The following is a 56,696-nucleotide window of genomic DNA, read 5'->3' as shown; positions in this document are numbered from 1 at the left end:
TCATAACTGATGCATTCGTTACCGCAGGTAACGTTCACGATTCGGTTCCTTACCTTAATCGCTTAGACCGTCAAATAGGACGTTTTGGTTTTCAAGTAGAAGCTGTCGCACTGGACTCTGGATATCTTACAAACCCTATATGTAAGGGGCTAGCCGATAGGAAAATATTTGGTGTAATTGCACATAGAAGGTACCGCCCTACAACTGGTTTATTCCCAAAATGGAAATTTACATATGAAAAAGACCAAGACATTTATGTTTGCCCCAACAAGAAAGCATTAACTTACCGAACAACGAATCGAGAAGGATATAGAGAATATAAATCTGATCCAAAATTATGTGGCAGTTGTCCACTTCTATCACAATGTACAAGATCTAAAAATAATGTGAAAGTGGTAACCCGTCATGTATGGGAAGAACATAAAGAGAAGGTAAGGATAAATAGGTTATCAAATCCTGGAAAGAAGCTATATAAATTTAGAAAAGAAAAAGTGGAGCGAAGCTTCGCAGACTCAAAAGAGCTGCATGGGCTTCGCTATTGCAGGTTTAGGGGAATTAAAAACGCAAGTGAGCAGGTTCTTCTAACTGCAGCTTGCCAGAATATAAAAAAGATTGCGACCCACCTAGCGAAGCTAGGATAAATGGGAAGCAATCTTTTTTTATACTTATCCAAAGATATCGAAGCAAAAAAACCTTTGAATAACTATGAAAAAATTAACTTTCTCGACAAGCTGACCGAGTACGATATGTACTCGGTTTTTTACTTTGTGGTATATTCATTTATCTACTGCAATTTCCTTGATACTTCAACCTTTATTTATTTTATCTTCAAAATCGTACTGTAGGGAAGGAATGGCTCTGTACCATTTGAACGATAGTGTGTTGAAACCTCGGTGGGTTCTTTTTCTCTTCACTTGCTACAGCCATATAGTGTGAATCAAATAAAATAATGAATGTAAACGCAATAAACATATTACGCCAATGGTTGTTCAACTAAAATCGTTTCTCCTTATTAAAATATAATAGGTTAGAAATCGATTTTCTTTTACACTCGCCTTCGCCCTTTCCTGTAAATAGTTACGTAGAATAAATGGTTCGTTAGATCGCTTTAGACTTAGCACTTGAAGCGTGCTTTTCTTCGATGCGCTGTTCAATTCTTTCAAGCTCTTCCTTATTGCGAAGAAGCTCCTCTTTATTTTGCTTCATGAGTTCTAATAGGGATACCTTTACTCGTCTCATCGTTTTCTCTCCTTATTATTTTATTCAGCTGAGAAGCGTTTCTCACAAGCTGGTAAATGATATAAAAATAACCCTTACCAGCATAGGTGGTAAAGGTCTTAAAAACAGGAAAGACCTCTACCAATTGGTAAAGGTCTTGCTAACAACGGTAAAGTTGCCAACAAAGCCGAGAGTGGTTCACTCCGTAATGACGACTTTGCTGTTAAAGCTACTCCCCTTTAGGAGAAACGATATCAAGCTTATTGAGAATAAAATATAGTATTTTAGTAGAATTGTCAAGAAAGAATGAAATAGAGTGATTCTATTTTTATATGAAACCTTAACATTACCACTTCGTAACTAATAAAGAATATACTGGAAAATGGTTGGTGCTCTTTAATTCCTTTACATAAAAGGAGGAAACTCTATGAAATTATCTCATAAGCTCCTTATTGTTTTACTCTTCTTATTCATAACTGCAAACTTTTTTAGTGAGGTCGTTTACTCTAAATCGTATACAATTGACAGTGTTCATATTAGGGGTTGGATTCAATCTAACGGGGATTTACTTGTTAATGAGAAATTCACTTACACATTTGACGGAGAATTTGATACGATATCTCGCTCCATTCACCAAGAACACCATGAAGGAATTGAGTATTTTGAAGTCTATGAACTAAAACAAAATGATGTTGAGATTGGATTTATTTCTTTTTGCTGACCTTGTTCCTCTGACTGTTGAACAAGATTACACGACCTATAACGCTAGCTATCCCATTAAAGATACAACGAAATCCTTTTTATTTGTATATAAATTAAAAAACGCTGTAAAAACTTATGAAACATATAGCGATCTTACTGTTCCTTTTTTTGGGACGGGTTACAATCACGACAAAGATATCCATAATGTGACCATTGATTTTGTTTTCCCTGAAGCAATAGAACCAAAAGACTATCGTGCTTATTTTCATAGCCGAGAAGGGAACGTAGTGGAAAAAGGTGAGGAACTGGTCCGCTATTATACTCCTGTTTCAAAGATGTACAATTTAACTGAAATTCGACTGCTATTTCCTTCTTCTATCATGACTAACCAAGAGAAACGGAAAGCTCCCTATCCAGTTGAAGACGTCATTTTAACGGAAACGAACCAACTGGAGCAAAGATCTTCCAAACTAGTACACTTACAAATATATGAAAAAGGGCTGAGATTGGTACTAATTTTACTAGGTTTTACTCTTTTCATGCTTACATTCTGGAGAGTGTTAGGAAAGATTAAACGTTCGAAATCTTCCACAGACTTACTTAGTATGGATCCTCTCCTTCTGTATGTTATTCAAAAACGAGGACGTCTAACCAACAGGGCTCTCCTAGCTGGATTGTTTTCATTAGTTGAGAATGGAAAAGCAAGTGTGATCCTTCAAGCTGTTACAAATCGATTTTTTAGAGACCCTAAATCACCTAACGAAACTCTTCATTTCACTTTATTAGCAAAAAAGAAAGACCTCACACCGACAGAACAACGGCTTGTATCTTGGACATTTAAACACAGAAAAACCCCATCCTCCTCATTTAACTTGACAGAACTAGCAGGTGCCACTCATAAGGAGAAAGAGGGCAGGAAAAACATGAAAAGGTACTTTTCTTTTATACATTTCTATTATTTTTGCTTTTTCGTATGATTTACAACCAACAACCTCGATTGGATTGTATGGAGTTGTTGCGGGTACTCTTTTAATCCTAGGATGGGTTCAAGCAGAAAAACGCTGGCCTTCAATTCTATTTTTACTGACTACTTTCTATTCCATCGGTGAAATCTATAGTGAAGGAGTTGCGGTTAAGCTATTCCTCTTAACCTTGATTTCTACTATTTTATTTTATTTCACTCCTAGGCATTCTTTATCATTAAAAGCTAGGGAAATAAAAGGACAGATCCATTGCTTTAAAAAGGAGCTTTTGCTTTTTGACACGCACCATCTTACTGAAGAAAATCTCGATCGTTTCCTTGTTAGAATTCTATTATTCTATCCAAAAAGGAAAAGAAACAAATGGGTAACTGAAAGTTTTAGTCAAAAAGAGATTTCTTCTTCCACTCCACTTTTGCATCTTTTTCTAACGGACCAAGATCCATTTGAATTTCTCGCACTTTCTTGGAAATGGAGCGTTCCACCCGGTAGCTCGTCTGATGGTTCAGGTGGCTTTTACTCAAGTGGAGGCGACGGTGGTGGCGGTGGAGACGGAGGCGGCGGAGCTGGTGCTGACTAGGGGGACAGGGACTTTGTCCTCATCAAAGTGGCTAAGGTCCTTTTTACATATCCATCTAGCATTTTTTATTCCAATATCATTTAGGACTAAACTAGAAAAGAATGGGTAGATAGTAAATGTTTATTTTTTGGGATTTATACTTTCAAAGAAAATTTACCCAGATAACTTGGCATGGTGACCGAGCTCGACGATTTACTCTATTCTTATAAAGATATCTCTTCTAGAAGGTAAATCAACTATAGAGAATTATTCGGCAGCTGCCTTAGGAAGTGCAACTGCAAGTAAAATAGAAATAAAGATAGAACCTCTTACCTTTTGGTTATCTACTATTAGAAGAATGATTTGGAATCGAATACGACCCTTTTTATATAGGAGCAGACCTTTCCTAAGGTAGTATCAAAGTTAGGGGGTCAGTTGGACTTGAAACACGTGTCTATTTGCGCTTGGCATTGGAGTTGGAGTAAAAGGTGGGTTAGAAAAAGATAAAAAATAAATAACGTTTAGGGGGATCACGTCATGCCAACCTATAATGAAAAATTTAAAAAATAAATCAGCTTCTCTCTCTTGTTTTTCCCAATTTTAACAGGTCTTATGGGAACAATCACTCTCGTTGTCTTAGTGTCTTGGGTCATACCTAAAGAGCAATTGCAGGCTGAACTCCCCTATTTACTTGTGGCGGTAGCTTTTATATATGGACTATGCGCTATCTCACTATTTCTACGATCGATTTTCTTAAAAAGGGGTAGCTTTAAATGAGTGAAGAATCTTTAACATTACTTCCTATTGGGACTGTAGTGAAATTAATAAAAAGCGAAAAGCCCATCATGATATATGGTAGAAACCAAAGGACAAAAAAGAACCAATGTTACTTATGATTATATTGGCGTCCCTTATCCAGAAGGGAATTTAACAGAAGATTTCAATGTGTGTTTTTTATTGCAATCTTGTTGTGCTTACCTAAACGATAAATACGAAAAGATCTGTGACGAAGCGCAATAAATACATCATTTCCAGCAGGAGGGTTCTATATGTTAAAAAATCCTAGTATAAGAAGGCTCATTCGCATTCTTCTCCTTGTGTTTGCTATTATGTCTATGATTAGTGGGACGTTTCTTCTAGCAATCACGGGGGTTGTAATGGTTTCAGAAACACCAGTACCTAATCAATCCCCAGCATTTCTCTTGATTGCCCTCGTCTATTACGCAATTGCCATCATATTCTTAGTTGTTCGGATAAAAGTTTTCAAGCCTTTGACATGAAATGGGGGACAGGGACTTTGTCCTGCGTAAGCGGACAAAGTCCCTGTCCCCCCATTGATAAAAAAATTGATCCTCTCCCCTTGACCTCAACTTAGGTTTAGGTTGTATCGTATTTGGTGTAAGAAAAAAAGGAGGAAAGATGTATGAAAAAATATGCATTTGTGACAGGTGGAAATAAGGGAATCGGGTTTGAGGTTGTAAGAGAATTAGCGGAGCGTGATGTTCACGTGTTCTTAGGAGCCCGCAATGAAGAGTTAGGAATCCAGGCTGTTGAAGTCATTGGCTGTGATAATGTACGCTTTATTCAAGTAGATGTGACGAGCTCAGAGTCTATTCAGCATTCACTGGAGCAGATACGTGAGGTCACTGATCACTTGGATATTTTACTTAACAATGCGGGGATTGCCCCTGATTTTGGTGTAGCTCCTTTAAAGATGGAGCTAGGAATGTTAAAGAAGGCTTTTGATGTTAATTTTTTTGGAACCTTCCAAATGATTCAAGCCTTTTACCCACTACTCCAAAAGTCTGAAAGAGGCAAAATCATTAATGTAACCACAGATATGGCCTCTCAAACGAGGTTTGCTAACGGAGAGGCTGGTCATTTGAACTTGCTTGCCTATAATTCTTCTAAGACAGCCGCCAATTCATTAACCTTAACGTTCGGAAGAGAATTCGGTGAGGACGGCCCGGAAATTTTCAGCGTAACTCCTGGTTTCACATCAACAGATTTAAACGGCAACGCACCTGGTGGAAAAACTCCAGCTGAAGGCGCTAAAATCATTGTAAACTATATAGAAAGTGAGGAAAGCTATAACGGAAAGCTGTTAGACACAAACGGCATAATGCCATGGTAATGGAGAAGGGTGTACGAAGGATGAATTATACAATAGGCGAGGCGGCCAAGTTGAACGGATTAACCATCTCTCAACTACGCTATTATGACAACCAAGGGTTGCTTCCTTTTTTAAAAAGAACACCGAAGGGCGACCGAGTGTTTGACCACGATGCACTGAAGTTTTTAAATTTGATTCTTTGTTTAAAAGATACGGGTATGCCCATTAAAGAAATCAAACAGTTTGTCGACTGGTCCATGGTAGGAACCCAGCACACACCCAAACGACTGGTGATGATCAAACAGCATGTACAGAATGTTTTGGAGAAGGTGAGAGAAATGGAAGAAAACGTAAAGAAGATCCGACAAAAAATAGCGCGACTCGAGAGTGAAATACAGAGGTAAACAAGGGGACAGGGACTTTGTCTTGTTCTAACAGACAAAGTCCCTGTCCCCTCTTTAGCGTCCCTTTTGGATCTCGCTTGCGACGGTCCATCCACTCAAGCTGCTTCCCAGTGAGCCTGCTCCGGGGAACACGGTATCCCCGCAGAACCAAAGGCCGTCTAGCCTTGAATTTGGTGAATAGGCTTTTAACAAGCTATACTTGCTCGTTGGTGCGTAGCCGCCCACTAACCCTTTTCTCCGCTGGGTAAAGCGCTGGAAGGTAACAGGGGTACCAGGTAAGAGTGTTTCAATATGATCAGAGAACAGAGGGAACTTTTTTTCAATCTGGCCTACTATACGCTCCACGTATTGTTCTTTTAAACTCTCATACTGATCACGATTCCACCACTGATGAGGCTCTGTGTGTGTAGAGAGGGTAATGGCTCGTTTTCCTGGAGGCGCGAACAACGGATCCCCCGGATGTGATACGGAAAATAAAAACTGATTGCCTTCGGATAGGGGTTTTTCGTAATCTCCTATAAATTGATGAAACGGGACGTGTGCCTCTGAATCATCCAGAAAGCGTTCATCAGCCCCTATATAAAGGGTGAAGGCTCCCCAAGACCTCTGTTGCTCTTCCTTTTCTCTTTTAACAGGTAAAGAGCTCGCGTCTTCTTCTGACAGGAGAGAAAAGATGTTATGAAGGGGGGCGTTTACGATGAGGTGCTTCGCATCAAACGTGTCTCCTCGTTTCGTCTTGACCTCCCAGCTGTTTGCTTTCCGTTGAATGGAATCAACCCGCGTACGCTTTTTTAGTTCACCCCCATGGTGTAAAAGGGTGTCCGATAACGTTTCAATAATCGAAGCTAATCCTCCCTGTACATAAAAGGCTCCTCGGTGAAAAACGCTTAGTGCCATGTACCCTAGTAAGGACGGACTATACTCCGATGTGGTTTGAACACTATCCATGAGCTGCCCATTTAAAAACGTTAGAAACGGCTGATTTCGGTGGAGATCATATTTTTTTAACCGGTCATGTACGGACTGCGTCACGAAGGGCGCTAATGAGAGCGTATGGAGATTGATAGAGGATACAATATTCTTCCATTCACCCATTGTAGCAGGAGGAAATACAACCTTTCGATCAATAAAAGGGTACAAACGATCGGCAACGCTAAACACTTCATTGAAAAACGCCTGAATATTCTCCCCTTGGCCAAACACTCGGCCTGCTTCTTTATACCATTTGTCCTGATCCGCGTAATACGTGACGTCTCTGTCAGGCAGGTAGACGTTCATGATAGGATCCAGTTTGGACATGGTTGGCGGAGAGACCTCCAGCTCTTCAAACAGCTTGGAAAATACTCCACCCTGCTCAAACCCCATTCCCACCGTTGCTCCAGCAGCGAATCTAAAGCCGTTTCGGTCAAACTTCCCAGCACTACCACCAAGCTCATTGGCTGCTTCAAGTGTCAGCACCCTGTACCCCTTTTTCGCTAACACAGCCCCCGCTGTAAGTCCCCCAAATCCCGTACCTACTACGATAACATCATACATAGAATCACCTTCTCTTTTAGATGTGGTTGATGGGATTTATTATAAGGCAGGGATGGTCATTAGGATAACTTGGGTGTGCATTTAAGGGGAAAGGACCCGGTCTTATGTTTCCAGGACAAGGTCCCTGTCCCCCTGGTTCACTTTTACTTTGACGATTTTTCGTTCGGTTACTTCTTGGACTGTAAAGAGAGTGTTATGATATTCTACTGCTGGTCGTTCTTCTTCGCTTGGAATGTAGCCAAGCATACCAATGACAAAGCCGCTAAGTGTATCATACTCATCCACTGGTAGTTGGATTTTTAAGACATCCTCTAATAGATCAAGACTTGTTGAACCGACAATGATAAAGGTGTTGTCATCTAACTCTTCAATATATTCTTCTAGCTCGGGCTCATCGTATTCATCTGTAATGCTTCCGACGATTTCTTCGATGATATCTTCTGTGGTGACAATCCCATCTGTCCCCCCGTATTCATCAATCACAATGGACATATGAGTGTTGTGCTTTTGCATTTCTCTAAATAGATCATCGACCCTTTTAGAATCTGGAACGTATAGAGGTTCTCTTGCTATTTCTTTTAAATCAAAGGGAACGTTTTTACCGTGTTCTAGACATTGAAGAAGATCTTTGACATGGAGAATCCCGACAATATTATCTTTATTTTCTTCAAAAATCGGAACGCGCGTGAACTTCTCACTATTCATAAGACGAAGCGCCTCGGTAAAAGTGGCCTGTGCAGAAATGGACACAATGTTCGTTCGATGGGTCATAATGTCTGAAACTACTTTGTTATCCAATTCAAATATATTGTTAATCATCATTTTCTCGTCTTCTTGAATCGTGCCCTTTTCTTCCCCAACATCCACCATCATGCGGATCTCTTCCTCTGTGACATTTTCACCTTCATCATCTGGATCTACTCCAAATAGCCTCACAACGGTATTCGTTGAAAACGTTAAGAGCTTGACGAAGGGGGCAGACACCTTAGATAAAATAGTAAGGGGACCAACAGCAACTCTTGATATCCCTTCTGCTTTTTGTAACGCAAGTCTTTTAGGGACCAATTCACCTAACACTAGCGTAAAGTAGGACAACAAGAGAGTGATGGCAATGACGGATATGACTTCAAGTAGCTGAGGGGTGCCGGGTACGCCAATCGCAACAAGCCACTCTGTCAATCTGCCTGCAAAGCTTTCAGCAGCAAAGGCACTTGCCAAGAACCCTGCGAGCGTGATCCCTATTTGTATAGTAGCTAAAAATCGGCTCGGCTCAGCTAAAAGAGACTGAAGTAATATAGCCTTGCTATCGCCATTTTCGGCTTGTTTCTTAACCTTGTTATCATTGAGGGAAATTAACGCAATTTCCGATGCAGCGAAAAATGCATTTAAAAAGATGAGAAGTATAAGAACTGCTATCTCAATACCCACAAAAACTCCTCCTCTCACGAGTCCATGTTATTTTAAAAAGGCTTATTCTATGCCTTACCCACAAACCCTGCCGAACTAACGATACTTTCAGCATTCTCATTATCAGCAGGAATTATGTAGGGAATTATGTAGGGGACAGGGACTTTGTCCTTTTAATAAGAGGGTCTGAAAAAACAAAAGAAATATGAGGGGTGTGGGGTTGGAGCACTGATATGTGTTTCTGTAGCTGTTCGTATAAGGAGGTAGTTGTTAAAATTTGAAGAATTTTGGGTGGATAATGTTACACGTACATGGGCTGGTAGGAGGGACAAGGTCCCTGTCCCCCTTAAAGTGAGTGCCAGAGGTAGAAGGTGGCGTAGGCTTCCCAGCCCTTCCAGTTCTCACCCATTGCTTTTGTCTCTTCTATGGTCGGCTTTCGATCAAGGCCAAGCTGGTTCTTTAATGCGTTGTGTAGTCCCACATCAGCGACGGGAAATGCAGTGGTTCGATGCAGGCATTTCATCATGGCGTAATCTGCCGTCCACGGTCCGATGCCTCTTTTACTTGTTAGTGCTTTTCTAATGAGATCATCATCTTGTATTTCAAGCAACTCTTCTTTCACTAATCCTCCACTCGCTAACGTTTTCGCAAGCTCTATAATGTATGCAGCTTTTCTGTTCGTAAATTGCAGCGTTCGTAAATCCTCTACGCTAAGTTCAGCAATTGTTTCAGCTGAGGGGTACAACCAATATGGTTCTTCTTCAAAGGATAAGTACTCGCCATATTGCTCTACAAAGCGTTTTTTTAACGTGTATGCAAACGTTAAGTTTATCTGCTGACCCATTATAGCCCACGAAAGCACCTCAAATAGATCAGGAATACACATGATGCGTAAGCCTGCGTACTTTTGTACAAGGTCTCTAAGTATATCGTCCTGAGTGGCTAGTTGATAAAATTCCTCCAAATCTTGATCCATATCAAACCACTCCCAAATATACTTGGCAACTTGTTTACGAGCTACTGTATAAGGGGGAGCCGTTGGAAATTCCACCACAAACCTCCCGTCTAAGAAACTTATTTTACAAAGTAAAAGGACGTCTTGTACCTGTAGCAATTTATACACCGTCTCTCCTTTTACCCTATGAAGAATTTCTAGTGGAGACCTGTTTAAAAATTGTAGACACTCACTAAAGTTAAATTCTTTCGGGGGAAATAGTTCTATATACGTTTCACAATCACTCCAGTTCATCGCTTTGTTCCTTTCGAAATTCATTTGGGGAATAGCCCTTCACTTTCCGAAACGTTTTATAAAAGTTAGACAGACTCTGGAATCCTGACTCATAACAAATGTCGCTGTTTTTAAGCGCAGTGGTTTTAAGCAGATGGGCGGCCCGGTCTATGCGAATTTTCTCAAGATAGGAACGGGGTGTTTCGTTTGTTTCCTTTTGAAACAAACGCTCCAAATAATAAGGGCTTACCCCCACATGATTAGCTACGTCCCCTAACCGAATCGACTGCTTCAAATGATTCACCAGGTAGGCAATAACCTTTCGTATCAATTCAGTTTGAAGAGATTGACTCGCACGGGGCTGACATCTCTTACACGCTCGGCATCCAGCTTGCTCCACCTCACTTATTTCATCTTAAAATAGGACATTCACCTTTTTAGGCTTTCGAGACCTGCAGGATGGGCGACAGTAAATTTTTGTGGTTTTTACCGCGGTATAAAATAACCCATCATATTTTCGATCACACAGAATAATCTTCTCCCATTTTTCTTCAAAGGAAAGGGTTACTATACTGTTGGTCATATTGGTCTACCAGCCTTTCTATAAGGGGATTCACTCCGTTCAATTACGTTTATTGTAGCAAACATGCTATCTAAAAATCGTCCTCGATTTTGCTGTTATGGTCTGGACGGGAGGACCTTGTTTCGTAATGGAAATGTCCAAATGAGGAGCGGGACAAAAACCCTGTCCCTCATTTCTGCCTCATTTCTGAGACTCCAGAGGGATTGAAGGGACAGGTGAAACCCAGCAGAAAAGCGAGTGGAGATCAACAGGACATATTGTTAATTAGAAACAAACTTTACGAAAAGAGCCAAGCAAAAAGAACATAACATACGTATGTGATTACGCAAGCTATGTTCTATGTTCCTAATGTTTATCGTAACTTATGATGAAAAATTGGCTGTTCTATAAAGTTAAGTCTTCACGGGTTTAAAATGTTTTCTTCAAGGCGTTTGCTTTTTCCGAAGTCTCATTTAAATTTTGTGAGACTCTTATAAAATCTTCCCCTAAAGATTCGATTGTAGCGCTGACTTCTTCAATACCAGCAGTCGTCTGTTCAATAATAGCCGCTAATTCATTTGTCGAGCTTTCTATATTCTCTGATTTGTTTGTTACACCTTTTGATAAATCCTGAAACGTAAAAAACTCTTCGTTTAGATTTTTTAAGATGGTGCTTAAGTTTAGAAAATACGTTAACACTTCTGTTGCCGATTCGACACTTTTTTCTTATTTTCATGCTACTCGTATTCATATTATCAAGTGCATTTGAGTTGCTGTTGTTCACTTCAGCTAAATTTTTGGTAATTTTAATGGTCGTTTGATTGGTGGTTTCAGCGAGTTTTCTAATTTCCTCTGCAACAACTGAAAAGCCTTTACCAGCTTCCCCCGCCCTAGCAGCTTCAATAGAAGCATTTAGCGCTAACAAATTCGTTTGTTCTGCAATTTGCATGATGCTATTTGTAAATGAATTGGTTTCTTCTATTTTAGATGTTAGAACTTGGAACATAGTATTTAAATCTTGAATAACCGTGTGGAGTTCTGAAATTTCATCTGTAAGCTGTTTTACCATTTGTTCTCCATTAGCAGAAATTTCAGTAGCTTGTTGAGACTCGTGTGCTAGCTTTATGGAGGACTCATTCAACCTTTGCATATCTTTCAATGTATCGTTTGCGTTATGGGCAATCTCATTCACCTCTTCGCTTTGAGCCTGGCTACCAGAAGATATTTCTTGCACAGCAACTCTCATCTCATGATTAACCTGCAGATGGCTCTGCATTTGAGTATTAACCTGGTGAAGGTTCCCCACAATGCTTGTCACATTAGATTCTAACTCTACTTTCTTTTTCTTCTTTTACTTGAGCTTCTTTATTAATATCCTTTACAAATTCTTGAAGCTTTTTAAACTGAGCTTCGTTTAATGAGATTAAGACACCGATCGTCACTCCTAGTAAAAGGTACGTCATTAAAATACTTGGAAATGACTGTTCCATTAATTCTTTATCTAAACCGGAAGCAAAAAAGGAGTTAGTCCATAGAGCGATGAATCCCAAAGGATACCCCAATAAAAAAAATTACCTTTTTTAAATGGGATGGCAACATAAACAGTTATAAAATAAACTATGGCTAAATAATGGACAGAGCCACCAAACATAAGAATTCCGTAAAATACAGATCCAAGAAAAATAAGAATACTTACATATGTGAAGGCGCTATATTTTTTCCACACTTTCGTTAACAAAACGTATGCAACTGTGGCTATCATTAGCTGAAACCCGTAAATCATTGTTCTCGCAACTTCTCCACCTATTAGTGTATATACTGCACCCATAGTCGCTATTGCCATAAGTAAGCTATACATCAGTAGGTTTTTCTTTTTTATATCTTTTGTAACTAATTCAATGATTGAATTCATTTTTTTCCTCCAAGGAACTACAAATTTCGACACTAATCCAATTGTATAACTATAGTATTAAGTGATCACAGCAGGGATGTAAAGAAATAATAATTCAGAGGACAAAGTTCCTGTCCCCTATTGACAATGTTCTCTGGAGCGTTTACATTATTAMCTAGTGATAATCATTATCAACTAAAATCTTACAAGGCAGGTATTACATATGAAAAAGATCTCATTATTCCTTACTGTTATAATGTCAATGCTTCTTGCTCTTGTTGGGTGTGCTCAAGAAGAGCCGTCAACAACAGACACTTCAAATAATGAAGGCACAAATACGGAAGAAGCAGCAGACGCTTCCGGTTATCCAATTGTGATTGAACATGCTTTTGGTGAAACAACCATTGAAGAAAAGCCAGAACGTATTGCAACGATTGCTTGGGCAAATCATGATGTCGTGTTAGCTCTAGATGTTGTACCCGTTGGTTTCTCTGCGGCGAACTACGGTGTAGAAGAGGGAAGCAGCATTCACCCTTGGACACAAGAAAAATTAACAGAGCTTGGTGAAGAAAATCCGAACATCTATCAAGACACAGACGGTTTAGATTTTGAAGCCATTGCAGATTCTAATCCAGATGTTATTCTTGCAGCATATTCTGGTATCACACAAGAAGAGTACGACACGTTAAGTGAAATTGCTCCTGTTGTTGCGTACCAAGAAACTCCTTGGGTTACTTCTTGGCGTGAGCAAATTACGTTTAACTCCATGGGTATGGGAATGGCAGAAGAAGGCGAACAGTTAATTGCAGACACAGAGAAATTGATTGCAGATAAAGTGAGTGAATACCCTGAAATCGCTGGAAAAAAAGCGGCATTCGTGAGTATGGATGCAGCGGATCTTTCGAAGTTTTATATCTACTCAGCAGAGGATCCACGCGGGGAATTCTTAACTGAACTAGGGATGCTATATCCTGAAAGTATCTCAAGTCAAATGAGTGAAGATAGCTTCTACATTGAAGTAAGTGCTGAAAATGCAGATATGCTAAACGATGCTGACATTTTCGTATCCTACGGTGATGAGAATACATTAGCAGCTCTTCAAGCAGACCCGATCCTTGGTAAAATTCCAGCAGTAGAAAGAGGTTCAGTTGTCATCATTGGAAACGGAACACCACTTGCAGCTGCATTAAACCCTAATCCACTTGCGATTGAATACTCCATTGACGAGTACGTAACGTTAATCTCAGAAGCAGTGAACAAAGTAAACTAAATGGATACATCTTCCGTTACAAAACATATGCAGTGGCATGTACCGAAGAATTTCATGAAAGTACTCGTACTTTCTCTCGTTTTACTCGGTATCTGTATAGTAGCTTCACTTGCTTTTGGTTCTCGTACGGTTGGATGGAACGAGCTTGTCGATGGTTTGTTCTATCCTGAAGTACAGTCCCACGGAGCATTAGTCGTGCGCCAAAGAATCGCTAGAACTGTCTTTAGTCTTATGTGCGGAGCTGCACTCGGGGTTTCTGGAGCCTTGATGCAGTCGGTCACGCGCAATCCTATTGCAGATCCTAGTATTTTAGGAGTGAACACAGGGGCGGCGTTGTTCGTCGTGTGTGGCATTTCCTTTTTCCAAATTGGCTCAGCCAGTGAATATATTTGGCTTGCTTTGGTAGGAGCCATACTAACTGCCATATTTGTATTCGGAATTGGTTCTATGGGGAGTGGCGGTGCCACGCCCCTTAAACTCGTTTTAGCGGGGGCTGCCACGAGTGCGGCGTTATCGTCACTTACGATGGCTGTCATGATTCCGCGCACGAATGTTATGGACCAATTTCGATTTTGGCAGGTTGGAAGTGTAGGGGCTGGCAACTGGGATTCGATCACTCTCTTTGTTCCGTTTCTACTCGTTGGGCTTTTGATCGCACTTTTCACAGGACCTGCTTTAAATGCCTTAGCCTTAGGGGACGAGGCGGCCTCTGGGTTAGGCGTACGAACGGGCACCCTACGACTGGTTGCTTCGTTTAGTGGCGTTATTTTATGCGGGGCGGCAACAGCTTTAGCCGGTCCGATAGGCTTTATTGGGCTACTCGCCACCCACTTAGTTCGCCTAGTGATTGGTCCTGATCTACGTTTTGTGATTCCCATGTCTGCACTATCTGGTGCCATTATTTTAACCATATCAGATGTATGCGGCAGACTTCTTGGCAGTCCTGGAGAGCTTGAAGTCGGCGTCGTTACCGCATTTATTGGCGCTCCAATCCTTATCCTACTAACTATGAAAGCGAAAATGCGTGCGTTATGATGAACGAATCCCTAGACCTAATTATGGTAGGTCGAAAAAAGAGAATACGTCGTTATGTCGTCGTGACATCTTTACTTGCCCTCATTGCCTTTGGGCTTTGCTGTGCAATGCTCATGCTTGGGAATACGATTTATCCTATTCAGGATGTGATTCGTGTTTTACTTGGGGAGGATGTAAAAGGGGCCACGTTTGCCGTTGGGACGATCCGTTATCCACGTATGGTGGCAGGATTGTTCGCTGGTTTTGCCTTCGGAGTAGGTGGGACGGTGTTCCAGACAATGCTACGGAATCCGTTAGCCAACCCAAATGTGATTGGCATTACCGCAGGTTCTAGTGCCGCTGCTGTGTTCTGTATCATCGTTTTACACGCAAGCAACACGGTCGTATCCTTTGCCTCAGTGCTTGGTGGACTTGGAACGGTTTTTATTATTTTTCTATTATCGAATCGCACCGCGTTTTCCATTGGACGATTAATTTTAATTGGAATTGGGATTCAAGCGATGTTGAATGCCTTTATATCGTATTTGCTTCTGATTGGCCGGGAACATGATATACCTACAGCGATGAGATGGTTAAGTGGAAGCTTGAATGGGGCGAAAATAGAGCAACTGACGCCTTTCATCATTACGGTCCTTATCTTTACGCCTATTATTCTAGCGCTTGGGAAGCGATTAGAGATGCTCGAGCTTGGGGAGCAGGCGGCGACGTCTCTTGGAATTCATACCAATCAAACGAGATTGCTGCTTATTGTTAGTTCCGTCCTCATGATTGCCTTTGCAACGGCGGCGACAGGTCCTATTGCCTTTATTGCTTTCCTTGCAGGTCCAATCGCTAAAAGGCTTGTGGGCGCTGGGTTTTCTTCTATTTTACCAGCGGGTCTTGTAGGGATCATTTTAGTGTTAGCGTCTGACCTAATTGGACAATTTGCGTTCACTGCGAGATATCCTGTTGGGGTGATTACTGGAATTGTGGGGGCTCCGTACTTACTCTATCTGCTAATTCGAATGAATCGAAAGGGTGACTTATAATGAATCCGACACATATATTTCGATCTGAAGGCATTACGGCTGGATATGATCATAAAACCATTCTCCATAATGTGAGCTTAACGATTCCAAGTAATCAAATCAGCATCATTATTGGATCCAATGGGTGCGGAAAATCAACCTTGCTGAAGACCATGGCTAGGCTGATAAAACCGACGTCTGGTCAGGTAACCCTTGACGGGAAACCCATTCATCATATCCCTCCTAAGCAATTAGCTCGTGTGTTGGGGCTTCTGCCTCAATCACCGATCGTACCGGAAGGAATTACAGTAGCTGACCTCGTCGGACGCGGACGCTATCCTCACCAATCCTTTTTAAAAGGCTGGAGCAAAGAGGATTATGCAGCCGTGACGGAAGCGATGGACATGATGAACATCACAGAATTTGCGGACCGGCATATTGATGAGCTGTCCGGTGGTCAACGTCAGCGCGTCTGGATTGCGATGGCTCTTGCTCAGCAAACCGACATTCTATTTCTAGATGAACCCACCACGTATTTAGATATTACGTATCAAGTGGAAATTCTTGATTTGCTGACAGACATCAATTGTAAGCGCGGAACCACCATTGTCATGGTTCTTCATGATATCAACCTCTCTGCCAGATACGCAGATCATATCTTTGCCCTACACGAAGGAAAGCTAGTCTCAGAAGGACACCCTTCAGACATCATCACAAGCTCCCTCATCCAAGACATATTTGGACTACAGTGTATGGTCACAGAAGACCCCGTATCCGGCTCACCGTCTGTCGTCCCAATCGGCAGACACCACACGCAGGACGTGGGGACAGGGACTTTGTCTCGTTTATAAACTGGGAAGACGAAAGAGACCGAGGGTGGTCTCTTTTTTTATTGGAAGTCTCCTTGCATTTGCTGTATCCTGACTAAAAATACGTGGATTACTGTGTAGAAAAGTGAGATCAATTGCTCAAAGTCTCATAGAAACGTTTTGGCAAACTAAACTAAAAAAGAAGAGGTTGCCCCCTTCTTTTCCTTTAAAATATAAACCTTTCAAAACGAAAAAATGAATACTAACAAGACAAAGTCCCTGTCCCCTTCAATCTACTGCTCCCAGAAAGGTGATTTGTAGTTTGTTTACGGGATGTTCTACGATTTGAGCATTGACACGAAAAACGCTTTTAAGTATATCTTCCGTTAACACCTTACGAGGAGATCCTTGTGTAACAACGCTTCCGTTATGCATGACAATTATTCGATCACACACGCGAGCAGCCAAGTTTAAATCATGCAAGGCTGCAACGGTTGTCAGTTGAAATCCTTTGATCATATCTAATAATTGAAGCTGATGATGAATATCTAAATGGTTGGTAGGTTCGTCTAACAACAAAATACTAGGCTGTTGAGTAAGGGCTCTTGCAATCAGGACCCGTTGTTTTTCTCCACCTGATAGCTGACTATATGGCTGCCGACGTCTCTCCCATAGTCCTACAGACTGAATAGAATTATTCATACACTCCACATCTTCTCTAGAATCTCCCTCGAACAAGCGCTTATGTGGAGACCTTCCCATCATCACCATTTCTTCTAGTGAAAAATCATAATTCTCATCATGCTCTTGCATCAATACAGCCATTTCTTTAGCAAGATCTTTTATACGTATAATAGAAGTGGGTTTATCATGAATGTAAACAGAACCAGAGCTTAACAATTTTTCCTGATACAAGGACTTTAATAAGGTTGTTTTACCGCTTCCATTTGGCCCAACAATCCCGACAAATTCACCCTTCGCTACACCCAAAGAAATATCGCGGATAATGGAACGGCTTTGAAGGTTCACATCGACATGTTCACACCTTACCGTCATTCCCCTCCACCTCCAAATGAATACGAGCCTCTTCTCAGTAGCCATATGAAGAACGGTCCACCGCATATCGCCGTGACTATGCCTATCGGTAATTCTTGAGGATCCAACACAATTCTTGCGACTACATCACACCATATGAGAAAGATTGCTCCTATTAACATACTAAATGGCAATACACGTATATGATTCGACCCAACTAGCAATCTCGCTATATGAGGGATCATTAAGCCGACAAACCCAATGGACCCACTGACAGCTACCAACACACCCGTCATAAGAGATACGATTAAAACGAGCACTATACGGAATCTCTCTACATCAACGCCCATACTCCCAGCCGTCTCTTCTCCCATTAAAAGAAGATTTAAATTTCTATACTGTAAAAGTAAATAAATAAACCCTACGCCTATGACAACACTTGGGATTGGGAGGTATATCCACTTTGCCCCTGACAAATTCCCTAGCATCCAGTAAAGAGCATTCTTAATCGCTTCTTCTCGAGGGGCGGAAATGACAATGTAATTGGTAACAGCTGATAATATCATCGACACCGCAATTCCGGCTAATAATATACGAGTAGTCGACATTCTTCCCTTTACTCTCGACAGAAGTAAGACGAGGAAAAGGGATAGTAGTGAACCTAAGAATGCAGCCATCGAAAGCGCATATTGACCGAATACCGAAAACGCCCCGAGTAAAATAACAAGGGTCGCACCAACCGAGGCTCCAGATGATACACCTAAAATATATGGGTCAGCTAATGAATTTCGAACAAGCGCTTGAATAGCCACTCCACAGATTGAAAGACCAGCACCTACAACAGCAGCTAACAGAACTCGAGGGAACCGGATGTCCCAAATGATATGGTAATGCGCAACAGACCAATCAGCCTCCACAAGTGTTGTCCCACCAGGAAAATGAGAAAGGACAATTCGCCATACAGTAAGGGGATGGATATCCACGGGCCCTGCTGTTATAGCAAATGTGACGGAAAGCAGTAATATAGCGAGCAGAACTCCATAAAACACTGATAGGACTCTAAATGAATAACGATTTTTTAACTATTTTTCGAGTTCCTTAGAAATTTTCAGGATAAAACCCTTTAGCTAAAAGCTCTACTGCATCATCATTTTGAATTCCTTCAAATACAGTTGAAAGGGGTAGAATAACAAAGCGCTCATTCTTAACAGCTTCGATACCTTGAAGCGCTGGATTTGTTAGAAGCTCTTCAATCTTATCTTCCGTTGGCACTTCAGAGTATTCATTAATGACAATCACTTCAGGATTACGCTCAACAAGCTCTTCCCAGCTTACTTCCGCCCATGTTTTTTCAATATCATCAAACACATTTTTTCCACCTGCTAGTTCAATTAAATGAGTTTCTAACGATTGAGCAGAAGTGAATAACGCTTCTCCCCCCATATCCATTACGGCAACCTTTAAGGGCTCCTGTTGATCCTTTACCTTTTCTTGAACAGAGGAGATGTTTTCATTCATTTCTGCGATAAGCTCTTCAGCGCGCTCTTCAATACCAAAAATGAGCCCTATTTGACGAATATCTTCATATACATCTTCCATCGTTGCTCCTGGCGTATACGTCCCTTTAGAAACAAGAACATCCACGCCATACTCTTCCAGTGCATCTGGAGTGCCAATAGCTGTATCTGTAAATGCGCTTTCTCTTCCGAACAAGAAGTCTGGCTCATATTCTAAAATGGCTTCTAACACAGGATAATTGTGATCAGATTGAGAAATCGTTGGAATTTGCTCATACGCTTCCTTTACCTCTGCTGATACTTCACTTTCATGACCCACTACTTTTGCCACTATTTTATCTTCTAATCCTAATGCTAATAGGATCTCTGTTGTATGATCATTCGTACTAATTATTTTACTTGGCGTTTCTTCCACAACAAATTCACGGTTATAGTTGGTAATCGTGACTCCCTCTTTTTCTTCTGTAACGGTCGATTCAACAGATTCCATCTCTACTTTTTGCTCTACTTTTTCCCCTTGACCACACGCTCCAAGTAAAAGCGCCGTGCTCACAGCCATAAATAATACGTTTCTTCTATTCATTTCTACTTCTCCCTTATCCTCTATTCTTTTTTCACATAGAAGAAATTATAAAATGAAATTGTGAGAAAAGAATGAAATTACTGTGAGACAAATGAAAAATAGACACAGGGACAGGGACTTTGTCTTCAGATAGACACAGGGAGATAGACACAGGGACAGGGACTTTGTCTTCAGATATTCACATACCTGCCGGACAAAGTCCCTGTCCCCTAAAATGTCCCCTAAAATTTCTTAATCGGCAAAAATGTGTTAAAAATGCCTATAAATTTCATTTCTTTTCCCTTAAATTCTGTGCTATGTACTGTAAAAAACAGATAGTCAGCATGTTCTGTATTAGTATTCACTAATTGTTCTCCAAACATTTCTAAAGCAAGCTCTTCTAGAGGCTGATCTGATCCAATTCTCTCGCTCATTACCCCTAAAACCCATAGGGTGTACCTATCTTCTGTTGGTTTTGTAAGGTACATGCTTACTAATAGTATCAACACTAGAGAACCAACGATTAACCACTTTTTCAACGATTTCCCTCCTAAGGAACAGGCAGAATGGACCATTCTGCCTGTCAGAGTATTATCCACTAAATGGATTGATTACGGTTGTTTTTGGTCAACATTCTTTTAAACTGCAAAGGCATCTAAGCATCGTTAGGACAATCTTCTCCATTTACCCACAAGGCTGTACAGGACTGGTATGAAGATTAGGGTGAGTAACGTACTGGTCGTAAGTCCTCCGATCACGGTAATGGCTAAGCCTTTGGAGATCACTCCTGATGAAGAAGTGGATACCGCTAGTGGAACCAGTGCTAAAATCGTCGCAAGTGCTGTCATGATAATTGGACGGAATCGCGTTTTACACGCTTCAACCACCGAATGCTCTAACGCCATTCCATTCTTGCGATTAGCTTCGACACGATCTAGCATGACCACCGCATTCGTTACGACAATTCCAATTAACATCAGCATCCCAATCATGCCACTCATCGATAACGTTTCACCTGTGATTAATAAGGCTCCAAGTGAACCAATGGGCACAAATATGAGGGAGGATAGTATAACAAATGGTGTAATGATCCCGCCGTATGTGATGGTTAACGTTAAGAACACAAGAGCTACCGCAATCATCATGGCCTGACCGAGATCACCGAATCCTTCTGTCATCATTTCTTGTCCACCACCAACGACCCATTCCACTTCTTCTGAAAGGGCTAGCGCCGCTAAATCCTCTTCTACTTGTTCCGTAGCTTCTCCAACCTGTTCGCTTACACTTTCTGCTGACAATGTATAAGCTACCTTCCCATCTTTGTGCTGAATCGTCGCAGGAATTAGTTGTTCCTCAATCGTTGCCAGCTGTGATAATGGTTGAGGTCCTTGTGATGTTAGGATCTCTGTACTCTCTAATCCCTCTAGGTCTTGAACTAATTCCTCATACTTCACAAACACTTCCATCTCTTGATCCCGAACGTCCATCACACCGACAGACACTTCATTCATTTTCTCATAGATTTGCTGATAGATCGTATAGTGATCCACCCCAAATTGAGCGGCTTCCTCTCGTAATTCAATCGTGTATTTCGTTTGGAGCTGCTCAGCACTACTAGTGACCTGTGTTAATTGGTCATTTTCACGTAATACATCCTCCACTTGATTGGCGGCATCTAGTAAGGCTTCTCCGCTTTCACTATATAGTGTGACATCAATCGTTTTTCCAGAAGGTGGTCCCTCCTGCTGGATCTCTTGCGTTCGAACGGTGCCGTCTTCGTATTGATTCACCACCATGGCGGAAATCTCTTGTTCTAGTTCTTCTCTTTCTGTTGTAACCGTATATCCTTCTTTTAATTGGATATAAAATGTGGCGTTATACTCTGTTGATGCTTTTAGATTTAATGGATTAGAAGACTGGGGTAACCCCACTGAACCTTGAACATACTGAACGGAAGGATCCTCCATGAGCATTTGTTCAATTTCTTTAGCTAGCTCATTTGTTTTTTCTAAGGTTGTGGAAGCAGGAAGTTCAACTTCTGCTTCTAATGCACTAGCAGGGCCACTCGGTAAGAAGGATTTCCCAATGGAAGGTACCATCAGAAGGGCTCCAGCAAGTAAAATAAAGGCACTTACCATGACCATCCATTTCCGGTTCATCGACCCCTTTATTACAGAGTGATAAGCCTTTTGAATCCGTCCTTCCTTTTCAAAAGAATCGTGATTTCCTTCTTTTAATAGTGCTAAGGCCAAAACTGGTATAAGCATAAACGCTACTAATAGTGAGATCGTAATGGATGTGACGACGGCAATGGAAAAAGGTTTAAAAAACTCTCCAACAATTCCTCCTACAAATGCTAACGGTAGAAACACAACAATCGATGCTATTGTGGAGGAGGTAACTGCGCCAATCACTTCATTTGTCGAACGATAAATCAATTCCCTTTTGGTTAGATCTTTCTTCTTTTGCATCCACTGGAATATGTTCTCAATGACGACAATGCTATCATCAACGATTCGTCCAACGGCAACAGCCATTCCCCCAAGGGTCATGATATTAAGCGAGTACCCAAAATAATCAAGAACGGCAATCGTCCCCAGAATGGAAATAGGCAATGAAATGATGGCAATGATGGTTGCCCTTATATTTCTTAAGAATAATAGAATGATGATGATTGTAAATAGAGCACCGAATCCTCCTTCTTTTACTAAGGATTCGACCGATTTCTCTACTTCTTTTCCTTGATCAATAATTTCATACGTCGTGTAATCGTACGAACGATTAAACGCTCCTACCTCTTCTTTTACTAGCTCCACGACCTCTGCTGTATTGGCATCCTGAGTTTTTGTCAAGCTTACCATAATGGCCGGCTCCCCGTTATAACGAGTAAGACCATTTTCTTCTACCACTTCCTTGACCTCTGCCACTTCACCTAATGAAATAAACGTCGGTTGCTGTGGCACGGAACGATTAGAAGTGGCACCATTTGGTGGAACCACTTGCTGAGAATTCGTTACAGGAAGTTGAACGTCTTCTATGCTTTCAATCGTGGCTAGCTCTCCTTCTATACTGACGGGAATCTTACCTTCTTCTTGATCTAGACTACCAAGAGGTAACACGTAGTTCTGTTCATTCAAACTATTTTTAATACTTGTAACGGTTAAGCCCTTCTCTGCCGCTTTTTCCTCGTCCACATCCACTACTATTTTCGTTGTGGATGTACCTGAAACTCTCACATCACTTACTCCTGAAACAGCTTGAAGATTCGGAACAAGCGTGTCAGAAATCGTGCCTTGTAATTCGTTCAGTTCTTCAGCTGCAAATGCCACCTGATAGATTGGCTTCGCACTAGATGAAAGTCGTTTATATGTGAGAGTCACATCATCTGGAAGGCTCAGCTTGCTAATAGCGGACTGAATATCCCTTTCTTTTTCACCCATATCTTCATCAAAATCATAGCTCACCTGAACCATGGCGCTATTCTCTTGAGTGGTGCTCGTTAATTCTTCATAGGGTGCACTATTCTCAATCGCTTCCTCTATGGGCAGCGTCACATCCTGCTCCACTTCTTCCGAAGAATGATTCGGATAGACAGCTTGAATCATCAATGTCGGAATCTCTACATTTGGATAGGTTTCTAATTTAATGGTAGTAGTGGATAGTAAGCCTGTTGCCATAACAAATACGGCTAAAACAATCATGGCCACGCTGTTTTTTAAGTTAAACTGGATAAATTTTTTCATACTCAGCCGGTCTCCTTTCGTGTATGAGTTCACTTTAAAAGAGAAATGTGACCTGGATATGACCAAAACAAAAAAAGTCAAACTCCATTAGCGAGTTTGACGTTACTTGGGCAGCACTATATGAACCGAAGTACCCTTCCCTAGATTACTTTTAATTAAAATATCTCCCCCATGAATATCAATGATTTTCTTCACAATGGCTAAGCCTAATCCACTTCCCTGCCTTGTGGGCGTTCTCGCTTTATCCACCATATAAAATCGATCAAAAATATGGGGAAGGTCCTTTTCTCCAATACCAATTCCGGTGTCTGAAAACTCAACGTGTACCTCTCCTTGAACTTCCTTCACGTCTACTTTAATGTTGCCACCCTTATTGGAATATTTGATACTATTGGTGAGAAGATTGTGCCAAACTTGTTCTAACTGCAAACGGTCTGCGTGGATTTCAACCATTTGAATACCTTCTAAATCGAGTTCTAATTCTTTTTCAAGCCATTGTGGCTGGTGACTTAAGAAGACCTCTCGAATTTGCTGATCCAATCGGTAGGTTTCCTTTTCAACTAACGAGTCCATGTTTTCTAACACAGAAAGCTTTAACAAATTTTCACTAAGCTTGGCAAGCCTTTCACTTTCTTTTTGGATAATCGTTAAATAATGATGCTGTTGTTCTTTTGAAAATTCGTTTTCCTTTAGTGCTACAGCAAATCCTCTAATAGAGGTTAAAGGAGATTGTAGATCATGGGAGACATTGGATATAAATTCTTTTCGCATGGTTTCAAGCTTCGTTAGTTCTGCTGTCATCACGTTAAAGCTTTTTGCCAATTCACCGATTTCATCTTTAGACCGGATGGATTCAATTTGCTTGAATTCACCCTTTGCTATTTTAGACGTTAAAGCGGTCAATTTTTTTATTGGCTTCACTAAAAAGTAGGCAGCCCCTAAATAAAGTACACTACCAATGAGTAACACATATGTTAAAACCGTTATAAGACCCTCTCTCAAAAAATTAACACGATCCACTATTCTTGGTTTTAAAAATAGGGCATATCTTTTTTCTCCATCTTTAAAAGGCAAACCAACATGAACCTTCTGCACTAGTCTTTTTTCTTTTTCATCCACCCGGTAGATGCCTCCGTTTAGAACTTTTTGGACATCCGCAGGGTCCGCTAATACACTCTCCTTATTTGGTCCAAACACCTTCACATCCCCGTCCTCTGAATAAAGAGCAATGTTAAAGGTAATAGTAGACACTCCAGCTAAGTAACCTTCTAGACCCTCTTGGCCCATGGACTTTTGGAGCTGAATCATGCCTTTGCCCGCTTCAATCATCTCTTGTTCAAACTCATTTAATATACGCTCTTGATAATGATTAAACGTAATAGAGAAAGCCGTGGTTACACTTATAACTACAACGAAAATGAACGTGATAATGACTCGAAAATATAATGAATTATGCATCCTTTGATACCTCTAATCGATAGCCCAGTCCCCTGATTGTGACGATATCAAAAGCCGTTTGCTGACTCAGCTTTTTTCTAATCTTTTTAATATGGGAATCCACCGTCCGATCAAAGCCATCAAAGTCACTTCCCCAAATCTCTTCAATTAACTGTTCTCGAGAAAAAACTTGACCTGGATGGCTAGCGAGCTTATGCAGGAGCTGAAACTCTTTTAACGGAAACGCTATAGGCTCTTGATCTATTGTGACTTCAACGCTTTTAGCATCAATCACTACATTCGCGATTGTCACTTTCTCATGTGTATTGATTTTATATCTTCTTAGCAACGCTTTGACCCTCATGATTAATTCATGAGGATCAAACGGCTTACTAATATAATCATCGGTTCCTTGCTGAAACCCTTTTATTTTATCTTCACTCTCGCCTTTTGCCGTTACCATTAAGATTGGCAAGTCATAAAGATCCCTAATTTCTCTACAAAGCTCCCACCCATTTTTGTTTGGCATCATCACGTCGATAAGACATAAATGGATGGTCTGCTGGGATAAAATAGAGGATGCTTCCTCCCCATCATTTGCTTCGAAAACGGTATATCCTTCTTTCTTTAAATATAAAGTAATCAGTTCCCTTATAAACTGGTCATCATCAGCGACTAAAATCGTGGCCAATTCCAACACCTCATTTCGTTCAAAATCATCCACCTAAGACAAGGGGGACAGGGACCTTGTCTCTCAACTTTTATACACTTACTATTCTCATAGTCGAATCAGTATAACCATCCTCGTGATTCCCGCAGATTTCTTCAATCTCTTCCCACGACATGTATAATCTAATAATATCTTCCTCAACTAATTGAGTGCCGGATTGGACTTCTATTATCTCTAGTTCTGAAATAGCTTTAATCGCATGCTTAGTACCAAGCGGGATGACTAGAACGTCTCCTGATTGGACAAGTCGAATAGTACCTTCAAACGCAAATAACCCTTCCCCTTTAATAATCGTCCAAACTTCGCTTCTAGCAAAATGTTTTTGGTAGCTTAGATTATAACCAGGCTTTATACTAATTCTTTTTGTCAAAACTTCATGACCATTTACCTGTCTTGCATGATCAAGAACTTTATACCATCCCCATCGTCTTTCTTCATACATTGGCCTAAGGGTATGATGCTTAAGAACCTCTTTGATGGTAGGACTGGAATCCTTTTCAGTCACTAGGATACCGTCTGGACTCACGGCCACTACGGTATTTTCAAGTCCAATCACAGCCACCGGAATATTCAGCTCGTTTACTACATGTGTGTTATGACAATCGTTTGATACATAACAATGGCCTATTTGTCGGGACCCCATTTCCTCTGTTAACGTATTCCAAGTTCCAAGATCCTTCCAAGGTCCATTATACGGGAGAGCCACGATTTGCTTAGCTTTTTCTAAAACCGCGTAATCAAAGCTAATTTTTTCAAGGTCTTTATAGACATGTAAAAGCTCATGATAATTCGTTGGAAGCTCCATTTCTTGCATCATTCTTACTAAAAAACCTAGTTTAAAAGCAAATACCCCACAGTTCCAATAGGCATGTTCACTAACTAATCTGGCAGCCTCTTCTGTTGTTGGTTTTTCTTTGAAATAACAAATGTTCAGATAATCCTCTTTATCCATTCGTTTTGGTACCATGTATCCATACTTTTCTGAGGGAAACAAAGGCGGTACCCCTATAAGGGCTAAATCTGCCTTAGAACGTATTAACAGGGTTTCTAATTCTGCCAATCTTTCAAAAAACTTGATTCCACATAAGGATCTATAGGTAACACGACCACTACTTCCTCTGTCCCCATCTTCTGTTCAGAATACAGATAGGATGCTGAAAGAAGCACAGCAGGAAACGTATCTCTTCTCTCGGGTTCAATCACCATGGACACATTTGTGCCTAGCTGACTATGTATCATATCAATTTGCGTAGAGTTCGTAGCTATTAGGGTAGATTGATGTAAATGAGCTTCTTTTAATTGCCTCCAAACTCTCTGGGCCATAGACTCAAGTGATCCATTATGTGGTAACACTTTTAGAAATTGTTTAGAACGTGCATCGTTTGAAAGGGGCCATAACCTTTTTCCAGACCCTCCAGATAGCAATATTAATTTCATATAATCCTCCTGTATTTACGATTCATTATTCCTCATCAAAACTCGCTAATTTCATGGACTAAAGTAGAATGATGAGGTTTACCTAGTAGAAACCCCTGTCCGAGGAAAATACCGCTTTCTAAAGTAATCTGGAGCTGTTCTTCTGTTTCGATACCTTCCATAATAACTTTAGTCCCCACTTCTTTTGCAAGCTTGCTTATCCCCCGTAGCAGAAGCTTTTTTCGAGGTGTTGGTCTCTGGATGAGACACCGTTCAAGTTTTAAATAATCCGGTCGCAGAATTTCGATTAACTCTAAGTTGGTGTATCCTTTACCAAAATCGTCAATTGCTATTTTCACTCCACGTTCCCTAAGCTGTTGGATAATAGATGGAAGGGAAGCTGTCTGAATTGGGACATGTTCAGTAAGTTCAATTACAATTGTCTCGATGGTATTGAAATCGTCTAAGTATTTCAAGACATGAGTGAAGGCATCTGGATGACAATTAATAAATAAGGGGTGAGTCGATTGATAGTTCCTAAGGGCTAGGAATCTCGCTTCCTGGTCTAGCTGAATAAGTTCTCCTTTTTTCTTAGCATCATCAAATAATTCAACAGGATTTTTATTTCCTCTTAATAGCGATTCGTATCCATATATTTCATTTGTTTGTAAATGCTTTATCACTTGGTAAGCGTTGGTTAATTGATAAGTTGCAATTACATTCATTTTCCACTCCTGCTTTGTCTAGTAGATAAAGTCCCAATCCCCCATTTATATACAACCGTTTTGACTGCAGAAAAAGTCAAAAGAGTATACATCATTACCATTCCGCCTGTAAGTAGGGGATGAGTGATGTAGTGAATTACATTTCTAGGATGATAGTAAACAGGTCTAAATAAGTACCATTTTTTAACCATATTTAGAATACCGCTGTCTTCAGTTTGAGCTGTCGTTTCCATCTTTTCAAAATAATATTCTTTCTTTTTAAGAATGTGTCCTAAGGTGACATAACCCTCATCGTGAAACACCCCCGTCACTGTAGCTCGCTTAATGGATCCACCTTGTTTTATATAGCGAAGAGTTGGTTGGATCTCTTCAAAGGCAATTTGTGCTTCGTGTAATTCTCCTGATTTTTCATATTCGGATAGCCTCCAGAAACGAGCAGCTTCAATCGAATTTTGATCAAGGCGTTCGCTTCCTTGATTAATGAGTGAACGCTCGAAAATTTTTACGCGTGTAAAGAAATTGGTGGAATCTGAATAAGGGATTTCTGGAATGACAAGTGCTCCTAGTGTTGGATCTTGATGAAAATACGCTAAGCAGCTGATAAAAAAACCTTCTAATAATTGCATGTCAGCATCGATAAAATATAAAAACTCTGCTCCTATTTCTTTTGCTTTATCAATGCTTGCTTTCCGCGCTTTCCCACGCTCTCCGTGAGGAAGAGAAATAATATGTAGCTTCTCAAATTTCACTGTCATTTCACGCAATATGTCTGGTGTATGATCCGTTGATCCATCATCTGCAACAATAACAACTAAGTGTTCGTAGTCTTGGTCAAGGATACTTTCTAGGCAAGCTTGGATATGTTTCTCATTATTATAAGTAGATAATGTAATGGCGATGGTTTGATTCATTTTAGGTCTACTCCTTTTGAATATGGTGATAAAGAATTTTGTCTTCAAATTGTTCAGCAGTCTTGGTCCAATCGAGACGTTTTGAAAAGACAAACGCATTTTGCACCATATTCTCGTAGTCTTCCACTTCTTCAATTACTTTCTTCATGTAGGAAACTATATATGTAGGTCCTCTCTGCTTTACTAAATAACCAGCTTTCCCAAATGCAATTGCATCTCTAACGCCAGGTGCATCATATACAATGCTAGGTGTGCCGCAAACGGCGGATTCGGAAATAGTTAAGCCCCAACCTTCTCGGATGGACGGGAACACAAGAGCATGGGCCCTACTCATGTACTCGATCTTTTTTTACTCGAAACAAATCCCATAAAGGAAACATCAACCTTATTGTCCGGTCTCCCATCTGTGATGGCATATGAGAGGGAGGATTTTATTAGCTCCTGTTCTATTGTTTTGGAGAAATACTCTTGATTAAAAGCACCAATTACCCAGAATTTGCTTTTTGGATACTCTTTATTAAACTCCCTATAGGCTACAAGGGCATCATGTATCCCTTTATATTTGGCCATACGACCTATATAAAGAAAGGTAGGGGTTTCTTCTTTTTGATAAAAATCTTCCTGTTTAAGTGGTGGAATGTCTAATCCTTCTGGTAGAATCGTCACATTATGGTCTCTGAAACCTATCTTCAACAAATCATGTTTTGTTGATTCTGATACCGTAATACAACGATCGTTTCTGTTTAACCATAGGAGGAGGGGTTCCAACACAAATCCTAAATAGTGAAAAGGAAATTTAGCATGGTAAAACCAAATTTCTCTAGTAAGTTGGTGGATAAAAAATACTCTTTTAGATCGTTTCACCCATAGGAAGGAAAAAAATCGATGCGTGTTACACTGATCAACAACATAGTGAATAATCTGATGATTTCTAAAATAAAAGTTAGCGCTATGATAAAGAACTGTGAACATATTACCTTTTCGTCTATACTCAATCCCGTCAATGACTTCAACTGAAAGTGTTCCAGAGTACTGAGGAGAAAAATGAGTCACTTGATGTCCTTTTTTAACTAGTCCTTTCATTAATTCATGGGTAAATGTTTCTGCTCCTCCTTTTAAGGGAGAACGAATATCTCTCCAAGAAAGAAATAGCAACCTATACTGTTTCATACAATCTTTCCTTTCTAAATTGTTGAATTAAAAGAGCGATAAAAATATACAAATTTAATCCTAAATGCGCTATGATTATGGATCTCATTGAACTATGACTGATGATTAGAATCATGAAATAAAGCAACAAACCCATAAAGAAAAGTTGAGTACTTCCGCTATGGCGCTGAGCAATTCTCGATTGAACGATTGTTTGAGAAAAGATAAAAAGTAGATAGGATGCTGCCACTACTCCTAATAGAGAATCTCCTTTCCCATACTGCTGTCCAAACAAAAAGGGAATACTTAGAGGCAATATCCATTGATAGACTAGTAGAATCGCACCACTTAGAGTTGCAATAAGAAGTACACTTTTTTGGGATAAAGAGGTTAGGGTCGGCTTATTAACAAAAAACGGAAAACAAAAAAGTACAAAGAGCTCGTCCCTAAAAAAAGACAAAATCTGAGCATATTTTTGGTAAATAGCATACTCACCACTTAAAGATGGATGAAGAATATGGATAGTAATCATATCAATAGCTGGAATCAAGTGAAAAAATAACTGCTGATAGAAAACTCCATAGTTGTCTTTTAAAAACTTTGGATAATGGTAGCCGTAAGTATACTGAATAATAGCAGGCTTTGATGTCCAATATTCCGATAGCAACTGACCGGCTAAGATGGCCGATAATATCAAATTAGGTTCACGAATCCACCAAATCGTACAAAATATGAAAAAAAGTTTAAAAGCTGATTCAATATACAAACTAACGGAAAAGGATAGGAATCTTTTTTCTCCTTGCAGATACCCTCTTTTATGACATAATACGATATGACTTAGAAATATAGTAAGGAATAGCAGGAAGGTAACCAGGATGGAGTCAAGTTCTACTACCCACAGAAGACAAAAAAAGTAGAACAATTAATCCTCTAAGAATGCGCTTCACATAGAGTTGAAGAAAATAAAATGCTCCTAAAGGCTCCGCCTTTTTCTCCACCACATACCGAGACGTGCTATATTGTACCGTCAAACCAATGATGAACATGACACTAAGTAGGGCTAAATAGAACCCTACTACTCCATATTCAGTTGGTTGAAACAATCTACTTAACATGATATGCATTAGGTAGTTTAGGCCAATCAGCGCCACATCCAAAAAGAGAAATAAGGAAAATGATTTTGTGTATTGTTTCATAGTCATTCCAGCTTTCTCTTCTTTTTTTTCTGCATCATATCTTTTCTTTTTTCAACTAATAGAAAAAATAATAAGACCATGACCATTATAAAATAAAGGATAATACCACAAATGTAAGGAATAGTTAACATTTTGGTTATAGTATAGGTGTACGAAAATTCTCTATTTCCTTCCGATGAAAAAAATCCATTAAGAAAAAAGTTCACCTGAAAAGGTTTTTCAGTTGAATCTTCTATTCTCCAAATATCTTGGTAAGGCTCTGGTAGTATATAATATCCATCTGTTTGGTCTATAGAATTGAAAGGAGTAGATGGTAGAAAATGCATTCCCTCAACCTTTGTTATGTCAGACATTCTGATAAAATGAGCATCCTGAATAGAAAACTCACCCTCCATGTCGGGAGAGCCCTTAAATAAGAACGTAGGTTGAAGATATCCATCTTTTTTAACATCAATAATTGCCTTTACTCCCTCATCCTCCTCCATAAAATAGCTATCATACAAGACTCGTTCAGTATCTAGAGCATGAACTTTTCCATGAAATTGACGTAACCCCTTTTGCTCTACATCTGTTTTGAAGATATATTGTTCCCCTTCTTTAACCTTCACTGGGTCTAAAGTGTAAATGATCCATTGTTCGCTAGATGTTGGGCTGTTTTTCATCACTTTCTTCCCTTTAACACGATGAGTAGTGATTTCAATATAATCCTGCGCATATCCAAGATTTCCAAAACGCGTTGCTTGGTCTGTATTCTCAATCATATTGGGAGGCACAATGATTTCACCTGCACTCAGAACATGAAGACTATCTTTGTTTAATTGATCTGTATAATTTGAATTCACACTTATGTCAATAAAGTATGACCCCTTTTGGAGGGTAACTTTAGGAAATACGAACTGGACCATTGGTTGATTTTGAGAGTTTTTGACTTCCAAATAATATTCATTTGGCTGATATGTCTTTTCAGCCATCATTTTTTGTTGGTTTCTTTCTATAGGAAGAACACTTGATACACTTCTTTCATACACGACCCTTTGGTTTTGAATAATCTTCAACGTAATTGATGGTTGACCATCCTCTATCGCTGTCATAATAGGGGTGAATGTCTGGGTTTGAAAAATATCAAGTTTTTTTGTTAACCGTCCATCTACAATAGGAAGCAAAGATTGATCAATGCTCGAAAGGTAAGAATACCTGTCAAAGTAAAAGCTTGTATCCACAACATCCTCGCGTGAATAATCTGATTTTACTAAGGAGAGATCGAGTTGTTTTCCCTGCACTTTTTTTTCAGCGTTTGATAAAATGTGCTCCGCTTCACTAGCTGGCAACACAACAAAAGCATTAATAGCGGTTAGAGAACTATCGGTTTCTACTGAAAGAGAGCCATCAGGTAAGTGCCATTCACCTAAATCCACCCATGTGAATTGATTTCTCAACGACTGGGTGTTGTATTCGACTGTCTTATCGAGGTCACTAAATCGAATATGTCCACCTTTTTCTGAATGAAAGAGGCGGGCAAACACCTTAAATTTCTTGTCGGTTGCAGAAGGTTCAACTAACTTCATTTTAAGTATATTTTCACTGCCAAGCTGAGAAATATCTTCTATTTGAAAATCATGCAACCAAAAATAGGTAGGCTTATTAATGTCTTGGCTTGATAATATATCAACTCTAAACGAATGAGCGTTCTCAGGAACAAAGAAGTCATTATCCATGTCTGCTTCAAAATATTCACTTAACGGCTCACCTGGAGAGAGGTAGCCAACTTGTAACTCGTTTTTTTCTTGATCGTAGAATCGCACTTTAAAATGAACACTACCTGCGTTGACACCTGACATGGTTGCTTTGATTCGAAGAAACCTTGGCTTGTTTCCATCAAAAACCATTTCTTTGGATTTCGCTACCTGCCAAAGAGGATTATTTTTCTTCGGTGTTACTGTAGCTTCCAAACTCTTTCGGTGATTACGATTGGGATACACCGTCATTTGAAATAGCTCTGGATTATCTGGAATGAAAAAATTATCCAATACATCTTCCATCGTTATGAGAGGGGGACCTTGAATGTCTCCCAACCTATGAGGAGGAACATCCAATTTATAGGGTACATAAGTATATACAATGCCTTTTCCAAGATCCAGATCCCATTCATTTTCTAAATTGTTCGCCCGTAATGCCCAAAACCACGAGGCATCCCCACTTCTAGTTTTTGCCCAACCTAGATAGGGGTTACCCGTGTCAATATCATCAAAAAGGAAAATGATAATAGCTTGAATCAACATATGGGAGAAGAAAATCTAGCTTATTATCTCCAACTAGGTAGGTTTGCTTAGGTAATGGAATAGGATTCAAGCTAGTTTGCAACCACAGTAATGCCGTATCTTCAGACGATACATGTAATTCTTCACTAAAGTCTAGTAAGCTTGTTAATCTATTCATTGGCTTTGTCAACACGACAGACTTTGAAACAAATTCATCTGGACTTTTAGCTTTCACTTCAAATAAATGAAAAATGTCATTTTCGTAGGTTACATTCAAATCTTCTTGCTGATGTAAAGTTTCAAGGTTAAAACGTTGCCGCTTATCCTGGTAGTAGACATCTTCATGGAATCCAATTTCGTTAAAGCCCATCCAAGCTGCCATCTTGCCAATATGCTGTGCGTGGCCTGTATCGAGCATATTTTGCATAAAAGCATACATATAACTCACCATATAATTGTTATTCTCATGCTGAAATACCGTTTTCTTTTCGCTAGAATACACATGAAAATCGCCATTAGCTTTAGTAAGATTCAACTCACTCTCAGGTACATTCCATGAATAAGAAGAGATTCCACTAGACAAGGTCATATTATCCATAGTAGGAATCCACAATATCTTTCCTTTGTCGCTCGTATTTGATTGAACCGTTGTATATTCTTCCGGAACTGCAACAGCTTTATAATAATGATCTAAAAATATATATGCAAATGGTCGGATATAAAAATAGTAGCTTATTGTTAAAAGTAATAGGAATGAAACAGTAATAAATTTTGAAAACCCATTAGATTTTAGAGAATAGATAATCCTATCAATGCTGAATCCTAATAAAATAGAATAAAACAAGGCCATAGGGCCAATAAGCTTGTTAGGATCCCTAAATATATGACCGATTACAGGAACCTTCGTCACGAGAAAAATATTAAATTCGCTAATAATACTCGTATTAACTCCAAGGGCTGTAGTCAATGTTAAACCTAATAGAATAGTGAAAAGTCGTATATAAAAATGCCAACCAAATCTAAAGAAAATAATATAGAGAATTAATAGGATAAAAATAGAGCCGCAAATCCAAAACATCCAGTCTAAATAATCCGTAAGCTCAAACATAGGCCACCAATAGGAAACCATTAATAAAACATTGGGAATAGAGCTAAAACGGGAAAACATAGATAACGTGTCCACAACATTAACATTTTGAGGCTCAATAGACGTTACGAATAGTGAAAGAATATACGTAACAAACCAATAGCCATTAAATAATAATACAGTTATGCTAAGTATCATTGTTTTCTTCGTAACAAATTGGATATAATTTTTTTTGTCTGTAGACCACTTTACTTCTTTAATTACTATCATCAGCCACATAAAAGCTAATACAACAGCGATATAGAAAAAATAATGAATGGCAGCTGAACCGATTGCAATAAGAAAACCGATTTTCAAAGAAAGAGAGTAATGCTCCCAGCTTAGTTTTCTTTCAATTGTAGAACCTGATTCATTTAAAGGAAACAGTCTTAAAAAATAGAGAAGAATCCATGGAAAAACGGCATACCCTACTAAAAGAAAGACGTGCTGAATCCTAAGCACAACCCAAGGATTGATCGTATAAAAGACAGCTGGTAAAGTAATTCCAATATAATGTGTCCAGGAATGAAATTGCTTAAAATGTATAGTTAGTAGAAATTCTAATAAGTAAAATATTCCGAATCCTGCTAGTAGGAATATGGCAAGTAGTATGCATCTGAGAAGCAAATGAGGAATCTCCAAATGTTGAAAAGCTTCTACTATAAAAGAAAAAGGGAGTATAAAAGCAAATCGTGATAGGTTAAAAAAATTCATTGTAGAGAATTGTTCATTATATAAACCAACAATCCTTGAAAAATAAGATTCATCTTGCAGTCCATAATCTAAATCACTAAACACAATATAACCAGGCGTAAATATGACCGGGCTAGTAATAACTAGAATAATGCCTAAAAGTAACAATAAACTGAGAAATCGTACACGTGTTATCAGAGATTGTCGATAGTTTTCTGTTCGTAACATCATTTCTCAATTTCTCCTTTCATTTAAACACTGTTACTAAAAGCGCCACCATGGCCACCAAGGAAACCAAGGCCACCACCAAGGATTTGAATTTTGACTTCCATACGTATTCACTTGGTTTTGTGAAACGTTCGAAGTTTCATCTGACACGATTATTATTTTCACACGATAAGCAGCATCCAGGCTTTTTACCCCGTTAAAAATGATAGACATGATAAGTAGTACAACCACCAATCGAGCAAATGGTTTACGGGTGCGAAGTTTCAATTAATCTCACCTCAGATGTTTGACTTTTTCTAAGCAAACGATGACGTCCAATAAGGCTATAGGAAAAAAACTTTATCGTGCTTTTAAATAAATTAGAAACGTCAACGCTAGATTGCTCAGAAAACCAGTTAATCCTGACAATACATTCTTCAATTTGAAAGCCAAAATTTAAAAGAAGGTCGGTTACCTGTAGTTCATATAAGAATCCTTTTTCATCTACATAGCTGAAGATTTCTCTCGCTATGGAGCCTTTATAAAGCTTACAGCCTAATTGAGTATCTGTGATGCCTTGATTTAGAAACAATCTTCTTAAGAAAAATAACCAAAAGGATGCCTCTGATCGTATAACACCTCGTTTCCTTCTGCACGTCTTATCACCTAATGAAGATACATAAACAGCACCAACCTGTGGATCGTCAATAAGCGTAATAATATAAGAAAAATATTTTGCTAGGTTTACTGGTAGGTCAGCATCTACTACTAGTACCATTTCTCCTTTGCTCATTAAGACGCCCCGTTTAACTGAATATCCTTTTCCGTATTGATTATTATTCTCTAATACTTTTACATTCCTATATTTTCTTCGAAGGTTTTTTGCAACAGTAATAGTGTGAGAGGGGTTTTGTTCGACTGTAATAATAATCTCGAAATCTTCAAGTTTTAATATATTTTGTAGGGTTAGCACTGTTTTTTCCAGTATCTTTTCTTCTTTATAACACGGAATTACCACACTGTACTTCAACGAATTCATTCCTTTCTAAATGATAAATTGTTAGAAGATTTTATTTGTCTAAATGATTACTATATGTAAATTTCCAGTAGTTGAGAGGAGTGGAGTAAAGGGCATAAACTCCTTGAAGGTGTAACAATACATTCGACGACCGGTGCATAGTCGATGATAGTGTAACAATGTCCTGCTAGAAAGATTCAATCAGACCAAACAAATCAGTGGCTATGACAGTTTACTGACTTAAAATAGTCCGCTTGGATCATCATCACAGAAAGAAAATGGTCTGCTTTTTATTAGGGGCTGATGGCAACGTTCTGAGAAAGAGTAAGTATTTTGTTAAAACTAGGCAAAATTGCTTACCATAGAATTATAGAAAAAAGCCACATCCTAAATAGGATGTGGCCGGTTGCACTATAAGCTAAGGTTTGACTAAGTGCCCAGTTGCCGTCAAATCCCTCATCGCTTCCACAATTTGTCGAATAATGAATTATTTACTCTATTATATCGACATTTTTTGACTGGAACAACGGCGGTTTTACTGAACATTCTAATTTATAGAAGAATATTAAGCTAAAGTAAATAATTCGAACTTCGAAGCGTCTAATATTCTTGAGAAATATCCTAGAAATCTAACATAATTGTATAATTTTGTAATCTGAAATGGATATTAGTAACATTAAATCCAAAATGAGTCTTCAGACAACCCCCTCTTTTTTTTATTTTTTTAACATAATATTTACATTTAAGGGGACAGGGACTTTGTCCTGTAAAAAAGATACAAAAAAAAAGAAGAATAAAATTCTTCTATTCTCTTTGCCTGAACAATTTTATTATCATATAGTTATCCATCTAGTAATTTCGCAAACATATGAAAAGATGCCCCCTTTTAAACTAATTGCATAGTTACCCAGACAAAGTCCCTGTCCTTATGGTTCAGTAGAACAGGATTATTAAGAGAAGACTTCTGATTGACTAATGCCTTCCAAGGAAATGAAAAGTTGATAGAAAAATATGATGATAGCGTCATTGGAACCGTTCCCTCGATTCCTTGATTCCGGGCTTTGAAGAATAGAAATGGTGGTATCTAATGTTATTATGGTTATTTGCTTAACAAAATAAAGGGTAAATAGCGCATACATTTTAAAGGTGTTGTACGTACTATATAATTCGTAAAAACATAATATGTGGATTTAAGACGTTACTTATATTCTCTGAATAAAAAATGACCTATGAGTCACTAGATGGCCCCACCACAAAAAAGAAACCTTGAAAGGCACTTTGCCAATCAAGGTTTGAAATTCATTTAATTTAAGGCACATACACAATAATTTCACCAATAGGGTATGTCCCCTTCCACCCACAAGGCCAACCACCTTGCTTATAAACTTCAAAGATTTTTTCATAAAAATTATCTGTTTTCCCATTAACTAATCGATTTAATGCACACATCGTGAGTTCTCCCTCAACTTCCTCATTAATATCAATATAATCAAAAGGTAGAAAGTCATTCGAGTAATTGTCATGGTTACTAAAAAAATCATATAAATCATCTTGCTGAGTTACTAAATCCAAATCATATACCTTTTCAACAATACTTTCTGCTTCCTGTGATTTAACATATTCCCATACAGTATCAACTTCACTTGAGTCCTGAGACCAGGCAAGGTTTTGGGCTTCGTTAAAATCATTTATTACCTCTAAGTTATTTACATGAAATTTATTCTTATTAAACATCTTATCATTACGAATAAAATCCATTACTTCTTCTACTAATTGAGTGTTTTCACCAAATTTCATTTAGATAACCACCTTTCCCATAACTCTTCGGTTGCTCCACCGCCTCTGTTCCAAACAGGCAGTTTATTATTTTTACCACTTTTGTAAAATTCCTCGATATTATTTATTTTAGTCTTATATAACGGTAATCCATTTTCCACTCCCTTTTTTAGTCTTTTGTTTTAGTTCATATACTTGTTTTTCTAACACTGCTATATCTTGATTAACATCCATTTTATCAAGCTGTTTTCTTACAACATTGTTATAAACGCTATGAAAGCCTCTATGTCTAGATAGACTACTAACATCGTCAGAAGGTATAGGTAAAAATATACCGTTTGTAGAGTCATTCATTTCCATTCCTAATTTTTTTTAATAACTGGATGTTTATTTATTTGAGAAGGAATTATATGTTGTGCTTGATAACCTTTCCAACTTGTAGAGCGAGGTAACCCCATTGACTCTAGTAAGTTTTTACCTAATTTAGTTGGGTCTCCTGAGGTAGGGTTTCCAGGTGTACCTGGAATAAGTCTATTAGCATTATCTATACCCTAGGGCATAAGTTTTAATGATATTGTACGTACTAAAGAATTTGTTAAAACATCAAATGGGGCTTACAAGGTTTATCTATATTCTATAAATAACTAGCGGTTCATTCGGCACTAGGTAGCCCCTCAAAAAATAAACCTTGAAAGGCACTTTTGCCAATCAAGGTTTCTAATAAATCACATCATACCTTAGGTATATCAATCTCTTTGCCCGGAGACTTATTAATTAAAACGTCAGGAAGGTCTGGGTTACTCTTTTTTAACTTATACTTTTGGTATTTTTGTTTAATTCAGGGTCAAAGGAAATGTCTTGTGATTTAAAGTCTAAGCTTAATAGTTTATTATAAATCTTTCTCAAAAAAACTTTCCATTCCTCTAATGAAGAACTCGAAATTTCATCTGAACTCTCTAACAAACGATAGCCATCTGCATAATGGAACATTAGTAAACCTGTCCCTAAATCACAAGCCTCATTTTCTAAGATGACTGTTGGTACATCAAACCCACTATTCCAATTATAATTTGCAGCAAAGTAGTGGAGTAATAAAGGGTTGTCTATATTCTTTAACTGGCTTACTACATAATCTTCATCTGTATTATAAAGTAACTGTTCAAGGAAAATAATATCTTTTTCATCCATAAATACTTACCTCCTTACCATATTTTCACATACAATTATTTTTCCAACTGTTTAAGCTTTCTTTCCCAAAGTTCTACTGTTGCACCTTGGCTTGGGTACAAAGGTAAACCTTTCTCCTGTAATTTTCTTAGATTACTTTGTAACTCGTATACTTGCTTTTGTAAATTATCAACGTTTTGATTTATATCCATTCTGTTTAATGCTCTTTCAACTACTTCATTATAAACAGAATGATACCCCCTATGCCTAGACATGGTACTAATATCGTTATCTGGTACTCTTAGAAAAATTCCGTTTGTTGAGTCATCAAAATTTATTCCGATTTTTTGTATAACAGGATTTTTAGCCATTTCAGAAGGAATAATATGTTATGCTTGATATCCACTCCATTTTGTAGAGCGTTTAAGCCCCATATCTTCCAACATACTTTTTCCTAACTTATTAGAATTACCTCCTGTAACAACACCAGGTGTACCTGGAATAAGTCTATTAGCATTATCTATACCCTTACCAAAAGCCTCATCCACAAACCCCTTCGCTCTTCCACCAGCCATCACAAGGGTATCTTTCGCCCCTTCTACGGCATCTCTMMCCGTGTACGAGTGAATTCCATCCGCTGCTCCCGCTGGCACCCACCCCATTCCGGTTGGTAGATGGATGTTGCCAATTTCTCGACGTATCTTTTTTAAGTAGTTGGCGGTGTCGACGAGTGGGCCTTTGACTACCTGTTGATAGGTAGCGTGGATCATGTTCTTCACTATCGTTGGATCTAAGGCGTTGTATACTTTCTTAAACAGTTGGACGGCGTCATCACCGAAGCGAATAATGGTCTTTGTTCCCATTACGGCACCCTTTATGCCAAGTCCGACTAATTTGGCTAGTGGGAATACTGTAAGAAGCAACAAGCCTCTCGCGAGAGCACGGTCCCAACCACTCAGCGCTTTTCCTGTAAAAAAGATCAAAAAAAAGAGAATAAAACTCTTCTATTCTCTTTGCCTGAACAATTTATTTATCATTTAGTTATCCATCTAGTAATTTCGCAAACATATGAAACGGTGCCCCTTTTATACGATTTGCATAGTTACCTAGACAAAGTCCCTGTCCCTTATGGTTCAGTAGAACAGAATTATTAAGTGAAGACTTCTGATTGTTGAATGCCTTCTACGAAACTGAAAAGTTGATAGAAAAATATGATGATAGCGTCTTTGGAACCGTCCCCTCGATTCCCTGTATCTGTATCGTTTAGCACTACGAGCTTTGTCATTGTTGTCTTTAGTTTGTGGTTTTGTAGTATAATAAGTCCTCTTTGCATGTAAAATGTAGTCTCACCTATTTATCTTATTATTTTTACAAACACAGTATTAAAACAGAATGCCTTGATGGTATAACCATCAAGAGTTATGAATTTTCATTAGCATTTTTCATGTAGACCAAAGCATAAATTTCTCACAAAAAACAAAAAGCACCTGTTGCCTATTAGACAATCAAGTGCTTAAAGTAAATTAAATAAGTGTTACTAACTTACGGGCATTAAATCAAGGTTTAGATACTACCAACAAGTATCTATTCTGTTAACATATTTAGAAATTCTTCAAAGCTATTACTTACAATATATGTTATAGGATTTAAATCTGAAGACTCTTCATGATTCCAAACGCATACAATAGGCTCTTCAACATTGTTACGATAGTCTAAGCAAACAAAGTCACCTGCAAATAAAACAGCTATTGGTAGCAGTTCAGTACCTACTAAATTTTCATCAAAAACAATTCTTTCGTCTAGTTGTGTTCTAACTACTCCTATATCGTAATACTCATCATCCCTTTCACCGGTTACTTTTAAAATACATAAAAATCTATCAATCGCATAAATATAGCTATTACACTTAAAACTATCCTTTATAGGAGTACCACCATTATATTTTTTTATAAATTCTTTATACGTCTCTGGTAAATTTATTCTCCACTTACCTTCCTTTTCAGAAAGCAAAGTATCGTCCGGCAAGGGATAAATTATTGAACCATCCTTAAATTCCATTTCTATACCTCCTCAATATTATTATCTTGGAGCGTCGCCCCACATACCTTTTGTCCTTCCACCATTATGAGGTGTAATATTATGAATGCCAAAGGGGACTAGCTCCATTTTACCAGGTACTTCCGTATGATGCCACGTCATCCCTTTACTTGTACCACCTATTTGTTCGTCTAACCACTTAAACTGTTCTTTATCCGATAACTTCCAAAATCTCTCTGGTAGCTGAACAGTCTCTTCTACAACACCTGCACTTGCAAAGTCGGCAAATCCATACCTCATACCATCTGCTTTTGTAACCTTTATTTCAGGAATATGTCCTTTTTCTAAAGCCATTTCTTTTATCTTCCTTTTTTGAGCAGTAGACAAGCTATCTCCACCCGGAATAGTATCATCCCAAGACCAAGGTTTGTTTAAATCAACATGTTCTTTATATACTTTTGCATAGTCTTCAATGACTTCATCAAATTTCTTGTTACCATTTATAAAATCATCAATATTTCTTAAATTAGTTTCACTAACTCCCTTATCTTTAACCGTACCCTTACCAAAAGCCTCATCCACAAACCCCTTCACTCGTCCACCAGCCATCACAAGGGTATCTTTCGCCCCTTCTACGGCATCTCTAACCGTGTACGAGTGAATTCCATCCGCTGCTCCCGCTGGCACCCACCCCATTCCGGTTGGTAGATGGATGTTGCCAATTTCTCGACGTATCTTTTTTAAGTAGTTGGCGGTGTCGACGAGTGGSCCTTTGACTACTTGTTGATAGGTAGCGTGGATCATGTTCTTCACTATCGTTGGATCTAAGGCGTTGTATACTTTTTTAAACAGCTGGACGGCGTCATCACCGAAGCGAATAATGGTCTTTGTTCAGACAACGTGGACAGGGTTTATCTATCTATATTAGAAACGGTATGCAAAATGTTAGACATCGACATTCAGGAGTTAATCGAGGTGGAGTAATCCTCACTCTAGTAATCGTTCTATGTACGTCATAGTTGCGAAAAATTTTAAAAAGTAGGGGAAAGCAAAGGTATAGTATTGGAGAATATGGATGGTGGTAGCTGACGATTTTGTGACTACTTTTAAGAGGTAAAATACATTAAATAGGTTATACGTTTTATAGCTATTGTACGTACTAAATAATTCGTAAGAACATAATATAGGGCTTACAAGAGTTACTCATATACTCTGAATAAAAAATGAACTATTCGTCACTGGGTAGCCCCACCCACCAATAAAAAAGAAACCTTGAGTGGCATGGAGCCAACCAAGGTCAATTTTTTCTAATACTTAGCTATCAATTTCATCATATGCATCACCTAGAGAAATAAAATCATCTTTTAACCAATACCAATACTGACCTTTATTATTTAATAGTCGCTCTAGTAAATCAGTAAAGGATGTGGCTATTATTTGAGACTCGCCTATAAGTCCATGACGGTCAAAAAAACTATCATAGCATTTCCCTAACCTGTCTTTATTGAGGTCAATAGTTAAGTATTCATCCGTTCCATCATTACAGATAATATACCAATTAGATGAAATATCTTCTTCGCATAATTCTCCCACAATTATTGGATTGGCTAATATAAACTTTTCAGGAGACACGAAATAGATTGGATAGTCCTCATTTTCAAATAGAACTAAGCCACCACAGAGACTATAAAATTCTTTTAAATCATTAGGTAAAATATGCTTTGTTTCGTCAATAATGGGTAACCCAGTAGGTTCAAAGATACGACAATTTGGTAAAGTTTTTATTTGTGTGAGTAACTGCTTTATCTTTTCCATTAGCTTCACTCCCTAAAATTATATTTATTAAAGGAATTATAATATTCTTTTCTGGCAGATATGGGAACATTTGCAGCAGCAAACATTCTTTCTGTCAGTTCTTGCTTTTTTAAACAGCTGGACGGAGTCATCACCGAAGCGAATAATGGTCTTTGTTCCCATTACGGCACCCTTTATGCCAAGTCCGACTAATTTGGCTGGTGGGAATACTGTAAGAAGCAACAAGCCTCCCGCGAAATAGAATCACTGGAACCGTCCGAAACCACTGAAAAAGTACCCTTTAAAACTTATATTTACTCAATAAAATTATTGATCTTGGGTCCAATTATCCTAAATGTGGTAAAAACCAAAAGATTATTAGTGTTTTTAGAGGATAGTATGCTTGCTACCCTCTTTAAGTTGACCGCTAACGCGGTTAATTTTGCTTGTGTGGTCATGCTTTTAAGACCGTACCCTCTGGCACGATCTAACCCGTGAAAATTCTTCATTTCACCATTTTTCCATTCTTGGCAAGCTCTTTTCTTATATCTCTCTTTAAACTCGTCAGTCTTTTGAAGTTGACTGTACTCATAGAACTCAGGAGTATTAAGTCCAACAGTTAACACTCTACCCACTGTTTTTTTTGCACAGGACTCTCGAAGAGGACATTCTCTGCACACTTCTTTTTCAAAATAGTATTTATAGTATTCTTGATCTCTTTTATTCTTGTTCGTTTTCTTTTTTCTAATAGTTTTATTCCCCTGAACACAAAACCACTCATCTGAATCCTTGTTATATTGAAACTTATCTTCGTCTAGCCTATACGCCATGGCACTCACAGGTATGTAGGGACTTGCTCCAATCTTCTTTATATCATCTAATATATGTTTTCTAAAGTATGCTCTATCACCATAGACCTCTGGGATAACTAACCCACTTTTCTGAGTGAGTTCCAATAATTCATGGAACTGCGTTCCATCTACGTATGCTCCATCATTTACTCTTACTGCTGTAATCAGTCGTTCCTCCGTTGTCATGATGTATTCCATTTTGTACCCAAAGAAGTTTGTTGTTTTGCTTTTTCTTCCTACTCTCGCTTCTTGATCCACTATTGAACGAACACCTTTTTGTTGAATAAATTTAGGATCGTTTAGAATCGCTTTCGCGTTCTCTATTACTTCTTTTGTTTTTGGTGTGTGTTCTGGATGAATCGTTTCCTCTATTTGAAGAATTGTTTCTTCTAGATAATTCTTCATTATTGATTTTGCTTCTTGATGATCTTCAATTACTTTGTATTCAGGAACATCTTGATTAACCGTTGAGGGGATTTCTCCTATTTCTTCTCTCATGGTGTTAAAGATTTTATAAGCCAATTTTTTCATAACTCTCTCAGGAGTCGCTTTAAACGTATTTGCCTCAGTATGCGTAGTATCAATAGTTACTCCAGTTTCTTTCACGATACCTTTTTCCACGCATTGTTTACTAACCTCAGTGATGATTTCATCTGTGGTTAGATCGTTAGCTTCAAGTTTTTTGACTCTAAACTTGGCCAATAAACTAGGGTGAGGCAGCTCTTTCTCTGGGTTAATATCTAAAAAGTACATATAAGCTAAATTTAAAGAAGCATCTTCGATGACTCTCTCGTCAGAGAGATTATAAAGTCGTTGTAAGATTAATAGCTTTAGCATTAATTCTGGTTCTTTGGCAGGTCTCCCGTAGTATTTGGAGTATGTATTTTCGAGAAGTTTATTAATAAAACTGAAGTCTAATTCTTCCTTGAGTATGCGAAGCGTATGTTTCTTAGGGATTTTATAGTATAATAATGAGTACATGCTTAACTGCATATCTTTTTCTTTAAGCATAAAGAAGAGCCCCCTTTGGTTTTAGTTTCTAGTCAACTCTATTATACCAAAATCGGGGTTCTTCTTTATTTTATTTAGCGACACCCTTACACTTCCATTTTTATGGAAGTGTTTTTCAGTGGTTTCGAACCGTCCCCTTGATTCCTTTACATTAGTTAAGAATTGCTCGTTTTAAGAGTTTAAAAGAATAACGGTGTTCTATATAATTTTAGGAATTTCTTGGTGTTATATTGAAATATTATATTGAAATTATTCCAAATATTGATTCGTTTACAACCTGAAAATCCTGATATGCCTCCCATGTACTATCAGAATGTTACTGTATTAGGTAAAGTCATCGGCAATATACGCAAGGTTCATTGACCACAAAAAAACAAACCAATTAAGGTTTGTTTTAGGATTCTTAAATTTCACTTTGAAGAGTACCAACAATTAATCGCTGGTACTCTTATTTTTATTTTAAAATACTCACTTCAAAACATTCCAAGATTTTTACGAAAGCTGACCATTACTATATCAACTTTGGTATATAATACATCCAATTGCATCTGGATGGTCTTCCAGAAGTGCTTCGTTTGGAAACTTATATATTTTTCTAAACACGATCCAATCTCCTATGCCTCCTGCAATCAGAAACACTGAAATTGAAATTAATAGTACATTTCCAATCGCTAAACTCCAAATTAACGGTATTATCCCTGTTACTATCACAGGTAACAGCAATGCTATTTTGTACGACTTTACTGTAATTGGTACTTTACAATGTGCGTAAGGCGTCAGATGCTTTAACATAAAACCAAACTTAACTTCACTTAACTTGGCTTTTCCAAAAACAATAAACCCGATGGCATGTATCAATTCATGTAATATTATGCCTATCATATACCCAATATAGAATTTCAATAATAGTCCCCAACCAAAAGAAAATGTTGAACCCCAAATCAAAATGTATAGGATAAATACTATAGCTACAAGAACTAATGAATAAATCATAGCCTGATTATTCATATATTTTGGATCTACAGTTACTTCGTACTTTTTTTTGTCATCTCTGATGCTCCTTTTTTAAGTATCTCTTAAGTTTAATTTTGAAAGGACATACTGTAGTGAAGAAATTTTATTAGTAACAATTATTGCTTTCCCTTGAATTCCATTCGGCAGGGTTATTGAATCTTCTATTTCAGCACGAGCATAATATGTAAATACTTTCCGCTCATTATCAACAATAGGTTCTTTACTTATAAATATAACTTTTCCTTTTAATGTTTCGTGCCCATTGGTTTTGTCTGAGGGCAATTGTATTTTAACATTTTGATTATACTGTATTTTACGAATATCATCATTGTTTATAAAAATTAAGATTTCCTGATGCGTATTTGTATCTTCTGGTATTATTTTAAATAGTTCCTGATTTTCTTGTACGTGATGATACTTCCCCCACATTTTATCTGTTTGTATTACACCTGAAACAGGTGATTTTAATATATAATTTTCTTGCTTATTCAGCAAGATTGCCTCTTGTAATTTTAACTCTTTTAAGTTTTGCGTTATATCTTCAATTTTCCCTTGTATTTGTAATTTAGAATTTGCCTGAATTCCTTTAATTTCTTGTGTTAACGATGTATCTAAATTCTCAACTTTTTGACCAATATCAGCAGATTCTTCTCCAATAGAATTTTTCAATGAATTAATTTGTACATCATATTTTTTTATTGCGGATTTGTTTATTTCTATTTTCTCATCTATCAAAGTAATATCAGCTTTTGTTTTTTTCTTAATTCCTTTTTTTGTTCGTTCCAAATTTCTATCTGTTTTACAGCTGTATCTTTTTCTGCTTGTATTATTTCAATTTGACTACTTGTTTCCGATGATGACATTGATTTTATTAATTCTAATTCTAACTTTTGGTTCGAGAATTTCATTTTTGTTTTGGTTCACTTGTTCCTTATGCGAAGTTAAAAGTTCTTCAGCCATAGTGTCGATTATGTCAATACCTTCAAAATTATTCGAACTAATAGCTTCATAAACTGATTTAAATGAATTTTGTTTAGTTTCTAATTCCTTAATTTCTTCTTTTATATAAGCTATTTCATTAATTTCATTTGATTGTGCAGCTAATTCTAATAGAATATCTCCCTTTTCAACCTTCATTCCATCTTGAATATAAGACTTATCTATCACACTACTAATTTCGGAAACAACAGGTATTGATTCTTTTCCTGGTTCTACTATAACCGAACCTTTTACCGTTATATCCACTTTACTAAATAAAAGCCAACAAAATGTTGTACCTAAAAGCAATAATAAAACAGACACAAATATAGAGATGAATCTTGGTGGTTTTTTCTCTAACATTTCAACACTATATGTAATTTCAGATATGTCTCTTATTGGTTGTTTCATACCAATGCCCCCGTTTCTGAAATCACTTTTTGCACAGGATGTTGTTTTATCCATAATTCATAATATTTACCTTCATATTCAAGCAATTCATTATGCGTACCCATTTCAATTACATTCCCTTTATCAAATACAAAAATTAGATCACAATTCATAACAGTAGATAATCGGTGCGCGATTACAATCATTGTTATAGTTCGATCGATATTTTCAAAGGACTCACTTACCAAATGTTCTGTAATTGAGTCTAAATGACTAGTGGCCTCATCCAATAATAAAATATCTGGATTGCGAAGTAATGCCCTCGCTATCGACAATCTTTGTTTTTGTCCACCTGATAAATTGCTACCATTTTCTTCTAGTATTGTTTCATATCTAAGAGGTAATTGTTCAATAAATGACTTAACTTGTGCTTTATTACAAGCTTCTATTAAATCTTCCATTGTAGTATCTTCTGGTGCCCCTAACATTAAATTCTCTCTAATTGTTCCACTAAAGAAAAAAGATTCTTGCGAAACATAAGAAATGTGATCCCTCAATGCCTCTTTATGAATATCGGATAATGAAAAATCCCCAATTTTTATATCTCCCTCATTTGGTTGATAAAATTTCATCAGTAATTTTGTCAAGGTTGTTTTCCCTGAGCCGCTTTCTCCAACAAAGGCGACACGCTGACCTTTTGAAATTTTTAAAGTAACATTTTGCAATACATTTCTTCTAGTGCCATAGCGAAATGATACATTTTCCAAAACTATGTCTTCTAGAAGTGACTTAGGATTAATCTTATGGGTCTCTTTTTCGTTCGTTTCCAATTCTAAATCTAAGATCTCAACTAATCGTTTTGATGCGACTACCGCAGACTGTATTGTCGGATGTAATTGAATAATGTTTTGGATAGGATTTATAAAGTAAGCTAGTAAAGCATGAAAAGTAATTAATTGTCCTATTGTTAAATCTCCCTTTAAAACTAGTGTTGCCCCTACCCATAATACAATTACTCCGCCGATTAATTCTAAAAAAGTACGTATAGATTCCTGTATATTATTTATGTTACCATTTTTAAATGTATGGTGTAATAATTTAATAAATCGTTTTTCAGTTTCATTAATTGCTTGAGTTTCAGCATTATTGGATTTAAAAGTTTGTATACCTGATATAGATTCGACCATATAAGAAGTAAGGCTTGCGTTTTCTTCCATTATCTTCTCATTTACACTTTCATAAGGTTTGTGAAATACTAGTATAATTAGAGTATAAAAGGGTATTAAACATAAAGTTACTCCAAATAACGTAGGACTTTGTGCGTATAGAATCCAAGAACCAACTGCTACCATTAAGACGTCAATCATGACTGTCAAAGTTGCACTTGAAATGGCATCTCTTATTTTAGAAGCATCCATAAATCTCGATATAATTTCTCCGACTTTACGTGTATCAAAAAATCTCATAGGCATTCCCATTATATGTTTGTAGTAACCTAACATAAGTACGATGTCTATTCTACGACTCAAATAAAGCAGAAGATGCATGCGAAGATATTGTAAAATCACCTTAAATAGATATAGTACAATTATCCCAATAGAGACCGTGTGCAAAGTTGATGTTAAGTCATTTACTAAAATGTCATCTATTAACCATTTAAAATAAAAGGCCCCTATTATACCAAAAAATACAAATAAAATAGACGCTAGAAATATCATCCATACTATGGGTTGGTGTGGAATAAGTAGTTGGATAAAACGGGATAAGTTACCCTTAACGTGATTWCCTTTTTTAAATTCTTCGTTTGGTACCATAAGAATTAGGATGCCTGTCCAAATTTCTTTAAACTCTTCATGACTCATTTTTTTAAGACCCGAAGCTGGATCTGCTATTAATATATTTTTCTTATCTACCTTATGTATTGACGACATAATGAAGTAGTTTTCCATCAATGACTACGTGAGCTATCCCTCGAATCAAGGGGACGGTTCTAGTGATTCTATTTTAAGAATATTCAAACTTCAGAATCATGAGAACCGTCCCCTCGATTCCCAGAAGAGAAATACGAGATATTAAAAGAATTAGATGAGCATTATTCAACATATGACCTTGAGTCAAAATATAACGTGCATCATTCAACGATTTTGGACTGGAAGCACAAGTATGTTAAGTATGGTTTGGAAGGTCTAAAAGAGTTCTCTACTTGGAAAAAGTATTCTAAGGAATTGAAGCTAGCTGCCATTAGAGATTGTCTGTCTGGGAAGTATTCTATACGTGAGGTTGCTAGATTGTATGAAATATCGGATGCTTCTGTCCTCAGAGGTTGGATAAAGAAGTATAATAGTCATAGAGATTTAAAGGATACGTCAAAAGAAAGGACGAGCTCTATGACTAAGTGAAGAAAAACGACTTGGGAAGAACGAATAGAAATTGTACTTGATTGCTTGGGGAACGGAAAAGATTATCAAGAAGCAGCTAATACTTATAATGTTTCTTACCAACAAGTCTATCAATGGGTTAAGAAGTACGAAGATGGTGGAGATGAAGCGCTAAAAGATAAACGTGGTCATAAGAAAGAAGAAGCTAAGCTAACTCCAGAAGAGAAAATCAACCTTCAAATGAAAAGGTTAGAAAGAGAAAATGAACGGTTACGTGCGGAGAATTTGTTCTTAAAAAAGTTAGAGGAGATCGAAAGGAGGCGAAAATAAGCCAAATCCGATTTGAAGATAAGTATATCGCTATTCAGGAGCTTCATGAAAAAGAGAATTTAAGCATTAGTTTACTTTGTCAAATTGCCGGTATTGCACGATCTGCATACTATAAGTGGATAAATCGTACTCCTACATTCAGAGAAATACTGAATAAAGAAATCATCAACGAGATGAAAACTCTCCATGAAAAAGTTGATGGCATATTTGGTTATCGTCAAATGACCTTCACATGAATAGAAAGTTCGAGGAGAAGCTTAATCATAAAAGAATCTATCGGTTGATGAAAGTGGCTGGATTACGCTCTGTCATTCGTGTCAAGAAGAAGCAATATAAACGCTCTACACCTCAGCATGTGGCAGATAATATATTAAATCGTGAATTTACAGCCGAAAAACCAAATGAAAAATGGGTAACGGACGTTACAGAATTTAAGTATGGCCAATCAAAAAAGGCCTATTTAAGTGCGATTCGTGATCTTTATGACGGATCCATTATAAGTTATGTTCTAGGACACTCCAATAATAATCAACTCGTATTCAAGACACTTGATCAAGCCACAGTACTATTGAATGGAGAACACCCTCTTATCCATAGTGATCGTGGATTTCAATACACATCTAAAGGGTTCAAACGTAAGATAGATGCGGCAGAGATGACACAAAGCATGTCACGAGTTGGTCGGTGTATTGATAATGGACCAATGGAATCTTTTTTTGGGACATTGAAATGTGAGAAGTATTATTTACATAAATATAAGACATTTGAGGAACTTACGACTGCGATAGATGAGTACATCCATTTTTATAATCATGAAAGACACCAAAAAAGATTAAACGGCCTTAGCCCTATGGAATATAGAGTTAAAGCCGCTTAAATCATTTTTATTATTTCCACTGTCTACTTGACAGGGGGCAGTTCAAATTGTCGAGTGGGTCTTTGTCTATGTGGATTTCGGGTGGATTATTACCTATATCCCACAGAACATAACCGCTACTGTATGCGGATATATATATATTATAAACATAACTTTTATACTCTAATCCACTAATTATAACTAGCAGTATTTTATTTTTTACTTAATAAGTAATAACCGCCTATAACTATACGACATTACCTGCCCACTATATCTTAATATTTCATGAACAGTATATTTGTACTATGCAGTAGATGACTTTGTTTTGCTATTTGTTCTTCTTCAAAAAAACCCTCATTTGTTCAAGCAGGTATTTATTGATTTAAGCAAATTTAAATTCCCATTCACAAATCATAGTTAATTGATTATCCCTTAACTCAGCATAAATATTCCCGTTCATTTTTTCCATCAAGCTTTTAGCGATTGGTAAACCCAGACCAGTACCTTTTCCCGTCCTTGTCTGGTCAGCCTTATAAAAACGGTCAAACATTTGCTTTACATCTTGTTCATTTAGAGAATCAACAGAGTTGCTAATCTTAAGTTGAATGGAAGTTATACAATTTTGAAGGAGAATAGTAACCTCTCCACTAGAGTATCTAATTGCATTTACTAATAAGTTTTCAATTACTCTTTTGACAGCGGATGGGTCAAGCAACATGATCATATCATCTTCTGGAATGCGTATTGCAGGCTCTATGTTTCTCTTATTAAACTCCTCATAAAAGCCAAAAAGCACTTCTAAAACTAGATCATTAAACTTAACCCTCTCCATTTTCAATGGATAATCTGCTTGTTCGATGATCGATAGCTCGAAAAAATCCTCAAGTAAAACCTTTAATCTTCCTGCACTACTTTTTATTGTTTCTATGTATTCCTTTTTCATCTCGCTACTTATTTCATCTGATTCTAGAAATTGAATATACCCAACTATTGAAGTCATAGGTGTACGAATGTCATGTGCAATATGAGATATTGCCTGCTTTAACTCGTTTTCGGTCGTTCGTTTTTCTGCCTCCGCCTTTTTCGTTTTGTCAATTTGGCGATTTATTTCCTGTGCTAATTCCTCAAAATCACGATTAAGAAAACCAACATCAATCTTCTTAGCTGTTTTATGTTGGTTTAATTGAATGAGTTGCCGAGTTGTACTCTTAATTTCCTTTTTGAGTTGATACAAACGAGTGAGGACATATACGAAAGCGATCATAACAGTTAGGAGCAAATAGAGCATATGACCTCACCTACTTTCTGTTTACTTAATTTCTTTTCTTTGAAAAATAAAGCTTCCTAAAGCCCCAAATGCAAAAAATGTGACAATCGGAACAACAACAAGGGTTAACACTTCAGCACTTTCCAAGGTGTTAACAATGATAATATCGTAAATTAACTTAAAAACAGAATGATATAGAATAGGTTCAAAAAATGGCACTTTTGCCGCTAAAACTTGCAGTGGCCAGTCGACAAATATAAAAAACATAAGCAGAAATCCAATCGTTTTCCCACTGTCGGTGAAAAGGATAGAAAAGACCGCCATAATCGACGCAAAGGCTGCCCCATATAATATGATAAGTCCTACTGTTTGGAAGTAATATGTCCATTCAGGCATCTCTTGAAAGCCAAAATAAATCGCACTAGCACCTGTCATAAAAATCGGCAGTATTAACGAGATGATAGTAGTTCCAACGGAGAATACGATAAGCTTAGCGAAGTAGATTCGTACCCTGCTATTCCCAGAAGAAACAATGCTTTTCATTGTGCCCATCGAGTATTCGTTTGTAATAAAGAATCCAGCTAAAATACTAGGAATAAGCTTGACGATATTCCCATGGGTACCTAGGACATTTTCCAAATAATAGTCCTTTACTGCAGGTAGACCAGGAGAACCGTTATCAAATTCAATTAAAGGAAACAAAACAGCAGCAGCGAGTAACATCCATGTTAGAAACCGAAATGAGCGGTCCCTCTTCAATTTATACCATTCAGTTTTCAGTAAATTACCCATGCTGCACTCCTCCAATACGATTACTAAAGTACGTTTCCAAATCTTCTCCCATTGGCATAAATTCTTCGATGACCAATCCTTCATTGGTTAGGATTTTGGAGACTTTACCTGGCACATCTACATAGGCATACAACTTCATGGTTCCATCTGGCATTACTTCAAACTCTTGCGTTGCAAGGAGACTTTCAATAACTGTTGCAGCTTTGTTTGGATTATCTACTTTTATATGCAAATATTGCTGGCACTTTTCATTCAGTTCTTTTGCGGATAACTGCTCAAGCAATTCTCCATTATGAATAATTCCATAATGTGTAGCTAATAAATGCAGTTCACTTAAAATATGACTTGAGATTAAAATCGTAATATCATACTCTTGGTTAAGCTTATTTAATAATTCTCTGATTTCAACTACTCCCATTGGGTCTAAACCATTAATAGGTTCATCAAGAATCAAAAACTCTGGATCTCCTAATAAAGCTATAGCAAGCCCTAGACGCTGTTTCATTCCTAAAGAAAAATTCTTTGCTTTCTTTTTTCCTGCACCTTGTAATCCTACTGTCTTAAGAGTTTTGTCAATACATTCTTTCCCCGGAATTCCTTTTAGAAGCCGATGTGCTTCTAAATTTTCAGCGGCTGTCATTTGTGGGTATAAAGCAGGGCCTTCAATTATTGTTCCAATTCGTTTCCTGGCTTCAATTAACTCTCGTTTTCTATTTTCTCCAAACAATTCGAATGTACCTGTTGTTGGATAAGAAAGACCTGTGATTAATCGAATTAACGTGGATTTCCCAGCACCATTTTGTCCAATAAAACCATAAATAGAGCCCTTTTTTATTGTTACATTTACCTTATTAAGCGCCATTTTATTTTGATATTTTTTAGACAATTGATTCGTTTTTAAAACATAGTCATTCATCAAGGTTTTCCTCCTTATTTCATTATCTAACTTGTCCAAAATGATATCTGTTTGAACACTCTTATACTATAAGAAGGAAAACATAAGAAAGTCTTAAGTCAATTCTTAAGAAAACCTTAAGTTTTGAGCTTGTACCCCATTCCCCAAACCGTTTCAATGTACACTTCATTAGGATTTGCTTTAGAGAGCTTATTTCTAATATTACTCAAATGGACATTAATCGTATTGTCGTCCCCATAAAACGGTTCATTCCAAACGCTCTCGAATAAATTAGCTTTGGTAAAGACCTTATTTGGGGAAGACATTAATAGAAGTAAAATCTCATATTCTCGCGCTGTTAATTTGAGTACATTTCCATTCACAGTCACTATTTTTGCATCCGGATCCAAAACAATATCTTTATTGCTCATCAGATTGGTTATCGACACACTCGGTATATCACGATACCTTCTAAGGCAAGAATCAATTCTGGCAGAAACCTCTTCAATATCGAAAGGTTTTGTAATGTAGTCATCGGCACCAGCCCTTAAGGCAGCAATTTTTGATTGTGTTTCGAGTTTAGCCGAAATAATAATGATAGGAACATCGCTCTCTTTGGTTACTATTTTTAAAATATCTTCACCAGACAAACCAGGAAGCATTAGATCGATGAGGACCATATCCCATCTCTCACTATCTAGGTAAATCATTGCTTCCGTCCCTGAATAAGCTGACTTGGGGGTATAACCACTCTTACTAACAATATTACATATTAAGCGATTAATATCTTCATCATCTTCAATTATCAATATTCTTAATGAATCGTTCATCCAATCACCCTTACTATTATTAACATTATCATTTATATAAATAAAATCAATGTCAAGCGGTTGAATATATTGGATGGGGGAAAGGGTCCTCCTCCAAGTAGAGTTATTCAACAACCTTGCTCATTTGTTGAAACCAATCATCTAATAAATAAAAAGATCCTTCTTTACTTTTAGTTGACTCTTTCAAGTTATTTGCTGCACAGTAATCGTCTACTACGCAATATACAACAAATACCCCACAATTTACCCTATTGTTAAAGAATCACTAAAAAAGCAGAGACCCTTATTTAGTCTCTGCATCATTACTATTTAAAACTATTTGTGCAACCACCTCACAATGGCTTGAGAGGATAGAATGAATGTCATTTGAGTGTGTCCGTTCTCGGAAACATATCCACTATATCCGTAACAAAACACATAAGGCTCATGAATCAAGGGTGAATCAAGTGGAATCAAGGGGACGGTTCTAGTGATTCTATTTTAAGAATATTCAAACTTCAGAATCATGAGAACCGTCCCCACGATTCCCACGATTCTCGTTTAATTTCATATTGTGTAAGATAGTTATAAAAATATATTTCAAGAGTCTCCTTCCAAATTTATACAATTCCCTTTTTTATTCTTAACATCCGACACAATATTACTAAGTCCTTCTTAAGAGAATCATTTTATACATCTTAAATAGCAACATCGGAATCTTCTATCGAAAGGGTTTGTTTATACTCTTCTGCTAACATAGTTGTCACAAACTCAACAGTCGGATCAATCTCCTCCACAATCTCTCGTAGACTATTAATATCCGTTTTGAAGAATTCTTTACGATAATTTACCTTATTTACTCTTTGGTCATTTAGGAGAGAATGGAGTTTCTGTTCTAAGCCGACAGCATCCTCACTGGTGATCATGGGGACGGTTCTTCAGATTCTATACACTGAGTATTCTTAAAATAGAACCGCTAGAACCGTCCCAAAGATTCTCATTTTTTCTATTTGTCTACAGTGTTCCACCCTTTGTGTTCCAGTATATTGTATATTTCACCTTTATGCCTACTTGCCTTGTCATTTGACCACTCCCTCTCTCCCAATCTTGTCATTTTTTCATTACAATTAATTCATGACTTTGACTGATTATACTTGGATAGGAGTTAATTTTTCCAACACTTTTTGATTAGACTCTGCCTTTCTATATTCCTCAATCTATTCTAAACATTTAGTTTGTAAAGCAGCTGGATACTCTTCTTCAGATAGACTCCTTGTCGTATAAGATTTCCGAATGATGCTGGTCGCACTAGTTTGTTATATCTCGACATAGCCATGTCGTCTCTTAATCGATAAAAAAATTTAGAAGAGTATACCTTTTTCCTCTATGTTGTTTTAACGAAACCTTTTCCCAGAAATCCGAGCCATCACCTGACAAAACCCTTCCCACTCAGCAGGAAAATCATTACTTCCAGACCTTCTCAATGTCCTCCCTTCTCGATAAATCTCCACTGCCCATTGAGTTCCATCAAGAATACTTTCATCTATATATTGTCTCCTCCAATTAAGCACATTTAGAAACAAAAGCTCATTTCTAAATCTATCCAAGGTTTTCAATCCTAGCCGTTTTCGTACCTTTTCTCCCTCATTAGAATAGTTCCATTTGACTTCAAGTGTAGTAAAATTGACGGTCACCTCATAAAATCCTTCATGGAAACCACCAACACTAGCTTTCAATCCACGAATGCTGTCATAAGCATATTTTTCTGCTTCTATGCGACTCCACTTATATGCACAATCTTTACAATGATATTCTGGATCATCAGTAGAAACTAAACAGCCTCCAAGCTTTACCTTCCCTGCTTGTTCTTCTTCAAATGCTTCCACAGAAGGCATTCCATAAATAAT

General features: G+C 37.7%; 59 protein-coding genes and 5 pseudogenes. 16 read left to right on the top strand and 48 right to left on the bottom strand.

The window, feature by feature from the left end:
• Positions 1 to 641: IS1182 family transposase (locus M44_RS01470; RefSeq protein ID WP_010170236.1), on the top strand; the 641-nt coding region annotated here is incomplete at its 5' end.
• Between the two features lie 187 nt (positions 642 to 828).
• Here M44_RS01470 and M44_RS26660 read toward each other — a convergent pair.
• Positions 829 to 993, bottom strand: a complete 165-nt coding sequence (locus M44_RS26660; RefSeq protein ID WP_010170234.1) for a hypothetical protein — start codon at positions 991 to 993, stop codon at positions 829 to 831.
• 105 nt (positions 994 to 1,098) lie between these two features.
• On the bottom strand, positions 1,099 to 1,239 hold the full coding sequence (locus M44_RS25745) for an FbpB family small basic protein (RefSeq protein ID WP_010170232.1): 141 nt from the start codon (positions 1,237 to 1,239) through the stop codon (positions 1,099 to 1,101).
• 406 nt (positions 1,240 to 1,645) lie between these two features.
• On the opposite strand from M44_RS25745, the gene M44_RS01455 reads away from it, so the two are divergent.
• From M44_RS01455 to M44_RS01425, 8 genes are all read left to right on the top strand, one after another.
• Positions 1,646 to 1,939, top strand: a complete 294-nt coding sequence (locus M44_RS01455) for a DUF2207 domain-containing protein (RefSeq protein WP_010170230.1) — start codon at positions 1,646 to 1,648, stop codon at positions 1,937 to 1,939.
• On the top strand, positions 1,917 to 2,897 hold the full coding sequence (locus tag M44_RS01450; protein ID WP_010170228.1) for a DUF2207 domain-containing protein: 981 nt from the start codon (positions 1,917 to 1,919) through the stop codon (positions 2,895 to 2,897). The genes M44_RS01455 and M44_RS01450 overlap by 23 nt, the downstream gene beginning before the upstream one ends.
• 25 nt (positions 2,898 to 2,922) lie before the next feature.
• On the top strand, positions 2,923 to 3,480 hold the full coding sequence (locus M44_RS01445; RefSeq protein WP_010170226.1) for a hypothetical protein: 558 nt from the start codon (positions 2,923 to 2,925) through the stop codon (positions 3,478 to 3,480).
• A 752-nt stretch (positions 3,481 to 4,232) separates the two neighbouring features.
• Entirely contained in the window at positions 4,233 to 4,355 is a 123-nt protein-coding gene (locus tag M44_RS29725; protein WP_010170224.1) for a DUF4176 domain-containing protein, read from the top strand.
• Positions 4,312 to 4,479, top strand: a complete 168-nt coding sequence (locus M44_RS29720) for a DUF4176 domain-containing protein (protein ID WP_155814866.1) — start codon at positions 4,312 to 4,314, stop codon at positions 4,477 to 4,479. The genes M44_RS29725 and M44_RS29720 overlap by 44 nt, the downstream gene beginning before the upstream one ends.
• 29 nt (positions 4,480 to 4,508) lie before the next feature.
• Positions 4,509 to 4,739: a hypothetical protein gene (locus M44_RS01435; RefSeq protein ID WP_010170222.1), complete on the top strand. Its 231-nt coding sequence runs from the start codon at positions 4,509 to 4,511 to the stop codon at positions 4,737 to 4,739.
• A gap of 143 nt (positions 4,740 to 4,882) precedes the next feature.
• The gene (locus M44_RS01430; protein ID WP_010170221.1) at positions 4,883 to 5,593 is read left to right on the top strand and encodes an SDR family NAD(P)-dependent oxidoreductase; all 711 of its coding nucleotides are present in this window, start codon (positions 4,883 to 4,885) and stop codon (positions 5,591 to 5,593) included.
• A 20-nt stretch (positions 5,594 to 5,613) separates the two neighbouring features.
• The gene (locus tag M44_RS01425; protein ID WP_010170220.1) at positions 5,614 to 5,976 is read left to right on the top strand and encodes a MerR family transcriptional regulator; all 363 of its coding nucleotides are present in this window, start codon (positions 5,614 to 5,616) and stop codon (positions 5,974 to 5,976) included.
• Between the two features lie 54 nt (positions 5,977 to 6,030).
• Here M44_RS01425 and M44_RS01420 read toward each other — a convergent pair whose 3' ends face one another.
• From M44_RS01420 to M44_RS25730, 7 genes and pseudogenes are all read right to left on the bottom strand, one after another.
• Entirely contained in the window at positions 6,031 to 7,512 is a 1,482-nt protein-coding gene (locus tag M44_RS01420) for a phytoene desaturase family protein (protein ID WP_010170219.1), read from the bottom strand.
• Positions 7,513 to 7,614: 102 nt separating this feature from the next.
• Positions 7,615 to 8,940 carry a hemolysin family protein gene (locus tag M44_RS01415; RefSeq protein WP_010170218.1) on the bottom strand — a complete coding sequence of 442 codons (1,326 nt, stop codon included), beginning with the start codon at positions 8,938 to 8,940 and terminating at the stop codon, positions 7,615 to 7,617.
• Between the two features lie 325 nt (positions 8,941 to 9,265).
• Positions 9,266 to 9,970, bottom strand: a complete 705-nt coding sequence (locus M44_RS01410) for a DNA glycosylase (RefSeq protein ID WP_010170217.1) — start codon at positions 9,968 to 9,970, stop codon at positions 9,266 to 9,268.
• A gap of 184 nt (positions 9,971 to 10,154) precedes the next feature.
• Positions 10,155 to 10,730, bottom strand: a pseudogene (locus M44_RS19605) (bifunctional transcriptional activator/DNA repair enzyme AdaA).
• A gap of 553 nt (positions 10,731 to 11,283) precedes the next feature.
• On the bottom strand, positions 11,284 to 11,778 hold the full coding sequence (locus M44_RS27710; RefSeq protein ID WP_420167084.1) for a methyl-accepting chemotaxis protein: 495 nt from the start codon (positions 11,776 to 11,778) through the stop codon (positions 11,284 to 11,286).
• Between the two features lie 250 nt (positions 11,779 to 12,028).
• Positions 12,029 to 12,199: a hypothetical protein gene (locus M44_RS26650; protein ID WP_010170211.1), complete on the bottom strand. Its 171-nt coding sequence runs from the start codon at positions 12,197 to 12,199 to the stop codon at positions 12,029 to 12,031.
• Positions 12,200 to 12,210: 11 nt separating this feature from the next.
• Complete coding sequence (locus tag M44_RS25730) at positions 12,211 to 12,621, bottom strand: hypothetical protein (protein ID WP_010170209.1); 411 nt, start codon at positions 12,619 to 12,621, stop codon at positions 12,211 to 12,213.
• A gap of 202 nt (positions 12,622 to 12,823) precedes the next feature.
• Between M44_RS25730 and M44_RS01395 the strand changes: the two genes are divergently transcribed.
• Genes M44_RS01395 through M44_RS01380 form a run of 4 tightly spaced genes read left to right on the top strand, consistent with a single transcriptional unit; the run spans position 12,824 to position 16,763 of the window.
• Positions 12,824 to 13,870, top strand: a complete 1,047-nt coding sequence (locus M44_RS01395) for an iron-siderophore ABC transporter substrate-binding protein (RefSeq protein ID WP_010170207.1) — start codon at positions 12,824 to 12,826, stop codon at positions 13,868 to 13,870.
• Positions 13,871 to 14,905: a FecCD family ABC transporter permease gene (locus M44_RS01390; RefSeq protein ID WP_010170206.1), complete on the top strand. Its 1,035-nt coding sequence runs from the start codon at positions 13,871 to 13,873 to the stop codon at positions 14,903 to 14,905.
• Positions 14,902 to 15,933 (top strand): FecCD family ABC transporter permease, encoded by a 1,032-nt coding sequence (locus tag M44_RS01385; RefSeq protein WP_010170204.1) that lies wholly within the window; start codon positions 14,902 to 14,904, stop codon positions 15,931 to 15,933. Before M44_RS01390 ends, M44_RS01385 begins: the two co-directional genes overlap by 4 nt.
• Complete coding sequence (locus M44_RS01380) at positions 15,933 to 16,763, top strand: ABC transporter ATP-binding protein (RefSeq protein ID WP_010170202.1); 831 nt, start codon at positions 15,933 to 15,935, stop codon at positions 16,761 to 16,763. The genes M44_RS01385 and M44_RS01380 overlap by 1 nt, the downstream gene beginning before the upstream one ends.
• Positions 16,764 to 17,009: 246 nt before the next feature.
• Here M44_RS01380 and M44_RS01375 read toward each other — a convergent pair whose 3' ends face one another.
• The 26 genes and pseudogenes from M44_RS01375 to M44_RS01250 form a co-directional block, all read right to left on the bottom strand.
• The gene (locus M44_RS01375; RefSeq protein WP_010170200.1) at positions 17,010 to 17,777 is read right to left on the bottom strand and encodes an ABC transporter ATP-binding protein; all 768 of its coding nucleotides are present in this window, start codon (positions 17,775 to 17,777) and stop codon (positions 17,010 to 17,012) included.
• The gene (locus M44_RS01370; protein ID WP_010170199.1) at positions 17,774 to 18,805 is read right to left on the bottom strand and encodes a FecCD family ABC transporter permease; all 1,032 of its coding nucleotides are present in this window, start codon (positions 18,803 to 18,805) and stop codon (positions 17,774 to 17,776) included. Before M44_RS01370 ends, M44_RS01375 begins: the two co-directional genes overlap by 4 nt.
• Before the next feature lie 49 nt (positions 18,806 to 18,854).
• The gene (locus M44_RS01365; RefSeq protein ID WP_010170198.1) at positions 18,855 to 19,856 is read right to left on the bottom strand and encodes an ABC transporter substrate-binding protein; all 1,002 of its coding nucleotides are present in this window, start codon (positions 19,854 to 19,856) and stop codon (positions 18,855 to 18,857) included.
• A gap of 221 nt (positions 19,857 to 20,077) precedes the next feature.
• Complete coding sequence (locus M44_RS01360; RefSeq protein ID WP_010170197.1) at positions 20,078 to 20,374, bottom strand: hypothetical protein; 297 nt, start codon at positions 20,372 to 20,374, stop codon at positions 20,078 to 20,080.
• Positions 20,375 to 20,500: 126 nt separating this feature from the next.
• Positions 20,501 to 23,578, bottom strand: coding sequence for an efflux RND transporter permease subunit (locus M44_RS01355; protein WP_010170196.1), 3,078 nt, complete (start codon positions 23,576 to 23,578; stop codon positions 20,501 to 20,503).
• 102 nt (positions 23,579 to 23,680) lie between these two features.
• Entirely contained in the window at positions 23,681 to 25,036 is a 1,356-nt protein-coding gene (locus tag M44_RS01350; RefSeq protein ID WP_010170195.1) for a sensor histidine kinase, read from the bottom strand.
• The gene (locus M44_RS01345; RefSeq protein WP_010170194.1) at positions 25,029 to 25,706 is read right to left on the bottom strand and encodes a response regulator transcription factor; all 678 of its coding nucleotides are present in this window, start codon (positions 25,704 to 25,706) and stop codon (positions 25,029 to 25,031) included. The genes M44_RS01350 and M44_RS01345 overlap by 8 nt, the downstream gene beginning before the upstream one ends.
• Before the next feature lie 70 nt (positions 25,707 to 25,776).
• A pseudogene (locus M44_RS28655) lies at positions 25,777 to 27,182 on the bottom strand (sugar phosphate nucleotidyltransferase).
• Between the two features lie 35 nt (positions 27,183 to 27,217).
• A complete protein-coding gene (locus tag M44_RS01335; protein WP_010170193.1) occupies positions 27,218 to 27,886 on the bottom strand; it encodes an EAL domain-containing protein in 669 nt (222 codons plus the stop codon).
• Positions 27,883 to 28,797, bottom strand: coding sequence for a glycosyltransferase family 2 protein (locus M44_RS19590; RefSeq protein WP_010170192.1), 915 nt, complete (start codon positions 28,795 to 28,797; stop codon positions 27,883 to 27,885). Before M44_RS19590 ends, M44_RS01335 begins: the two co-directional genes overlap by 4 nt.
• Before the next feature lie 7 nt (positions 28,798 to 28,804).
• On the bottom strand, positions 28,805 to 29,131 hold the full coding sequence (locus tag M44_RS24535; RefSeq protein ID WP_050770855.1) for a glycosyltransferase: 327 nt from the start codon (positions 29,129 to 29,131) through the stop codon (positions 28,805 to 28,807).
• The gene (locus M44_RS19585; protein ID WP_050770854.1) at positions 29,128 to 29,967 is read right to left on the bottom strand and encodes a glycosyltransferase family 4 protein; all 840 of its coding nucleotides are present in this window, start codon (positions 29,965 to 29,967) and stop codon (positions 29,128 to 29,130) included. The genes M44_RS24535 and M44_RS19585 overlap by 4 nt, the downstream gene beginning before the upstream one ends.
• Complete coding sequence (locus tag M44_RS01320; protein WP_010170191.1) at positions 29,954 to 30,643, bottom strand: hypothetical protein; 690 nt, start codon at positions 30,641 to 30,643, stop codon at positions 29,954 to 29,956. Before M44_RS01320 ends, M44_RS19585 begins: the two co-directional genes overlap by 14 nt.
• A gap of 184 nt (positions 30,644 to 30,827) precedes the next feature.
• Complete coding sequence (locus M44_RS01315; RefSeq protein ID WP_155814865.1) at positions 30,828 to 31,142, bottom strand: hypothetical protein; 315 nt, start codon at positions 31,140 to 31,142, stop codon at positions 30,828 to 30,830.
• Between the two features lie 2 nt (positions 31,143 to 31,144).
• Positions 31,145 to 33,421, bottom strand: a complete 2,277-nt coding sequence (locus M44_RS01310) for a hypothetical protein (RefSeq protein ID WP_010170187.1) — start codon at positions 33,419 to 33,421, stop codon at positions 31,145 to 31,147.
• The gene (locus M44_RS01305; RefSeq protein ID WP_010170186.1) at positions 33,387 to 35,450 is read right to left on the bottom strand and encodes a hypothetical protein; all 2,064 of its coding nucleotides are present in this window, start codon (positions 35,448 to 35,450) and stop codon (positions 33,387 to 33,389) included. Before M44_RS01305 ends, M44_RS01310 begins: the two co-directional genes overlap by 35 nt.
• A gap of 33 nt (positions 35,451 to 35,483) precedes the next feature.
• Entirely contained in the window at positions 35,484 to 35,714 is a 231-nt protein-coding gene (locus M44_RS01300; RefSeq protein WP_010170184.1) for a hypothetical protein, read from the bottom strand.
• Entirely contained in the window at positions 35,695 to 36,456 is a 762-nt protein-coding gene (locus M44_RS01295) for a glycosyltransferase (protein WP_010170182.1), read from the bottom strand. Before M44_RS01295 ends, M44_RS01300 begins: the two co-directional genes overlap by 20 nt.
• A gap of 1,296 nt (positions 36,457 to 37,752) precedes the next feature.
• A complete protein-coding gene (locus M44_RS27455; RefSeq protein ID WP_010170179.1) occupies positions 37,753 to 38,241 on the bottom strand; it encodes a hypothetical protein in 489 nt (162 codons plus the stop codon).
• Positions 38,242 to 38,355: 114 nt separating this feature from the next.
• Positions 38,356 to 38,574, bottom strand: coding sequence for an AHH domain-containing protein (locus M44_RS27695; RefSeq protein WP_010170178.1), 219 nt, complete (start codon positions 38,572 to 38,574; stop codon positions 38,356 to 38,358).
• 376 nt (positions 38,575 to 38,950) lie between these two features.
• A pseudogene (locus M44_RS19575) lies at positions 38,951 to 39,408 on the bottom strand (DUF4274 domain-containing protein).
• Positions 39,409 to 39,443: 35 nt separating this feature from the next.
• Positions 39,444 to 39,770, bottom strand: a complete 327-nt coding sequence (locus tag M44_RS19570) for an AHH domain-containing protein (RefSeq protein WP_272941165.1) — start codon at positions 39,768 to 39,770, stop codon at positions 39,444 to 39,446.
• A 6-nt stretch (positions 39,771 to 39,776) separates the two neighbouring features.
• Positions 39,777 to 40,310, bottom strand: a complete 534-nt coding sequence (locus M44_RS27690; protein WP_237705174.1) for a hypothetical protein — start codon at positions 40,308 to 40,310, stop codon at positions 39,777 to 39,779.
• Between the two features lie 227 nt (positions 40,311 to 40,537).
• Positions 40,538 to 40,720 (bottom strand): hypothetical protein, encoded by a 183-nt coding sequence (locus M44_RS27685; RefSeq protein WP_010170174.1) that lies wholly within the window; start codon positions 40,718 to 40,720, stop codon positions 40,538 to 40,540.
• Positions 40,721 to 40,971: 251 nt separating this feature from the next.
• A complete protein-coding gene (locus M44_RS01255; protein WP_010170172.1) occupies positions 40,972 to 41,445 on the bottom strand; it encodes an SMI1/KNR4 family protein in 474 nt (157 codons plus the stop codon).
• Positions 41,446 to 41,466: 21 nt separating this feature from the next.
• Positions 41,467 to 42,228 carry an HNH endonuclease signature motif containing protein gene (locus M44_RS01250; RefSeq protein WP_010170170.1) on the bottom strand — a complete coding sequence of 254 codons (762 nt, stop codon included), beginning with the start codon at positions 42,226 to 42,228 and terminating at the stop codon, positions 41,467 to 41,469.
• Between the two features lie 48 nt (positions 42,229 to 42,276).
• Here M44_RS01250 and M44_RS27680 point away from each other — a divergent pair, with 48 nt between their 5' ends.
• A complete protein-coding gene (locus M44_RS27680) occupies positions 42,277 to 42,408 on the top strand; it encodes a helix-turn-helix domain-containing protein (protein ID WP_081447359.1) in 132 nt (43 codons plus the stop codon).
• 330 nt (positions 42,409 to 42,738) lie between these two features.
• Here the strand turns inward: M44_RS27680 and M44_RS01245 are convergent, their stop codons facing one another.
• The 3 genes from M44_RS01245 to M44_RS01240 all read right to left on the bottom strand — a co-directional run bounded on the left by M44_RS01245 (position 42,739) and on the right by M44_RS01240 (position 45,080).
• The gene (locus M44_RS01245) at positions 42,739 to 43,239 is read right to left on the bottom strand and encodes an SMI1/KNR4 family protein (RefSeq protein WP_010170169.1); all 501 of its coding nucleotides are present in this window, start codon (positions 43,237 to 43,239) and stop codon (positions 42,739 to 42,741) included.
• A 5-nt stretch (positions 43,240 to 43,244) separates the two neighbouring features.
• A complete protein-coding gene (locus tag M44_RS29220) occupies positions 43,245 to 43,370 on the bottom strand; it encodes a hypothetical protein (protein ID WP_420167083.1) in 126 nt (41 codons plus the stop codon).
• A 162-nt stretch (positions 43,371 to 43,532) separates the two neighbouring features.
• On the bottom strand, positions 43,533 to 45,080 hold the full coding sequence (locus M44_RS01240) for an IS1182-like element ISBch1 family transposase (protein ID WP_010170167.1): 1,548 nt from the start codon (positions 45,078 to 45,080) through the stop codon (positions 43,533 to 43,535).
• Between the two features lie 264 nt (positions 45,081 to 45,344).
• On the opposite strand from M44_RS01240, the pseudogene M44_RS27675 reads away from it, so the two are divergent.
• A pseudogene (locus M44_RS27675) lies at positions 45,345 to 45,443 on the top strand (LexA family protein); the annotation flags it as partial.
• A gap of 153 nt (positions 45,444 to 45,596) precedes the next feature.
• Here M44_RS27675 and M44_RS19560 read toward each other — a convergent pair.
• The 4 genes from M44_RS19560 to M44_RS19555 are packed head-to-tail and all read right to left on the bottom strand — an operon-like array spanning position 45,597 to position 49,393.
• Positions 45,597 to 46,088 carry a DUF3267 domain-containing protein gene (locus tag M44_RS19560; RefSeq protein WP_010170165.1) on the bottom strand — a complete coding sequence of 164 codons (492 nt, stop codon included), beginning with the start codon at positions 46,086 to 46,088 and terminating at the stop codon, positions 45,597 to 45,599.
• A gap of 57 nt (positions 46,089 to 46,145) precedes the next feature.
• Positions 46,146 to 46,880, bottom strand: coding sequence for a beta-barrel domain-containing protein (locus M44_RS01230; RefSeq protein ID WP_010170163.1), 735 nt, complete (start codon positions 46,878 to 46,880; stop codon positions 46,146 to 46,148).
• 54 nt (positions 46,881 to 46,934) lie between these two features.
• Entirely contained in the window at positions 46,935 to 47,483 is a 549-nt protein-coding gene (locus M44_RS01225) for a hypothetical protein (protein WP_010170159.1), read from the bottom strand.
• Positions 47,480 to 49,393 (bottom strand): peptidase domain-containing ABC transporter, encoded by a 1,914-nt coding sequence (locus tag M44_RS19555; protein WP_010170158.1) that lies wholly within the window; start codon positions 49,391 to 49,393, stop codon positions 47,480 to 47,482. Before M44_RS19555 ends, M44_RS01225 begins: the two co-directional genes overlap by 4 nt.
• A gap of 138 nt (positions 49,394 to 49,531) precedes the next feature.
• Between M44_RS19555 and M44_RS29715 the strand changes: the two are divergent.
• Positions 49,532 to 51,047, top strand: a pseudogene (locus M44_RS29715) (IS3 family transposase).
• Positions 51,048 to 51,408: 361 nt separating this feature from the next.
• Here M44_RS29715 and M44_RS01205 read toward each other — a convergent pair.
• The 6 genes from M44_RS01205 to M44_RS27260 all read right to left on the bottom strand — a co-directional run.
• A complete protein-coding gene (locus M44_RS01205; RefSeq protein WP_010170155.1) occupies positions 51,409 to 52,314 on the bottom strand; it encodes a sensor histidine kinase in 906 nt (301 codons plus the stop codon).
• 21 nt (positions 52,315 to 52,335) lie between these two features.
• A complete protein-coding gene (locus M44_RS01200) occupies positions 52,336 to 53,085 on the bottom strand; it encodes an ABC transporter permease (protein WP_010170154.1) in 750 nt (249 codons plus the stop codon).
• The gene (locus tag M44_RS01195; RefSeq protein WP_010170153.1) at positions 53,078 to 54,001 is read right to left on the bottom strand and encodes an ABC transporter ATP-binding protein; all 924 of its coding nucleotides are present in this window, start codon (positions 53,999 to 54,001) and stop codon (positions 53,078 to 53,080) included. The genes M44_RS01200 and M44_RS01195 overlap by 8 nt, the downstream gene beginning before the upstream one ends.
• Before the next feature lie 116 nt (positions 54,002 to 54,117).
• Entirely contained in the window at positions 54,118 to 54,810 is a 693-nt protein-coding gene (locus tag M44_RS01190; protein WP_029326665.1) for a response regulator transcription factor, read from the bottom strand.
• A 677-nt stretch (positions 54,811 to 55,487) separates the two neighbouring features.
• On the bottom strand, positions 55,488 to 55,715 hold the full coding sequence (locus M44_RS01185; RefSeq protein WP_010170151.1) for a GIY-YIG nuclease family protein: 228 nt from the start codon (positions 55,713 to 55,715) through the stop codon (positions 55,488 to 55,490).
• A 468-nt stretch (positions 55,716 to 56,183) separates the two neighbouring features.
• A partial coding sequence (locus M44_RS27260) for a hypothetical protein (RefSeq protein ID WP_050770853.1) occupies positions 56,184 to 56,696 on the bottom strand: 513 nt, incomplete at its 5' end.

This window comes from Bacillus coahuilensis m4-4, assembly GCF_000171615.1.
Lineage (GTDB): Bacteria > Bacillota > Bacilli > Bacillales > Bacillaceae_K > Bacillus_T > Bacillus_T coahuilensis.
Note: the sequence above shows the minus strand (reverse complement) of the source record. Positions and strands in the feature narration are given on the sequence as shown.

Coding starts and splice junctions, on each gene's coding strand:
- M44_RS25745 (WP_010170232.1), bottom strand. CDS start 1,239: ATGAGACGAGTAAAGGTATCCCTATTAGAACTCATGAAGCAAAATAAA.
- M44_RS01455 (WP_010170230.1), top strand. CDS start 1,646: ATGAAATTATCTCATAAGCTCCTTATTGTTTTACTCTTCTTATTCATA.
- M44_RS29725 (WP_010170224.1), top strand. CDS start 4,233: ATGAGTGAAGAATCTTTAACATTACTTCCTATTGGGACTGTAGTGAAA.
- M44_RS29720 (WP_155814866.1), top strand. CDS start 4,312: ATGGTAGAAACCAAAGGACAAAAAAGAACCAATGTTACTTATGATTAT.
- M44_RS01435 (WP_010170222.1), top strand. CDS start 4,509: ATGTTAAAAAATCCTAGTATAAGAAGGCTCATTCGCATTCTTCTCCTT.
- M44_RS01430 (WP_010170221.1), top strand. CDS start 4,883: ATGAAAAAATATGCATTTGTGACAGGTGGAAATAAGGGAATCGGGTTT.
- M44_RS01425 (WP_010170220.1), top strand. CDS start 5,614: ATGAATTATACAATAGGCGAGGCGGCCAAGTTGAACGGATTAACCATC.
- M44_RS01420 (WP_010170219.1), bottom strand. CDS start 7,512: ATGTATGATGTTATCGTAGTAGGTACGGGATTTGGGGGACTTACAGCG.
- M44_RS27710 (WP_420167084.1), bottom strand. CDS start 11,778: ATGGTAAAACAGCTTACAGATGAAATTTCAGAACTCCACACGGTTATT.
- M44_RS26650 (WP_010170211.1), bottom strand. CDS start 12,199: ATGGAACAGTCATTTCCAAGTATTTTAATGACGTACCTTTTACTAGGA.
- M44_RS25730 (WP_010170209.1), bottom strand. CDS start 12,621: ATGAATTCAATCATTGAATTAGTTACAAAAGATATAAAAAAGAAAAAC.
- M44_RS01395 (WP_010170207.1), top strand. CDS start 12,824: ATGAAAAAGATCTCATTATTCCTTACTGTTATAATGTCAATGCTTCTT.
- M44_RS01390 (WP_010170206.1), top strand. CDS start 13,871: ATGGATACATCTTCCGTTACAAAACATATGCAGTGGCATGTACCGAAG.
- M44_RS01385 (WP_010170204.1), top strand. CDS start 14,902: ATGATGAACGAATCCCTAGACCTAATTATGGTAGGTCGAAAAAAGAGA.
- M44_RS01380 (WP_010170202.1), top strand. CDS start 15,933: ATGAATCCGACACATATATTTCGATCTGAAGGCATTACGGCTGGATAT.
- M44_RS01375 (WP_010170200.1), bottom strand. CDS start 17,777: ATGACGGTAAGGTGTGAACATGTCGATGTGAACCTTCAAAGCCGTTCC.
- M44_RS01365 (WP_010170198.1), bottom strand. CDS start 19,856: ATGAATAGAAGAAACGTATTATTTATGGCTGTGAGCACGGCGCTTTTA.
- M44_RS01355 (WP_010170196.1), bottom strand. CDS start 23,578: ATGAAAAAATTTATCCAGTTTAACTTAAAAAACAGCGTGGCCATGATT.
- M44_RS01350 (WP_010170195.1), bottom strand. CDS start 25,036: ATGCATAATTCATTATATTTTCGAGTCATTATCACGTTCATTTTCGTT.
- M44_RS01335 (WP_010170193.1), bottom strand. CDS start 27,886: ATGAATGTAATTGCAACTTATCAATTAACCAACGCTTACCAAGTGATA.
- M44_RS19590 (WP_010170192.1), bottom strand. CDS start 28,797: ATGAATCAAACCATCGCCATTACATTATCTACTTATAATAATGAGAAA.
- M44_RS24535 (WP_050770855.1), bottom strand. CDS start 29,131: ATGAGTAGGGCCCATGCTCTTGTGTTCCCGTCCATCCGAGAAGGTTGG.
- M44_RS19585 (WP_050770854.1), bottom strand. CDS start 29,967: ATGAAACAGTATAGGTTGCTATTTCTTTCTTGGAGAGATATTCGTTCT.
- M44_RS01315 (WP_155814865.1), bottom strand. CDS start 31,142: ATGAAACAATACACAAAATCATTTTCCTTATTTCTCTTTTTGGATGTG.
- M44_RS01310 (WP_010170187.1), bottom strand. CDS start 33,421: ATGTTGATTCAAGCTATTATCATTTTCCTTTTTGATGATATTGACACG.
- M44_RS01305 (WP_010170186.1), bottom strand. CDS start 35,450: ATGATGTTACGAACAGAAAACTATCGACAATCTCTGATAACACGTGTA.
- M44_RS27455 (WP_010170179.1), bottom strand. CDS start 38,241: ATGAAATTTGGTGAAAACACTCAATTAGTAGAAGAAGTAATGGATTTT.
- M44_RS27695 (WP_010170178.1), bottom strand. CDS start 38,574: ATGAATGACTCTACAAACGGTATATTTTTACCTATACCTTCTGACGAT.
- M44_RS27685 (WP_010170174.1), bottom strand. CDS start 40,720: ATGCAAAGAGGACTTATTATACTACAAAACCACAAACTAAAGACAACA.
- M44_RS01255 (WP_010170172.1), bottom strand. CDS start 41,445: ATGGAATTTAAGGATGGTTCAATAATTTATCCCTTGCCGGACGATACT.
- M44_RS01245 (WP_010170169.1), bottom strand. CDS start 43,239: ATGGAAAAGATAAAGCAGTTACTCACACAAATAAAAACTTTACCAAAT.
- M44_RS29220 (WP_420167083.1), bottom strand. CDS start 43,370: ATGACTCCGTCCAGCTGTTTAAAAAAGCAAGAACTGACAGAAAGAATG.
- M44_RS01240 (WP_010170167.1), bottom strand. CDS start 45,080: ATGCTTAAAGAAAAAGATATGCAGTTAAGCATGTACTCATTATTATAC.
- M44_RS19560 (WP_010170165.1), bottom strand. CDS start 46,088: ATGAATAATCAGGCTATGATTTATTCATTAGTTCTTGTAGCTATAGTA.
- M44_RS01225 (WP_010170159.1), bottom strand. CDS start 47,483: ATGAAACAACCAATAAGAGACATATCTGAAATTACATATAGTGTTGAA.
- M44_RS01205 (WP_010170155.1), bottom strand. CDS start 52,314: ATGCTCTATTTGCTCCTAACTGTTATGATCGCTTTCGTATATGTCCTC.
- M44_RS01200 (WP_010170154.1), bottom strand. CDS start 53,085: ATGGGTAATTTACTGAAAACTGAATGGTATAAATTGAAGAGGGACCGC.
- M44_RS01195 (WP_010170153.1), bottom strand. CDS start 54,001: ATGAATGACTATGTTTTAAAAACGAATCAATTGTCTAAAAAATATCAA.
- M44_RS01190 (WP_029326665.1), bottom strand. CDS start 54,810: ATGAACGATTCATTAAGAATATTGATAATTGAAGATGATGAAGATATT.
- M44_RS01185 (WP_010170151.1), bottom strand. CDS start 55,715: ATGATCACCAGTGAGGATGCTGTCGGCTTAGAACAGAAACTCCATTCT.